This window comes from Paenibacillus dokdonensis (assembly GCF_004916975.1).
GTDB classification, from domain to species: Bacteria; Bacillota; Bacilli; order Paenibacillales; family Paenibacillaceae; genus Paenibacillus_AQ; species Paenibacillus_AQ dokdonensis.
Genome location: NZ_STGQ01000002.1, coordinates 576,713 through 634,383, shown reverse-complemented (window position 1 = coordinate 634,383; position 57,671 = coordinate 576,713). Strand labels below are relative to the sequence as shown.

Genomic DNA, 57,671 nt, shown 5'->3' with positions numbered 1-57,671 from the left:
AGCTTTGCTGATCTCAAAATCCTCATCGCCAATCCCTGTTCCCATCGCTGTTACCATCGCGCGGATTTCCAAATTGGACAGAATTCGGTCCAGACGGGCCTTCTCTACGTTCAGAATTTTACCGCGAATCGGCAGGATCGCCTGGAAATGACGGTCACGTCCCTGTTTGGCGGATCCACCAGCGGAGTCACCTTCGACGATGTACAGCTCACTAATAGATGCATCCTTGGAGGAGCAATCCGCAAGTTTACCTGGCAGGGCACTGATCTCAAGCGCACTCTTACGGCGCGTTAACTCACGTGCTTTACGGGCAGCTTCACGGGCACGGGATGCCTGCAGTGCTTTTTCCAGCACTCGTCTAGATACAGACGGGTTCTCACCCATAAATTCCTGAAGCTTCTCGGAAAATAGAGATTCCACGATGCCGCGGACTTCACTGTTACCGAGCTTAGTCTTCGTCTGACCCTCGAACTGAGGCTCTGGAATTTTGACGGAAATAATCGCAGTTAAGCCTTCACGAACATCATCACCGGACAGGTTGGCATTACTATCCTTAATCATGCCGCTCTTGCGGGCATAGTCATTGATGATACGTGTTAATGCACTCTTGAAGCCAGATTCATGCGTACCGCCTTCATGCGTGTTGATGTTATTGGCAAAGGAATAAATATTTTCGGTATAGCTGTCATTGTATTGCAGCGCGATTTCGACCTGGATCATGTCGCGTGAGCCTTCGACATAAATCGGCTGCTCATGAAGCGCCTCCTTCTTCTCGTTCAAATACTTGACGTATTCAATAATGCCGCCTTCGTATTTGAAATAGTTCGAGGCTCCTGTCCGTTCGTCGGTCAGCGTCAATGCAATGCCCTTATTCAGGAATGCCAGCTCTCTGATCCGTGTCAGCAACGTATTGTAGTCATATTCAGTCGTTTCAGTGAATATTTCCGGATCCGGCAGGAATGTAACGGTCGTTCCATGATCATCAGATTCACCGACAATTTTAATATCATACTGTGGAGCGCCGCGATGATATTCCTGTTGATAAACATGACCATCACGTCTGACCTGTACAACAACCTTGGACGAAAGTGCGTTAACGACAGAGACGCCCACGCCATGCAGACCGCCGGAAACTTTGTATCCCCCGCCGCCAAACTTACCGCCTGCATGCAGGACGGTCATAACGACTTCCAGGGTGGATTTTTTCAGCTTGGCATTCTCACCGACCGGAATACCCCGTCCATTATCAATAACCGTAATGCTGTTATCTTTATGAACGATGACCTCGATATGATCACATATGCCGGCCATAGCTTCGTCGATACTGTTATCCACCACTTCCCATACCAAATGGTGAAGACCTTTGGCGCTGGTAGATCCGATATACATACCAGGACGTTTACGGACGGCTTCCAGACCCTCCAGAACCTGAATCTGACTCTCATCATATTGCGGTTGATTCATAGACATGCCTGTCACCTACTTCTATAAATTCTATATCTGCTGTTACGAATCCAAATGGTTTGAAAACAAACGTAATTCTTGTATGTCAAGCGTTGGCCACGAACACCTTTGCCCGCTTCTTGAGTGTGGATGAGGAAATCGGGGAGTAATAGACAGTGCTTTTCGTCACGACGATGGACTTGGCTTCCTCTTCGCCGATATATTCCACATTCTTTTGCTGACAGGCGTGGCTGGCAAACTGCTTCGATATTTTCGAGGATTTCTCAATCGATATGTCAAAAATAGCGACCAATTCCGCGGATCGGATAATTCTTTCACCGCCTAGATGAATATACATAGTCCCAACTCCTTAAGAACCAACGTGTCCATCATGGACTTGATAAATATTGGCCTTCTTCAGTTTATCCACATTCAGGCTCTCGACCCCAGTCGCGGTAATAAAGGTTTGTACCTTGCTCTGAAATGTCTCGATCAGCTGTGTTTGGCGGTAAGGGTCAAGCTCAGATAGCACATCATCCAGAAGCAATACCGGATACTCTCCAATCTCTTCCTGAATCAGTTCAATTTCCGCCAGTTTGAGAGACAGTGCCGTCGTGCGCTGCTGCCCCTGAGATCCGTAGGTATGAACTTCCCTGCCATTGATGTAAAAGGCCAAATCATCACGATGAGGCCCGGCAAGTGTCATACCGCGCCGAAGCTCCTGATCCTTCAGTTGTGATAATTTTAACATAAATTGTTCAAAAAGATAAGCTTCATCTTCCTCCACCTCTTCACCAAACGACGGAAGATAGACAAGCTTCAGGTCTTCGCTGCCGTTCGTAATGCCATGGTGGATGGTTTCTGCCCATCGTTGCAGCTTTACTATGAATTGTTTCCTCTTTTTTATAATTTTAACACCATGCTCTGCCAGCTGCTGGTCCCATACTTCCAGGAGCCCCTGCTGCGGCTTGTCTTTACCCCACATTTGCTTGAGTAAATTATTACGCTGATTCAATACCTTTTGATACTGCTGTAGATGATACAGGTATCCGGGTTGAACCTGACCGATTTCCATATCAAGAAAACGCCGGCGCACACCAGGCGTTCCCTTCACAATTTCTAGATCCTCAGGCGCAAACATCACCACATTCAGCGATCCGATAAAGTCACTCAGCTTCCGCTGCTCGAGGCCATTGATTTTTGCCTTCTTCCCCTGTGGGGACAAATCCAGGTCGAGCGTCAGCGGCCCATACTTTTTCTCCACTACCGCCGACAGATGCGCATTTTTATCCTGAAAAGAGATCAGCTCCCGGTCTCTTGAGGTACGGTGGCTTTTGGTAAGCGCGAGGACAAAAATCGCCTCCAGCAGATTGGTTTTCCCCTGGGCGTTTTGCCCGATCAGCAGGTTGACATCGCCGAACGATTCCAGCTGCAGCGCCTCATAGTTACGATAATGCTGCAGACTGATGCTTTTTACAAACACTGTGCTTCCTCCTCATCTCCTGCCAGACGCCACTTATAGCTGCGGCTTCGAGAGGGGCATATCAGGACTGGCGAGCCACCGTAAACTCACCGCAGTCCTCCACTTTTATCTGATCACCGGGATACAGCTTGCGTCCGCGGCGTTCCTCAGGTTCTCCATTCACAAGCACCTGACCTTCTTGTAGCAGAGCCTTCGCCATCCCGCCTGTGGATACGCAATTTGCCAGTTTTAAAAATTGATCTAGCTTAATATATTCACTGTGGATAACTATTTCGTTCATCGGTAACGCCCTTCCTGTGCATAAGTTCAAGATGCTTTTTTTAGTTCGTGGTCCGGTAAGGAAGAATGATGTACGAGCTTTGGCTGTCATCCATTGGTTTCAAAATAATTGGACTCATCATCCCGGTAAAGGCGATCATCAGCTGCTCGCTTTCCACGATTTTCAGCACATCCAGCATATATTTGGAGTTAAAGGAAATACGCAGCGGCTCCCCTTTAAAATCAATAACTTCCAGTTCTTCACGAACCTTTCCGAGCTCGGACGAGCTGGAGGAAATTTCTATGCCCCCATTTTCCATGGTTTGCAGACGTACAATATTCGTTTTTTCTTCACGGGACAGCAAATAAGCGCGATCAATCGACTCACTTAATTTTTTTGTGTCCAAAACGAGTTCTGTTTTGTAGCTTGTCGGAATAATTCTAGAAGTATCCGGATAAATTCCGTCCAGTATACGGGAATAGAATAACACACGGTCCAGCTTAAACAGAACCTGATTGTCCGCTACGACAATATCCACCAGAGCATTTTGATCGGGAACGATCTTGCTGAGTTCGTTAAGTGTTTTACCAGCAATAACGACATTGCCGAATTTCACTTCTTCCGTTCCGTCCATATGGGCTGAGCGTGTCGCAAGACGGTGACGGTCTGTAGCGGTAAATTTCAAGTCATTATTCTCCAGGTTCCAAAGAACGCCTGTCAAAATCGGTGTCGTTTCCTGGGTGGAAATCGCAAATACCGTCTGACGGATCATGTTCTTCAGCAGCACACCCGGAATGGAAATGGTCTGATTGCCTTCAATGTCAGGCAGTACAGGGAATTCCTCGGGATCAAGACCTACCATCTGAATTTCTGTGGCACCCGAAGAGATAAAGGTTTGGAAATTCTCCTTAACCTCCATTTGCACCTCTTGGGAAGGAAGCTTCTTGATAATTTCCACAAAGAATTTGGCAGGAAGCACGACGCTGCCGGTTTGTTCTACCTGAACGATCGTCCGGTTGTCATCCTCTGCAGGAATAAACGACTGGATAGAGATATCCGTGTCGCTGGCGGTTAAAGTAACGCCCTGATGTGTCACATCCAGTTTAATACCACCGAGGATCGGAATGGTTGTACGGCTGGATATGGCCTTGGACACATGCTGAATGGATTCGTTAAGGACATTTTTAAGGATGTTGATCTTCATCTTTTCACTCCTAGCAGGAATTTCGGGCTGATGGCGAGTAGGCTTTTGGGACTCGCTGTGCGCAGCTCTTATGATATATATTTTTATATTTTAAATAATAGTAATAGCAGTAGGGGCACTGAATATGTGGATAAGCCCAACAAGTCTAATAAAAGTAAGCCTATCCACATGTGTATAGATTGTGCATAGGCTTTGAACTTGTTCAGGTTGGATTTTTGATTTTTTCTGTAATATTATTGACCACTTTATAGAGATCCTGATCATTCTTAAGCGATTGGGTTATTTTCTCATGCGCATGAATCACCGTCGTGTGATCCCGGCCTCCGAAAGCTTCCCCAATTTTGGGCAGGGAAAAATCCGTCAGCTCGCGCGAAAGATACATGGCAATTTGACGCGGGAAGGCAACGGCTTTTGTTCGTTTTCGTGCCTTAAAATCCTCAAGTTTCAAATTATAGTATTCCCCGACCTTTTGCTGAATGTCCTGAATCGTGATCATTCTTGGTCGGCTGGAAGGAATGATATCCTTCAGCGCTTCGGCAGCCAGATGCGTAGTGACATCCTGATTGGTAAGCGACGAATAGGCGACGACCCGGATCAAGGCACCCTCTAGTTCACGGATGTTGGTATCGATCTGATTGGCGATATACATCATGGCTTCATTCGGGATATCGAGATTTTCGGCCTTCGCTTTTTTCCGTAGAATGGCGATTCGCGTTTCCAAATCCGGCGGCTGAATATCGGTGATTAGTCCCCATTCAAAGCGGGATCTGAGACGGTCTTCTAGCGTTGGGATTTCCTTTGGCGGTCTATCGCTGGAAATGATAATTTGCTTCTGTTCTTCATGCAGCGCGTTAAATGTATGGAAAAATTCCTCCTGAGTCGATTCTTTCCCAGCAAGGAATTGAATGTCGTCAATCAGTAGTATATCCACATTGCGATACTTGTTTCGGAAGCTTTCCGCACGGTTATCGCGGATGGAATTAATGAATTCATTCGTGAATTTCTCGGAAGAAATGTACACGACACGGCTTGCGGGATTGTGCTCCAGGATGTAATGGCCAATCGCGTGCATCAAGTGTGTTTTTCCCAGTCCTACTCCCCCGTATAAAAATAAAGGGTTGTAAGCTTTTGCCGGCGCCTCGGCGACGGCGAGCGATGCCGCATGGGCAAACCGGTTCCCGGATCCAATAACGAACGTATCAAAGGTGTATTTGGGATTCAGCATATGAGTAAATGCTTCTTCTTGGGTCACCTGAGGCATTGGAGTGGGCTGCTGGGGAACGACTTCTGCAGGCTTGTTCTCTTCGATGACGAATCTCACGTCAACCTGTTTGCCAAGCACTTCAAAGATCGTCGAACTGACGAGTTTGGTATAGCGGCTTTCCAACCATTCAACAGCAAAAGTCGTAGGCGCGGAAATGACAATGGAGTGGTCACTCATTTGGATTGCTTTCGTTGCTTTAAACCAGGTGTCGAAGCTTGGCTTGCTGAGCTTGGTATGAATAATTGATAGGATTTGCTGCCATAATTCGGAAGTATGGCTGTCCACAGACTGTCACTCCTTTAAATCTTCCAAATGCGGCCTTGGCCTCCGCTACTTGAGTGGAATTGTCGAAAAAAAATGAATGCTGCTGAATTTTATCCCCAGTTTCACGGAAGGAGAAAATAAAAAAAAGTGGACAAATAAAAATTGTTCACAAGTTTATCCACAGCTTGTTGATAATATTGAGGGTGAAAACAGATATTCACATCCAAAAGTAATATAATCATAGCAAAAGAATCCCTTTTTATCAATGTGTGCGTCCATTTTATCCACAAATTCAATAAGTTGTGTATAAATATTATTCACAATACTATATATTGTTTATAATTTGTTTAAGTTTCGACAGCATCCTTAAAATTTCCAAATTAGTTGTGCACAGCTTGTGCCGGAAAATAGAAAGCTTCGACGATTTTTGTGAACAAGTGGATAAGTGCGATCTGTGGATTTAAACAATGAACATTTCGCTTGGCCTGTGGAAAACTCTTTGGACCACAGAGGGATGTACCAGAAGCACAAAATGTGAATTTTCTTATATATAGGAATGATGAAAATGGATAAAATGAGGGAGGATCGTCCCTATCCTTGAAAATTTGATATATAATGAGGGAAGGGATCAGTTGACTTTTAGGCTATGGCGTGGTTAAATGTAAAAAGGCATTTTCTGTGTAAATGAAAATGAATTTAACCATAAAGGTTATGAGATCCTGTAAGGGGGTGTGCAATACATGAGACCGACATTTAGACCGAATGTGAGCAAACGCAAAAAGGTTCATGGTTTCCGGAAAAGAATGAGCACGAAAAACGGCCGTAAAGTGCTGGCAGCTCGTCGCCTGAAAGGCAGAAAAGTATTGAGTGCGTAAATTTCGTGCATGAAGACCACTGCGGTGGTCTTTTTTTCTTCAATTTTGCAGGTTTGCGATGTCCTTTTCTGCGTTTTGAGCTATAGATTGGTTTCCAGGAGAGTAAAAAGAGGGAAGAGTGTATAGGATATCCGGTGGTTTATGATGACTAAGGGATGTCGATACTGTTTTTTGAAGATTTCCTTATATTATATGAAGTAAAAATTTCAAATATCTTTTTTATGATGAGAATGCTTCAAATAAATGACCGCTTGAATAAAGAGGGCGGATGGGCAGGCAGGGGATACGGTTGCACAAAAGTTTACGTTTACGAAACCGAGCGGACTTCAGCCGCGTATATCGTCATGGGAAGTCTTTTGCGAATCATCAATTTGTCGTATACTGGTTCCGCAAAAAAGAGGTAGAGAAATTTCGAGTGGGGATTTCCGTCAGCAAAAAGGTTGGCAATGCGGTTGTCCGCAACCGAATGCGCCGACTCGTTAAAGAGATTGTCCGTCATCAAGAGGATCGGCTGATTGAGCATGTGGATCTTGTCTTTATTGTCCGCAAAGGTGCCCTGGATATGCCTTATAAGGATTTGGAAAAGAGCATCCTCCACGTGCTGCGCAAAGCATCATTGCTGCGGCCTCCGGGACGGTGAAAGTTGGTTTCTTTGTCCAATTAATTATGTTATGATTTACGTTGAACGGAAGTGTTCAGAGAGGGGTTATGAAGTGTCGCTATTCAAGACGAGACGAGGTAGGAAATGGATCCTCCTCATTGCTGTCATGCTTGTTGCCATGACGGTTCTAACGGCATGCGGTTCCAATTCGGTGACCTATACTACAGAAGATATGAGATCCAGCGGTAGTTTCTGGCAGAAAAATGTAGTTTATTATTTCTCGTATGCACTCGATACATTTGCGCACTGGTTTGGTGGCGCTTATGGACTTGCTGTCCTCGTGATGGTGATTATCGTGCGGACGATTATTTTACCTTTATCGATCAAACAGGTTCGAAGCTCTAGAGCCATGCAGGCCATTCAGCCTGAGCTTGCCAAAATCAAAGAAAAGCATAAAGATAATCCGGAGAAGCAGCAGCAGGAAACGATGCGCTTGTTCCAGGAGAACAAGGTTAATCCGATGGCGGGCTGTCTGCCATTGATCGTTCAGATGCCTGTATTTATCGCTCTCTATAATTCGATTATTCACAATAAATATTTGTATGAACATTCATTCCTATGGCTCCAGCTCGGTAAGCCGGACCATACGTTTGTACTGCCGCTGCTTGCTGCAGCAACGACATTCCTGCAATCCAGAATGATGATGAAGATGAACCCGAGCCCGCAGCAGGGGGCCATGCAGTTCATGATGATGGTGTATCCGGTACTGATCTTCTTCATGTCGTATCAGTTCCCATCCGCACTGCCACTGTACTGGTTCTTCAGTAACTTGTACACGATCATTCAGAACTATTTCTTGTACCGCAACCACAAGCCTGTTGCCAATGTAGCAGCCGTGTCTTCCGCCGGTGGCGGTAACGGCAAGGGTGGAAAGAACAACAGCCAAGGCAGTAAAAGCAACAAAGGCAACGCGGGAAAAGGTAAAAAGGAGGCTAAAAAATCTAAATGAGCAAAGTCGTCGCATCAGGAAAAACCGTTGAAGAAGCTGTAAGACAAGGGCTGTCCCAGCTCGGGGTAAGTCAGGACCGTGTTACGGTCAATATAGTATCGCAGCCGTCAAAAGGATTCCTGGGACTGATTGGTGTCAAGGAAGCAAAGGTTGAGCTAACACTGCTGCCTGTGCCTCCATCCATGCCAGTCAAGACGGCATCAACATTGCCATTAGATCCGGTGTCACCGGTGGCCGAAGAAAAGAAATCCGAGCTTGATCCCTATGATGAAGCCGTACAGTTTATCATAGAAGTCGGTAAAAGTATGGGACTGGACGTCACCGTAGACGTGCAGCATACCAAGGATGTAACGACGCTTCATATATTCGGACCCGATTTGGGACTGATCATTGGCAGAAGGGGACAGACCCTGGATGCATTGCAATATCTGGCCAACATCGTGGCCAACCGTTACGCGGACAGCTACATCCGTATCGTGCTGGATGCTGAGAATTTCCGTGAGCGCCGCAAGAAAACGCTGGAGGAATTGGCGGACCGCCTGGCGGGCCGTGTGATTCGTTCACACAAAGAGGTTGTCCTTGAGCCGATGTCACCGCAGGAACGGAAGGTAATTCACTCCAAACTGCAGGATCACCCGCAGGTGAAGACATACAGCAAAGGGGAAGAACCGAACCGGCGTATCGTCATTACATTAAAGTAAAAGGGATTGTTCTAATCCTGAGATGAGACATGATGTGCAATGACTTTACTCAGCTTTCATAGCTGATGAAGTCATTGCTTTTTTCGTAGATAAGGAGCTGTTCATTCGACCCTGAAGTCTTTGCTTTTCTCGAACTGGATAGGATAGAGATAAGTGAGAGAACACGCAGACGAAAATGACAGCAGGAAAAAGAGGTGAAGATGTTGCTTAGCGATACAATAGCAGCCATTTCGACGGCAGTGGGGGAGGCAGGCATTGCGGGTATCCGTGTGAGTGGTCCTGAATCCATCGCCGAAGTGGAGAAGATTTTTCATAGTAAAACCAAGCTGACAGAAGCGGTAACGCATACCGTCCATTATGGACATATCATCGATCCTGATGGCGGTGAGCGGGTGGAGGAAGTTCTCGTCACGGTTATGCGTGCCCCCCGTTCTTTTACGACAGAGGATGTAGTAGAGATCAGTACACATGGTGGCGTCATTTCGGTGAAAAGGGTAATGGATCTGCTGCTGCAGCAGGACATCCGTTTAGCTGAACCCGGCGAATTCACCAAGCGGGCCTTTTTAAATGGCCGTATTGATTTATCCCAAGCTGAAGCCGTTATAGATTTGATTCGTTCCAAATCTGACAAGGCCTTCTCCGTGGCATTAAAGCAGGTAGAAGGAGCCTTATCCGATCAGATCGGACAGCTGCGTCACACACTGGTGGAGACGATGGCCCATATCGAAGTAAATATCGATTATCCGGAGCATGATGTAGAGTCCCTAACAGCCGAGTTTATTAAGGAAAAAAGCACAGAGGTTATGCAGGGCATAACGAAGCTGCTGAAGACAGCAGAGCAGGGGAAGATTCTGCGTGAAGGTATTAACACAGCTATCATTGGACGGCCGAATGTTGGTAAGTCCTCACTGCTTAATGCCCTGGCTCATACGAACCGCGCAATTGTAACGGATATTCCGGGAACAACGCGAGATGTGATAGAGGAATTCGTTACAATTAATAATATTCCGCTGAAGCTGCTGGATACTGCCGGTATTCGGGAAACCATGGATGTCGTTGAGAAGATCGGCGTGGAGCGCTCTAAACATGCGGTGACTGAGGCCGACTTGATTCTGCTTGTTTTGAATGCAAACGAGCCGCTGCATGAAGACGAATTGGCATTAATGGAACAAATCCGCGGTAGACAATCAATTGTTATTATGAATAAAATGGACTTACCTCCAAAGCTGGATAGGAATATCCTTTCGCGTTATTATGCGGAGGAATTGATCGTACCTATGTCTGTTAAGACTCAAGAGGGAATCGATGCGCTGGAAGCTGCGATTTCAGAGCTGTTTTTCAGTGGGAGTATTGAGTCCGGGGATCTGACGTATGTCAGTAATGTGCGTCATATTGCACTGCTCAAGAAGGCAAACAAGTCGCTGCAGGATGCCTATGAAGCGGCCGAGCAGTTCATCCCAATCGATATGATTCAGATTGATGTACGGCTCGCTTGGGAGCAGCTGGGTGAGATCATCGGAGATACGGCATCGGATACTCTGCTGGATCAGATTTTCTCGCAGTTCTGTTTAGGTAAATAAGGAATGACTTATATAGATTCACTTTTAAAAATTAAAGGAGGCTTTATTCATGAGTTATGATGGCGGCAGCTATGATGTGATTGTCATCGGTGCGGGTCATGCCGGCTGTGAAGCTGCCCTCGCTGCAGCCCGAATGGGAAGCAGCACGCTGATGATTACGATAAATTTGGATATGGTTGCTTTTATGCCTTGTAATCCTTCGATTGGTGGACCGGCGAAAGGCCATGTGGTTCGTGAGATTGATGCATTGGGCGGGGAAATGGGTCGGAATATTGACAAGACTTATATTCAAATGCGCATGCTGAACACGGGGAAGGGGCCGGCTGTTCATGCCCTGCGTGCTCAAGCGGATAAATTCCTGTATCAGCACACCATGAAGGAAACGATGGAAATGGAACCGAATCTCACCATGCGTCAAGGTATGGTTGAGGAGCTGATTGTAGAAGATGGTGTATGCGTTGGCGTGATTACCAAAACAGGCAGCGCCTATAGAGGTAAATCAGTCGTTTTGACCACAGGTACCTATCTGCGCGGCAAAGTAATTATGGGTGAAATGACGTATGAGAGCGGTCCGAATAATCAGCAGCCTTCGATTAAGCTGGCTGAAAATTTGCGTCAGCTTGGCTTTGACCTCGTTCGATTCAAAACCGGCACACCACCGCGTGTTCATAAGTCAACCATCGACTTTTCAAAAACAGAAATTCAGCCTGGAGATGACAAGCCGAAGTTCTTTTCTTATGAGACGAAGGGTTCCGATAACGAACAGCTTCCTTGCTGGTTGACATATACGTCCCTGGAAACCCATCAGATTATTAATGCGAATCTCCACCGGGCTCCGATGTTCTCTGGGATCATTGAAGGAACAGGGCCACGGTACTGCCCATCCATAGAGGATAAAATTGTACGCTTCAGCGATAAGCCGAAACATCAGATTTTCCTGGAGCCAGAAGGCAAGAATACGTCTGAATATTATGTCCAAGGACTCTCCACCAGTATGCCGGAGGATGTCCAGCTTGCTATGCTGCGTTCCATTCCGGGTCTTGAAAAAGTTGAAATGATGCGTAACGGCTACGCAATTGAATATGATGCGGTTGTTCCGACTCAATTATGGCCTTCGCTTGAAACTAAAATGATTCCGGGACTGTTCACAGCAGGGCAAATCAATGGTACTTCCGGTTATGAAGAGGCTGCCGGGCAGGGAATCATGGCGGGTATTAACGCAGCACGCCGGGTACAAGGCAAAGAGCCAGTCGTTCTTGATCGTTCGCAGGGATATATCGGCGTTCTGATCGATGACCTGGTCACGAAAGGTACGAATGAGCCTTATCGTTTACTCACGTCACGTGCAGAATACCGTTTGCTTCTGCGTCATGACAATGCAGATGTACGCTTAACACCGCTGGGCCATGAGATCGGTCTGATTTCCGATGAACGTTTTGCCAGATTCCTCGATAAGAAGGAGAAGGTAGAGCAGGAGATCGAACGCTTGCAGGCAGTCAAGGTAGGGCCATCACATGTGAACGAAATGCTTGAACGGCATGGATCTGCGCCTATTCAGGATGGAAGTAATCTGCTTGTCATTCTGCGTCGTCCTGAAATAAGCCATGACCATATTGAAGAAATCTCGCCATCTCCATATGATCTGACAGAAGAAATGAAGGAACAGGTGGAGATTCAAATTAAATATGCCGGTTATATCGAGAAACAGCTTATTCATGTGGAACGTTTGAAAAAGATGGATAAGAAGAAGATTCCGGATACGATTGATTACAATGAAATTGAGGGCATAGCTATTGAAGCTCGGCAGAAACTATCAAGTATCCGTCCTATTTCAATTGGTCAGGCTTCCCGTATATCAGGGGTAACGCCTGCGGATATTTCGATTCTGCTGGTTTATCTGGAGCATTACAACCGGGTAACAGCCGCAAGAGGTTAATATATGGACCATATACAAGAGGCATTTACACAGCGGCTGCTTGAAAAGGGAATTGAGATCAGCCCTTCTCAATTGGATCAGTTCGAAACATACTTTAATGAGCTGGTGCTTTGGAATGAAAAGATGAATCTAACCGGCATCACGGATCGGGAACAGGTCTACACCAAGCATTTTTTTGATTCCATTACCCTTGCGTTCTATGTGGATATCAAAAGTATGAAGACAATGGCTGATATCGGCTCAGGTGCTGGGTTTCCTGGGATTCCGCTTAAAATATGTTTCCCTCATCTTCAGCTGACCATCATTGATTCATTGAACAAGCGAATTAACTTCCTCAAGCATATCGTGCAGGAGACAGGAATTGAGCATGTTGAACTCCTGCACGGTCGTGCGGAGGACTGGGCACAAAAACCGGGCCACCGCGACAACTATGATTTGGTTACTGCCCGGGCTGTCGCCAAGCTTGCCGTACTGAATGAGTTTTGTCTTCCTTATGTTAAGGTGGGCGGTATATTTGCAGCGATGAAGGGGAGCAATCCCGATGTGGAAGTGCAGGAAGCCTCCCACAGTTTAAAAGAGTTAAAGGGCAAACTCCATCGTGTGGAAAATTTTGTGCTTCCCGTTGAAGAATCGGAACGTCATATTATCATCATTGATAAAACAGGCCCGACACCACGGAAATATCCCCGAAAAGCAGGAACGGCTCTTAAAACACCGTTATGATGATTGAAGCGTTACTTATGGATTGAACTTGTTTTCTGAGTTTCATAGAAAAAGAGATGAAGAGGAATGTTTCACGTGAAACATTCCTTTTTTTGTGCGCAATTTAACTTATTTTTTAATCGCTCTTAGTTACTCCGAGGAAAGAGTAAATGGAGGGATATCCCAGAAAAGAGCTGCAAGCCTTTCCTGTTTCAAGTTGAACTTAAAAGTGCACATTGGAACACCCTATATTCTATATTTTCTACCGAACTTCACTCCATAAATATGGTTAAAAGCGGGAATTTCCTGAAGCTGCAGAGGCCTTTAATGCACTTGAAAAAATAAGTGTCCAGCAGGAAAAAAAGAGGACTTTGGAGAATAGGATTATATGAAAAAAAGTGGTAGAATAGAGAGAGTTGTTGAGGCTAGGTTATAATATCGATTTTACGTAACGGTTGACCGGCGCGCAGGGCGCTTGAAGTGTTTATCCCTTGAGCTCATTTTGGGATAATCATGCAGCTTGAAAGCGGTATAAAGACAGATTTTAATACTCGAGAATTCGATGCAAGTCGATTGCTGTGAATGATGCTGACCGAGCGCTTTGCCAAAGTGCTATTACGAAATTAGGTGGTAATATACGGAATGAAAGAACAATTTTCTAAATTGTTTGGTTTGACGGAGCGAAACAACGGTGATGAAGTGAAACAAATTCCAGTGGGGGAGATTGTTAGCAGTCCTTATCAACCCCGCACGATTTTTGATGATGAGAAGATTGATGAGTTGTGTCAGACCATCAAAACTCATGGTGTTATCCAGCCGATTGTTGTTCGTGTTCGCAATTCCAAATATGAGATCATTGCCGGAGAACGGCGCTGGCGTGCTGTAACGAAACTGGGGATGGAAACAATCCCTGCGATAGTTCGCGAATTTAATGATTCCCAAGCTGCTTCGATTGCGTTAATTGAAAATCTGCAGCGTGAAGGTCTGACATCCATTGAGGAAGCGGTAGCTTACCAGAAGCTGATCGACCTTCATCAATTGACTCAGGAAAGCCTTGCACAACGTCTCGGGAAGAGCCAGTCGACCATAGCCAATAAGATTCGTTTGCTTCATCTGCCTGAAGAGGTGAAGACAGCTCTTATGGAGCGTAAGATTACAGAACGGCATGCGCGTGCACTGCTGTCTCTGGATACAAAAGAACTGCAGCTTAAGCTGCTATCTGAAGTAATCTCCAAAGAACTGAATGTTAAACAAACGGAAGCAAGAGTTGCTTACTATAAAGAGGCATCTAAGATCAAGAAATCTAAACGTATTTCTTTTACTAAAGATGTACGTTTAGCGTTGAATACAATCCGTCAATCCATTGATATGGTTTCTGATTCCGGGTTGTCCATTAAAACGACAGAAAATGATCGGGAAGACCATTACGAAATCGTGATACAAATTCCCAAGCGTTAATACATGTTGCAGCTGCGGCTAGTAGGCCGCTTTTTTTGGCTGATGGTATAGGAGCAAACGGCTTCTGTTAAGGCCCGCATGTAGGGGGAGGGAGCGGTTTGCATTTTGCTGTATAGCCGCTTTTAAGCAAATAATGATGAGAAAATCGAAGCTTGTGGTTCCAGGCTCAGGATTTCCTTTTGTAAGGAAAAATGCACTTGTGCAGAGCGAAGCCGTTTCAGCTTGTATCTGGATAGACGGATGTGGATGGTTGTCTCATCTATGATGTTTCTTCCAGGATATATGCAGCCAATTGTTTTGCTGTATAACATAATCCCGTGACCTACAAGATGAGTTTTCATACACAATGAGGTGAAATTGAGTGTCCAAAATCATTGCCATAGCAAATCAAAAGGGCGGAGTAGGGAAGACTACGACCTCCGTCAATCTCGGTGCAGGTTTGGCTTCACTCGGTAAAAGAGTGCTGCTGGTGGATATTGACCCGCAAGGGAATACCACGAGTGGTGTGGGTGTGAATAAAGCTGATGTTGCCAATTGTATTTATGATGTCATCATCAACGAAGTTCATCCCAAGGAAGCGATTCTTGAGACACAGGTCGAAGGACTGCATATTATTCCGGCTACCATACAGCTGGCGGGCGCGGAAATTGAATTGGTTCCTACCATTTCACGGGAGCTTCGTTTGAAAAAATCGCTTCAACTCGTGAAGGCTAATTATGATTATGTCCTGATCGACTGCCCCCCATCATTGGGGATATTAACGATTAATTCATTGACAGCGGCTGATTCCGTGATCATACCGATCCAGTGTGAATATTACGCGCTGGAAGGCTTAAGCCAACTTCTTAATTCTGTGCGTCTGGTACAAAAACATCTGAACACCTCGCTTAAGATTGAAGGAGTCCTACTTACCATGCTGGATGCACGGACAAACCTCGGAATTCAGGTGATTGAAGAAGTTAAAAAGTATTTTCAAGAGAAGGTATATCGAACGATTATTCCGCGGAATGTACGCTTGAGTGAAGCGCCATCCCATGGACAATCGATTATGACGTATGATCCTCGTTCTAAAGGTGCCGAAGTTTATTTAGAGTTGGCAAAGGAAGTGATTTCTTATGAATAAACGACTGGGCAAAGGACTCGATGCTTTGATCCCTTCCCTTTCCATCAATGATGATGACAAAATCGTGGAGATTCCACTCAGCCAACTGCGCGCGAATCCATACCAGCCACGAAAAGACTTTAATGAGGAGTCTATACAGGAATTAGCTGAATCTATCCGTCAGCATGGCGTTATTCAGCCCATTATTGTGCGCAGTGTCTTGAAGGGATATGAAATCATTGCTGGTGAACGCCGGTTCCGTGCCTCGCAATTCTGCGGAAAAGCGACGATCCCTGCAGTTGTTCGAAGCTTCAGTGATCAACAGGTTATGGAAATTGCATTGATTGAAAATCTGCAGCGTGAGAACCTGAATGCGATGGAAGTTGCGGTAGCTTACCAAGGTCTGATGGATCAGTATTCGCTCACTCAGGAGGAGTTATCGCTCAAGGTAGGGAAATCAAGATCACATATCGCCAATTTTCTGAGATTGCTATCGCTTCCAGAGGAAGTGAAGGATTATGTTTCACGTGGAACATTATCTATGGGACATGCGCGTGCCATTGTAGGGTTGAAGGATCCGGCACTCATTAAACAGCTTGCCAAGCAATGTGTTGCCAATGAGTGGAGTGTCAGAGATCTAGAGGAAGCTGTTAAAAGTTTGGATCGGAAAGCAGTGGACAAGAACAAAGTTAAAGTGAAAAAGCGTGATCCCTACATTGATAATCTGGAAGAATCTTTACGCGAAAGATTCAGAACAACCGTTAAGATAAAGCAAAGTAAAGACAAAGGGAAAATTGAATTAAACTATTACAGCAAACAGGATCTGGAACGACTGTTAGAGCTTTTGCAGTAAGAGTGATCTTATGGTAATGCCAAGGTGACATGTCCGGCTGTATCCCTGGTAGGGGAAAAGGATGTGTCATTCTCTATTTCCAGGGAGCAAAACAATTCGCAATATAAAAACAGCATGCTGCTACATTCCACAAGTGGTACCCTAATAAAATAAAGTCACTCTATAATGGAAGCCATGATTCGAAGGGGGTACAACTTGTGAAGCCCGTTATTTATTTGGACCATGCCGCCACATCGTGGCCTAAGCCTCCTGAGGTCATGAAGGCGATGCAGATCGCTATGGAGGAGGCAGCAGCCAATCCTGGGCGCGGAAGCCATCAGATGGCAGTCAAAGCAAGCAGAGTACTGTTTGAGACGCGTAGGGTGCTGTCTCGATTGTTTGGGGTTCATAACCCGAATGATGTGGTATTTACACATAACACAACAGAAGCTTTGAATCTGGCAATCAAAGGTCTGCTTCATAAAGGTGACCGGGTCGTTGCGACGATGGTTGAGCATAACTCCGTTAGAAGGCCGTTGGAGTTTTTGAAGAGAACACTCGGGATTGAGGTGGAATATGTTCCGGTAAATGACCAAGGCGAGCTGGATATGCTAAAGCTAAAGGCAGCATTATCAAAGCGGCCCAAATTGGTTGTTTGCAGTCACAGCTCTAATTTGCTTGGCAGCATTTTGCCTGCAGCAGAGATTGGAGAACTGGCACATGAGCAGGGTGCTGCATTTCTGCTCGATGCTGCTCAAAGTGCGGGATGTCTTGATCTAGATGTCAATGCCATGCATGTGGATCTGCTGGCTTTTCCGGGACATAAGGGGCTGCTTGGTCCTCAAGGAACAGGCGGGTTATACATATCCCCATCCATTGATTTAGAGCCCTTATTGCATGGAGGGACAGGGAGTCAGTCGGAGGAAAAAGAGCAGCCCATGGTTCGTCCTGACCGGTATGAAGCAGGAACGCCCAATACGTTGGGGATCGCAGGCTTGAAGGCTGGTGTCGAGAAAGTCTTAGAGCTGTCCCCTCAGCAGATTTATAAACATGAATGGGACTTAACACAGCGGATTATGGAAGGTATCCAGAATATAAAAGGTATGCGTATATTGGGTCCGGAAAAAGGCAAACCCAGAACAGGGATTGTTTCGTTCGTGTCTGTTGAACGGGATTCCAGTGAAATTGCCTTCCAATTGGACCGGGAATATGGTATCGCCGTTCGTGCTGGCATGCATTGTACTCCGCTGGCGCATGAAGGCGCAGATACGCTGCAGACAGGTGCGGTTCGAGTCAGTGTAGGAGTAGATACCTCAATTGATGAGGTGGATACACTTATTGATGCAATAGAGAAAATTTTCGATAAAACATAATGGCTAGATGCGTTGTCGGTGGTCAGTGGAAATAAGGAATAACCGGTTAGATCAAGAATGAGGAAAAGGAATGAACAGCAATGTCGGACTTGAATAGTTTAATCATGGAACAACTGCAATGGTTTATCGGCGGGGTAATACTCCTCATTTTGATCTTGCTCGTTATGGTGCTTACACAAGGTGCGAAGCTTAGAAAAATGCGCCGCAAATATGATTTGATGATGGCAGGGAGTGGCGTTGAGAATCTCGAGACCCTGCTGATTGATTTGAAAGTGCAAATGGACTCCGTTGAGGATGAGCAGGAGGAGCAGCGTAAGTCACTGGAAATTCTTCTAACCAAACTGCAGCAGGTAAAGGGGCAGGTTGGCATCAAACGTTACAATGCGTTTAGTGATCAAGGAAGTGATCTGAGCTTTTCACTTGCGATTATGGATGAAAAGAAAAATGGAGTTGTCATTTCAGCTCTTTACAGCCGTGACAGCTCCTATGTTTATGCCAAACCGCTTGCGGCCGGCGAATCGACGTATGCCTTATCTCCGGAAGAAGTGGAAGCGATCAGTCTAGCCGTGCAACAAGGGTAGTGCGTGATTTCCATTCCTGAATCGCAGAGTGGAGACTGGTCGCAATAATTTCAGATAAACGTACAACCAGACTTAACCGTGTATTTTGCAATACAAAATATTCCATGAAGCCGCCGACATTAACGATACCTGTCAAATGGATATCGCCAACCGGCGGCAATTCTTTATGTACACCTGCACCGGGTTTTAAAGGGCCGCTGGCAACCTGGATGCAGCCCACACTGGTGGACTGTCCGAGACAAGCATCGATACCAATGACAAAAGGATTGTCATACAAAGCATAGATTGAGGACAATGTTTCCTGCAGATTTACGGCATGAACAGGCTCTTCCAAAGTTCCGAACAGATGAAACCAAGGACTTTTATAGCGTGTCAGAGCTGTCCCCACCAAAGGTCCGAGACAATCCCCAGTAGAACGGTCAGTGCCAATACATACGATAATGACCTGCTGTTTTTCTTCAGCCTGGGATAAGTAAAACAAAAGACGGTGGATGATAGCAGAATGGATTTCAGGGTCAGTATGTGGTATTTTTAAGCATGAAAGCTGCTGTTGCTGGGAAGGGTTAGGCAGCTGAGTCATAGAATCTTCCTTTCAAAATGCAATTGGTAGTATCTAGTATATGGACGGTTGCATGTTTTTATACTTCCCGGGACAAGCAATTTATTTGAACGGAAGGCGGGCCTTGAAGAAATGGAATCGTGGATGTTGATTGCCTTCGACTCGACGCAGCAGGCGCTTCGAACTGAAATGCTGCTGGAGTATGCGGATATTGAAATAGATCTTTTTCCTACACCGAAGACCATTACGGCGGGCTGTGCTTTATCCATACAATTTCCCAAGGATGAGCTTGCATCCGTTCAGCAAATCATTGTTCAGGAGCATGTGGATATTAGAGGAATCTACTACAAAGACAATCATGATAGATATATAAGCATCGAAGGCTAGGAGGTAGATGAGTTGATGAATCCATATTGGGTGGAAATAAAAACAGATGGCGTGGAGGGGGCTGTGGATAAAGCAGTTAATTTCAGCGACAAGCTGTGGGATTGGTTTACGAATGTGGATATGTGGACAAGTGTGTTGTTCTCGGGCATCCGGATTATCGTCCTTTTTCTGGTTACCCGTATCATCATTCGCGTCGTTTCCAAATTGATTGATCGGTCGCTTGCACGCCAGGAACAAAGCCGGATGAATATGAACCCCCGCCGGTTCGCAACGGTTGCGGAACTTATGAAAAACGTAACCTCAGTAACCTGCAACTTTGTAATGGTCTTGTTGATCCTGTCGGAATTCAACTTTCATCTTGGGCCTCTGTTGGCCGGTGCGGGCGTGCTTGGCCTGGCAATCGGTTTTGGTGCACAGAGCCTGGTGAAGGATGTCATTACGGGATTCTTCATTATATTGGAGGACCAGTTTGCGGTAGGAGATGTTATTCAAACGGGGACGTATACAGGAACGGTTGAATTGATTGGACTTCGTTCCACACGGATTGTGAATATGAACGGTGAGACCTATATTCTGCCAAACGGCATGATTACAAGCGTAACCAACTATTCGTTCTCAAATGCACTTGCTATGGTGGATCTGCCATTCAAAAACGAAAGAACGCTTGAAGATACAGTCAGTTTGATCAAATCGGCGTTGACGGGTATACAGGAACGGGATGGAAATATCATTGCTGTACCGGATGTGCTTGGCATTCAATCCATGAATACCAGTGAATATGTAATTCGGATCGTAGCCCAATGTGTACCTAATACCCGAACAGAGGTAGAGCGGATGATTCTGGAGAATATCAAGCAGGCGATGGAGTTCGAGGATATGCAAAAACAAGCACTGGCCGAACTGGCAGCTTCGGATGAAAAAGGAGGAGAATAGGCAATGGAACGCAAGGTGTTTCAGCTGGGGGATATCATCCAAATGAAGAAGAACCATCCATGTGGCAGCAATGAAATGGAAGTCATTCGCATGGGAATGGATATCCGGATTAAGTGTGTCGGATGCCAGCACAGTGTATTGATTCCCCGGGCCAAATTCGAGAAAAATATGAAAAAGGTGCTCCGCTCCAAGGAAGCGGAGGGAGAAGTAGAAGAAATGTAAAATTTGTAAAGCCTGTCTTGCACATTTTACAATGTTATGATACAATCAATTTTGCTGCGGAAAGGTACCCAAGAGGTCCAAGGGGGCTGACTCGAAATCAGTTAGGCGTCGCAAGGCGTGCGAGGGTTCGAATCCCTCTCTTTCCGCCACATTCCCTTTTTCATCAAATATACTTCATAGAATAACGTAATCAGATAAAACCTTTGGCCCGTCATCGCCAGAGGTTTTTTGCTGTTTATTTCAGTGAAATAAGTCCACAAACCAAAGAAGGACCCGAAGGTCCTTCTGTTTGGCAGACGGTACTTAAATGGATTTTTGGAATTCGTTCTACAACTAACACGTCAGTTGAAACTTTGGATAAGCCGAGGAGCAATCCGGGATTGCTCCAGACAGAGTGTCTTTGGCACGTCCCTCCGCTTCTATAATGTTATGCTGTTTCTGACTTCCAGTGATTTGTTACGCAGCTCAGGCCCAACGGAACCACACCTCTCTCGTAACCGTCTAATTGTATTATCTGCAGGTTAAGCCGTTTTATGCATCATTTTCGAAAAAAAATTAATGGACCTTCGCTTTGCTTTTCTTTTTCCACTTCCGGTCTTTGTTGGTGGTCTGCGGGAAGGTCTCGCCTCGCTCCATCGTGATCATCTGGGGGTCCTGGATTTCGGTATGAAAGCTGGCCTCGCCAACCTCCATGTATACACCAGGGTTCGGAGCTTTATCTCCCGGTTCGAATTCGGATTTTTCACCCATTCCTAAAACCTCCTCATATAGAAAAATGGACTGCCTATGTATTGTTTACACATCATGCCTAATCGTATAAAATCTTTTTCATTCCAATAATAGGCTGGAACAGCACATGATATGGATTGATGTAACTATTCCCAAGGCAAAAGTGAATCGATTGAATCTAGAATAGCTTGCATCTGATATGACAATTTGTTATATTAATATGGTGCGAGTTTAGGCTCGCTCCTTGTTCCTGACTCGATCAGGGGCCTAAGTCCATAAGGAGGTGAAATATATGCGCAAATATGAAGTGATGTACATTCTTCGTCCAGATGTTGAACAAGAAGCCGTTCAAGCTACAGTCGAAAAATTCCAAGGCATCATCTCCAACGGTGGAGAAATCACAAAGCATGAAGTGATGGGTAAACGCCGTCTTGCGTATGAGATCAAAAAATTCCGTGATGGCACTTTTGTTCTGGTAAACTTCAGTACAACTCCTGAAGTCGTTGCTGAGCTTGAGCGTATCATGAAAATTTCTGACGAAGTAATTCGTTATCTCATTACTCTTGACGTTGCTTAATACCAAGCTTTTCGTGTAAGTGATGAATTCGTTCGAAGGAGGGGATTTAGGTTGTTGAACCGTGTAATTTTGATTGGCCGTTTGACCAAGGATCCTGAGCTTCGCTATACTCCTGCCGGAGTTGCGGTAACGCAGTTCACGATGGCCGTAGACAGACCGTTTACGACACAAGGCGGAGAGCGGGAAGCGGATTTTATTCCAGTGGTAACTTGGAGACAGCTTGCTGAGACCTGTGCAAACTACTTGCGCAAAGGCCGTTTGACGGCAGTTGAAGGTCGCATTCAGGTACGAAATTACGAAAATAACGAAGGTAAACGTGTATACGTCACCGAAGTCATTGCCGATAATGTACGTTTCCTGGAGTCGAACCGCGATGGCGGCAGCGGCGGTGGTGGTCAAGCTCCGCGTGAAGAGACCTCTAACGGAGGCGGAAACCGCGGGAATAATAATTACTCCCGGAACAATTCCAATCAAGATCCTTTTTCCGATGACGGAAAACCGATTGATATTTCGGATGATGATTTGCCATTTTAATTAGGGAAAGGACTGAACAGCATGGCTTTTAAACAAAGAGAAGGCGGAGACAACGACAAAAGACCGGCTCGCCGCGGCGGCCGTAACAAACGTCGTAAAGTGTGCTTCTTCACTGTGAACAAAATTACTCACATTGACTATAAAGACACAGACCTGCTGAAGAAATTTATCAGCGAACGCGGAAAGATTTTGCCACGCCGTGTAACCGGTACGAGTGCAAAATACCAACGCATGCTGACGATTGCGATCAAACGCTCCCGTCAAATCGCGTTGCTGCCTTACACAACGGAATAGTCCGTTGCGCGTACAAGACCAGCATTCTGGATAACACCAGGATGCTGGTTTTTTGCATTGTTCAACATTCCGACATTTGAATAAGTGGATTTGGAAGAGGTATCATAATATCTGTCATCATTAAAGGTAGCCCGGAGGAAGTGAGAGAAGAAAAATGCTGAAGAAGAGCTACCAGAAGTATATTAAGAACAAGCTTTTCAATAAAATGATCCTGATCTATACGATTATCACCACAACCACATTTTTGACGCTGGCATTCGTCATTTTTTATTTTATCTCCCAATCATTTCAGGAAAAGGAGCTGGCAGCACAGCAGAAGACCGTGCACAGTGTCTCCGAGTATTTGAATCTGAAAATGACAAACGCGGAGCAGGCCGTACTGCAAATTTATCAGGATAATGCACTGTCCGATGATTTTTTGGCATTTATGAAAAATGATTATGAAACCTACATTAAACATCATCTGGACGTGTATACGGAATCCGGATATTTCGCTTCCAGGAATGTAGACAGCTTCATTCGTGGCCAGTTGGAAAAAGATACAGACCTGTCCAGCATTATGCTGTACAGTAAAGAGAAGAAATTCGTGTATCGTTATGAGCAAAATGATAACCAGGAGTACCAGCAACTGAGGGAAGGCGAAGGGATCCCCAAAGAAATGATTCCTTTACTGGGCAAGGATCTCTCAGGTGATATTAATCTGAAGTTTAATACAGTGATTGCCTCTCCGGAAACAGGCACATACAGCATTGCATACCGGATCAACGATCCCGCGACGCTGAAGGATGTCGGATATATTCTGCTCGTGTATCCCACTCAAAATATATTCAAGGCCATCGATAACATGAATCAGAACTTTACGGGTCATTTGATGGTGATGCTGCCAAACGGGGAGATCATGTTCGATACAGCGGCCAAGCCGACAACGAAACCATATCCCTATTACGATCAGGTCATATCGGTGAAGGGACAGGAGCGGCTGATGCTGGATGAAGACTCGTTTGTTACCCGGCAGGATAACAGCAAGTCCAAGCTGGAAGTCGTGCAGGTAGTCCATGTATCGGATGTGGAGAAAAGCTATGGCAATTTGAAGAGGTTAATTATCGGTCTGACGGGACTGAGCATCCTAGTGACCTTTTTATTATCGTATTTGGCAGTGAAAAATGTATCCAGGCGTACGCAGAATATTATTCACGGGATGCGAATCGTCCGTAACGGAAACCTGTCGGTCCGGCTGCCGGTCGTACGTGAAGATGAGCTTGGTGATATATCCGCCAGCTTTAATCAGATGTGTGAGGACTTAAACCGGCATATCCATCAAGTCTACATTTCCGAAATTAAACAGAAACATGCGGAACTGGTGGCTTTTCAGGCTCAGATCAATCCGCATTTTTTATACAACACGCTTGAAGTCATCCGGATGAGGGCGATAGCCAAAGGAGCGGATGATGTGGCTGAAATGACGTATATTTTATCATCGCTTTTCAAATATCTGGTGAAGAAAGAAACGATGGTAAAGCTCAGTGAGGAAATTGAAAATTCCCGCAATTACCTGGAGATGTTCCGGATACGCTACAAGGAGCGTTTTCATTTTACCATCGATGTGGAACCGGGTGTGCAGCAGGCTTCCATTTTGAAGTTATCGGTACAACCTGCGATTGAAAATTATATTCTTCACGGGATTCGTTCAGGCCGAACCGATAATTGGATAGGTATTCATGCGTATGCGGGAGAGCAGGGCATCCTCATTGATATTAAGGACAACGGAAAAGGTATATCCGGTGAAAAACTGGCAGAAATTCAAAGCCGGTTAAAGGAGCCAGGTGAGTTTTCGTCGGATTCGCTGGGACTCAAAAATGTGGCGGAACGCCTGCGGCTGTTGTACGGAGATCCTTACGGATTGAAGATTGACAGCACACCGGATCAAGGAACGCGGGTATCCATCTGCATCCCGTTTTCAACAGAGGAGGAACAGCATGTATAAAGTGTTTCTGGTGGATGATGAGCCGTTTATTGTAGAAGGACTTTATTCCATCTTGGACTGGTCCGATTATCAACTCGAGATTATTGGAAGTGCAGAAAATGGTAAGGAAGCGCTCGCTTCGCTGCAGGAGCATCCGGCGGATATCTTGATTACGGACATCACGATGCCGGAGATGACGGGGCTGGAGTTGATTCGGGAAGCAAGAGCCTTGTTTCCCGATTTGAAAATAATCATCCTCAGTGGTTACAACGAATTCAACTATGTTAAAGAGGGCATGAAATACGGGATTGAAAATTATCTGCTCAAACCGATCAATGTGGAAGAACTGAAGCAGACATTGAAAAGCACAGTGGATAAAATCCAGAGCACTCAAGCGCAGACCATGGCCCATCAAGATATGGACATTTTACGGAGCAATATCCTGAACCGGTGGGTGAGTGGACAAATTGAGCATGATGAGCTGCTCGAACGGGGCCAGCTGTTAAGCTTAGAGATCCCGCATGAATGTTATGAAACCGCTGTGATTAAACCGATGATTCCCCCGAGCCCACAGCATGAAGACTTGATTCTATACCGCAACGAAAAGCTGGAGCAGGTGTATCAGCGGGTACGATCAATGACGGAGCATGATGAGCTGGCGCCAGGAATTTGCTTTGTGGATTGGGACAGCGATATTGTCGTTGTGTTTGGATACGGCAGCAGTGAAGATCAAGATACCGTGGAAGCTGCATTCAACCAGCTGATGGATCAGCTGCGCATTATTTATCCGTTTGAGCTGTTGGTATCGATGGGCGAGCTGCAGAGCGGTCTTGACGGGGCGGCGGAAAGCTATCGGGATGCCAAGAGAGTACAGCAATTTTTTCTGATCAGCCCGCATCATCTGATTCTGACGAATAAGCGGGTAGAGGAGTTGAAAAACCAATCCGGTAGCAGTATCCATGTGCCGGATTGGGGTGAGTATTCCAGGCTGCTTCTATCCCTTCAACAGGAGGAACTGCTGCAGCGGATTGAGAACGATCTAGACCAGCTATCCAGTACGGAAGGAATTACGCCGTACCAGGTTCAGAACCGAGTTGTTGAAATGATTATCTGGTTCAAACAGGCCATTAAGGAAGCGAATCTTCCTGATCCGGAGGAAGCTGAGGGGTATAAGAGCATTTTTGCAGGCGTATTCAGTTCTCTGACCATGGGCGAATTAAAGAAACAAGTTATGCTAGCAGCCGAGAATGTTATGGCATATCTGCAGGGTCAGCAATCGCTGAGTCCGGTGGTGAAGCAGGTACTGACACAAATCCATGAGCATTATGCGGACGAGCTGTCGCTGAAGCTGCTCGGACAGGAATACAATATTAATGCGGTTTATCTGGGACAACTGTTCCACCGCGAAACGGGAAAGTCGCTCTCCGATTATGTAAACTCCTACCGTATTGAGAAGGCCAAGGAGCTTCTGAAGCGCTCAAACCTGAAGGTTCAGGAAGTGGCGCGAATGACGGGGTATCTGGATAACAGTTATTTTTTCAGACAGTTTAAAAAATACGTCGGCGTCTCGCCTGCGGAATTCAAAGGGCTGGTGTGATCCAATCGGATCGCATCAGTTTTTTGTTTTTAGGGGCAAAGGCTTACATTTACAGCTAATTTTGTAGCGATCTATGCCTATGGACTTATTTTGTATTTAGTTTGTCCATCAATTCTATAGTATTTCAACTTTTTCGGAAAACGCTTTCAAATTATACTGAATGTACAGAGGGGGAGGGACGAACATGAAAGGCTTTGCCAACATGCTAAAAAACATCAGCCGGAACAAGTGGTTTTTGTTGATGGTCTTGCCGGCAACCATTTGGTTCCTGCTATTTTCCTATTTGCCTATGGTGGGTACGATTATAGCTTTTAAAAGCTATCGCTATTCCAGGGACGGATTTTGGGCAAGCTTGTTTCATAGCGACTGGGTCGGATTCAAGAACTTTAAGTTTTTGTTCGCTACCCAAGACGCTTACATCATAACTAGGAATACGCTGCTTTATAATTTGGCCTTTATTATTCTGGGCCTGATCTGTTCAGTGGCAATGGCAGTTGTATTGAGTGAAATTGTAAATAAAAAACTCGCAAAAGTGTATCAGACGGGGATGTTTCTGCCACACTTTTTGTCATGGGTCATTATTGGTTATTTCGCATTCGCTTTCCTGAGTGAAGACAAGGGGGTTCTGAACCAGATTCTCACTGGTGTCGGGCTGCACCCAATCTCATGGTATTCGGACAAAACCTATTGGCCAGTCATTCTGATTGTCATGAATGTATGGAAAGAGCTCGGATATACAAGTGTCATGTATCTGGCGGCGATCGTCGGCATTGACCGTTCGTATTACGAAGCGGCCATGATTGACGGAGCAAGCAAATGGCAGCAGTTCAAGAGCATTACACTTCCATCCATCCAGCCGCTGATTATCACGCTCACGCTGCTGAATGTGGGACGCATTTTCTACTCTGACTTCGGTCTGTTCTTCCAGCTACCGCGCGATTCGGGAGCACTTTATGCGGTAACCAACACGATCGATACTTACGTATACCGCGGTCTCACAGCAACGGGCGAAATTGGCATGAGTACCGCCGCCGGATTATACCAGTCGCTGGTCGGATTTATTCTGGTCATGGCTGCCAACCTGATCGTTCGGAAGATCGACAAGGACAGCGCATTGTTCTAATCCAGAAAGGGGGTAAAGGCTTTGGCCAAGACAAGAACTTTAAATCAGCCTTCACGGCTGTCTAACACGGTTTTGAATGTGATTGCATCTGTTTTCTCAATCGCTTGCGTATTTCCATTCCTGTTCGTCGTTATTATCTCGTTTACGAATGAGAAGGCGCTGGCAACGGATGGATACCGTATTATTCCGAAAGAGTGGAGCGTTGAGGCTTACAAGTATATTTTCAAGACGGGTGACCAGCTGCTGCGATCTTTTGGGATTACCGTATTGGTTACCGTGGCAGGTGCGGTGCTATCACTGATTCTGATTTCGCACTTTGCATACGCAATTTCCCGTTCCAGTTTCAAATATCGTAACTTCTTTTCGTTTATTGCGATTTTCACGATGCTCTTTAACGGAGGCATGGTGCCATCTTATATCATTAACACCCGTATGCTTCATTTGAAGGACACGCTCTGGGCACTCATACTGCCGCTAGCGGTAAACGCCTTCTACATTATGATTATGAGGACATTCTACCGGACGACAGTACCGGATGCCATCATTGAAGCGGGCAAGATCGACGGAGCCGGTGAGCTGCGCGTATTCTACAGCGTTGTGCTTCCGATTTCGCTTCCCGGTCTGGCTACGATTGGCTTGTTCAGTACACTGGGCTACTGGAATGACTGGTTTAATGCCCTGCTGTACATTGACAGCCCAAATCTGGTACCATTGCAAGCACTCCTTATGCGTATCGAGAACAGCATGCAGTTCCTGGTAACGAACTCTGCAATGAGCAGCTCGGGTCAAGGTATGGCTCTACTTAGCTCTTTGCCTCAGGATTCTGCGCGAATGGCGATGGTCGTTTTGGCAACTGTGCCAATCGTACTGGCCTATCCATTCTTCCAAAGGTTTTTCATTTCCGGTCTTACAGTAGGTGCGGTGAAGGGCTGATTTATCAGCCCGAGCGCCTGCTCGTGAGTCAACCCATTACCGGTAAATTGAAAATAGCAATTTAGTTCCACAGCGTAAGCAGTAAATTGAGAAAGATCAACGAAGGGGGATTTTCACATGTGGAAAAAGAAATTGGCTACCATGGTCAGCTTGGTCACTGTATTTTCAGTTGTACTCGCCGGATGCGGCGGCTCCAAAGATGAAGGATCCAGCGCAAGCGGTAGCGACAAGAAAGAAAAGCCTTATCAACTGGTTTGGTATCAAATTGGCGATCCGCAAAAGGATACAGATAAGGTTGTTGAAAAGATCAACGAATACACCAAAGAGAAAATTAACGCAACCGTTGACCTTAAAATGATCGGCTTCGGCGATTACAGCAAAAAAATGCAGGTAATCACCGCTTCTGGTGAGCCTTACGATATCGCATTTACATCTTCTTGGGCGAATGACTATCTGCAGAATGTTGCCAAAGGCGCATTTGTAGCGATTGACGATCTGCTGGATAGCAAAGGACAAGGAATTGTGAAAGCGCTCGATCCGAAGTTTATTGAAGGCGCGAAGGTAGACGGTAAAATTTATGGTATCCCTACCAATAAAGAAGTAGCAACACAAAGAGTATTCCGCTTCAACAAGCAGTTGGTGGAAAAAGACGGGCTAGACATCTCCAACGTGAACTCGCTGGAAAGCCTTGAGCCAATTTTGAAAACATTCAAAGAAAAAGAAGGCTACGCTCCACTATGGGGAGACAAGAATACATCTCCTTATCTGGCCTATGACTTCATTACTGAGAAATTGCCAATGGCGGTACCATTTAATTCAACCGATTATAAAGTCGTGAATTTCCTGGATCAACCTGATACAATGAAGACATTCGAAACATTGCATAAATATTACAAGGCAGGATATCTTCCAGCTGATATTGCAACATCAACCAACTCCGATTATCAGAAAAACGGAAAATGGCTCGTGGATATGGCTGACAGCCAGCCATACGCAGATCTGACTTGGTCCCGCAGCATGGGTTATGATGTAGAATCCAAGCCTGCTGGTGATGCAATTGCAACGAACACATCTGTTCTCGGCTCGATGATGGCAATCTCCAGCACTTCCGAAAATCCAGAGAAGGCGATGGAATTCCTGAACCTGCTTAACACCGATCCTTATCTCCGCAACCTGGTGGATATGGGTATCGAAGGAACACACTACAAGAAAAATGCTGACGGAACCGTTACAGACCTGCCAGCTTCAAAAGACTATGACATGCCTTCCTTTGCTCTTGGCAACGAGTTCATTCTGAACCTGTATGACAATGATCCGAAGGATAAATGGGAACAGTTCAAGAAATTTAATACCGATGCAAACAGCAGTCCGCTGCTTGGTTTCCACTTCGATCCATCTAAAGTGCAAACTGAAATGGCAGCCCTTAAAAACGTATCGGATGAATACATGCCTGCTCTGATGACAGGTACAGTGGATCCGAAGGATTACATCGCTAAAGCTGACCAGAAGTTCAAAGCTGCAGGACTTGATACCGTTATGGCTGAAGTTCAAAAGCAAGTGGACGAGTGGAGAGCGGCGCAAAAGAAATAGTTTGACCCTTTCGTAATTTCAGAAGAGCAGTACAACAAAGAAAAGACCTGGACGGCACACATGCGCTTGCCAGGTCTTTCTATTCATGTCCAAGCACTCATTATATGTTTTAATACAAGAGAGGAAGTTACTCACTATGACAACTGTATTACCAGCTGCCATTCAAAAGGCGATGAAGAAAGCAGACGAAACGCTGCAAAACGAAAAACTGGCAAAGATGTTCCGTCAATGCTATCCGAACACGCTGGAAACCACCACTCGTCTGCTTGACGATGGCACGACTTTTGTATTTACCGGCGATATTCCGGCAATGTGGCTGCGTGATTCCAGTGCCCAGGTGCGTCAGTACCTGCCGTTTGCTAAAGAAGACAAGGATTTGCAGCGTCTGATTGGCGGACTGGTAAGCCGTCAGGTGGAATGCATCCTAATTGATCCTTATGCGAATGCGTTCAACGAACAACCGAACTATAAAAGCTGGGATCAGGATTTGACGGAGATGGGCCCTTGGATTTGGGAACGCAAATATGAGATTGATTCACTTTGCTACCCGATACAGCTAAGCTACCTTTACTGGAAGGCGACGGGCAACACGGATATTTTCGACGCCAAATACAGAAAGGCTGCGAAGTCGATCATCGAGCTTTGGAAAACAGAACAAAATCACTTTGAAGATTCCCAATATTTATTTGCGCGTACACAAGGACCGAAATCGGACACGCTCCGTAACAACCGCAAAGGGATGCCGGTAAACTATACCGGAATGACCTGGTCGGGCTTCCGCCCAAGCGATGATGCCTGCACATTTGGCTATCTGGTTCCTTCCAATATGTTTGCTGTTGTCGTTCTTGGTTATATGGAGGAAATTGCCCGGGAAATTTACAAAGATGAGGACTGGGAAGAAGCAGCAGCTGTGCTGAAGGAAGAAATCGACTTTGGCATCCAAACATATGGCACTTACCGCCATCCAAAGTACGGCAAAATCTATGCTTATGAAACTGACGGCTTCGGCAATCACAATCTGATGGATGATGCCAATGTACCAAGCCTGCTGTCCATTCCGTATATCGGCTATGCGGACAAAAATGATCCGGTGTACCAGAATACCAGACGTTTCATCCTGAGTGAAGAGAATCCTTATTATTATGAAGGCACAGTCGCCAAAGGCATCGGCAGCCCGCATACGCCTGACCGCTATATTTGGCACATCAGTCTGGCTATGCAGGCGCTGACATCTATAGATGCAGCCGAGGTGCAGGAAATCGTAGATACCATTCTGCGTACAGATGCCGATACTGGCTTTATGCATGAGGGATTCCATGTGGATGATCCATCACAGTTTACGCGCCCTTGGTTTGCATGGGCTAACAGCATCTTCGCTGAACTGATCTGGGGACTTATTGAAGAAGGAAAAATAAAGCTGTAACGCTGATCCATGGGAGCGAAAGGAGCGAACATTCTTGAGCGATATGTTGATATTTTATGATAAATCTTTTCCGTATGAGGGAGGACGGCCGGGAGAGCAGGAGCTTCACATGCTGCAGGAAGCGGGTCAAGTGGCAGATGCTGATGGACTTGAGTCTGCGCTGAACGAGCTTGCGGGAGGTACACTGGTGATGCTGCATGCACCTTATGTGCCGAAGCAGGCGTGGACGGCTGTACTGGCCTTCTTGAAGCGTGGTGGCAACCTGGTCAGCCTGGGCGGGGCACCATTCAAACGTCCGGTAAGAAAGTCAGAGGGCAAGTGGAAGGTCGAAGCAGAGCAGACTGCATATCATCAGCAGCTTCATATACATGAGGCGCTGCGCGTCGAGTCGGATCCGGTAAAACTGCTGAATGCAGATACGCTGAATCCGCTGTTTGAAGGTCATGAGGCACTGTTCGAAGTGGCGGACACCTGGAATCTGGTTCCGCATGTTACGAAAAATGTGGAGCTGCCACATCAAATGGGCTCGGCTGGCTCGATGGATACGCAAATTTCAGCCGTACTCAAAGGTATCTCGGCTGAGGGGCGTGAAGTTGCTGCGCCTGCAGTCCTGTGGGAGAACAGCAGGGGACCTTTTGCGGGTGGACGCTGGCTGTTTGTCAACCAAAACGTGAGTAAGCATTTTTGGGAACAGGGCGGAGCGGAAGCGCTGCTTGAGTGGGCTGCATATTGCAGTCATGGCGTCACCGAGTGGAGCCTTAAGCCAGGCTATGCGGCTTATCTGCCAGGAGAACGCGCAGTCCTGACGCTGCAGGCGCAGGATCTTGGGCGCGATGTTGGAGAGCAGCTGACGGAATGGAACTTCTCCATTACCGTACATCATCAGGATGAGCAGGATCCCGTTTTTGCAACAGAGGTCTCCATTCAAGCTGGTCATGAGCTTGAGATACTGCGCATTCCTGTTCCAGTGGATATAAAGCCGGGAATGTATAGGGTAGAGTGCCGGGCGGAGTCCGAGCATGGAGAGACACGTCTTCTGAAGCAGGGATATTGGGGACATGATGCTGACTTGCTCAGCGAAGGGGCTCCAATAACCTGTGGTCGCGATTATTTCATTAAAGATGGAAGACCTTTGCCTGTCGTAGGTATGACATACATGACATCCGATGTGGCACGTAAGTTTCTGTTTTTACCAAATACGGCAGTTTGGGACCGGGATATGGCTCAGATGGCGCATGCGGGCATCAACTGGATCCGGACCGGAATCTGGACCGCATACCGTAATATCATGCAATCGGATGGACATGCTTCCGAGGAAGTACTGCGTTCCATTGACGCTTTCCTGCTGACTGCGAAGAAGCATGGATTGCAGGTAACCTTTACATTCTTCTCGTTTACACCGGAGGCATGGGAAGGCTTGAATCCTTATTTAGATCCGCGCAGTCTTGAAGCACAAAAGCGTTTTATCCGTTCCATTACCCTGCGCCACAAGGCGACGTCCAATGTGGATTGGGATTTGATCAACGAGCCGTCGATGTTTGACCCGGAGCGTATCTTCTCGGATGGACCACGTTCTGCGCGTGACCCGTTTGAAAAGGCGGCATTTGTGGAATGGCTGAAAAATCGCCATGGAGATATTTCCGCTCTGCAGGAGCGTTGGAACATGACACCGGAGCAGCTGCCGAACTTCACGGCTGCGGTACCGCCGGAGGCTTCAGAGATCAACTTCGACATTCAGGATATCCACTCGGGCAAGAAGGGTACCCGCTGGCTGGATTATGTGCTCTTCTCCATGGATATGCATAACCGCTGGGCATCCGAGCTTACAGGAGCTATCAAACGGGATAACGCGGATCAGCTCGTGACTGTAGGTCAGGACGAGGCACTTGGCGCATCGCGGCCATCACCGTTTTTCTACGGCGAGGCCGTAGATTATACGACAGTTCACTCCTGGTGGCTTAATGACCAGTTAGTATGGGACGGTATCTTTGCCAAGACCGTGGACAAGCCGAACCTGATTCAGGAAACCGGCATTATGTATGTGGAAACACCAGACGGACGCGCCAAACGGAGCGAGAAGGAGCTTCGCTCCATCCTGGAACGTAAGTATGCATATGCGTTCTCAACCGGGGGCGCAGGCGCAATCCACTGGATTTGGAATACCAATTTCTATATGGATAACGCCAATGAGTCGCATATCGGAGCCCTGCGTGCCGACGGTACTGAGAAGCCGGAAGCGGATGTGTCCTATGACTTCGGCAGCTTTATAGGCAAGACCCGCGACTTGTTCGTAGAACGCCAGCTTGAAGACGTGGTCGCTATTTTCCCGTACTCCAATGACTTCTCCAACCGTAAGCTGGCCTTTGAAGCAACGACACGTTTGACCCGGATTTTATCCTATGAGCTGAAGGTACCTTTCCGCGCAGTAGGTGAGTACCAGATTGACGATCTCAGACAGGATGCTCCTCCTAAGCTGATTCTACTGCCAAGCGCGCACAACATCGCTGATGAGGCATTCGAGCGCCTGCTGGACTATATCAAGGAGAGCGGATCTACGCTGCTTGTGACAGGACCGATTGGGCTGGATGCTTACTGGCATCCAACAAGCCGCTTACAGGAGGAATTGGGGCAATTCGAGAATGGTACCCGCATGCTCAGCAATGTGCTGAGAGAAGAGGTGCTGGAGCTGGATGGGAAACAGCTGCCGGTATCTTTTGGAAGCCGGAAAATTGCCCAGCTGCTTAAGGAAATTCCTGGGGAACAGGGCGGTGTCAACGGGGCAGCTCAGACGGCAAATACAGAGCCGACCAAACTCATAAAAATGTCCATTGGTAATGGACAAATGTTTTTCTGCCCGCTGCCTGTTGAAATGAATGACCGTGAAGAGACGGTTACCGAGCTTTACCGTTATATCCTCGCTGAGGCGGGTTACAAACCGGAAATCAAGTGGCTTTCTGGGGAAGTTTCTGGAATTTACGGCAGAAAGCTTCTATATAAAGAGGGCGCGCTTTATGTTTTCGTTTCCGAGCAGGCGATGAATACGCCGGTAGCTGTCAAGGATGAAGCGACTGGAAAAACGTATGCCTTTGAACTCGAAAAGGAACGCTCTGTGTTGTTCGCGGTAGATGGACATGGAGAGCTATTGTCAGTGTACCGTCCGCATGAAGTGAGCGTTGAAGTAAGGTAGCTTTTAAATATAAATAAATTATGATTTTTACTAAACAGCGAGAGGAGAATCACCTCACATGACATCTGAGACTAAGTCTAAAAGAACCGCACACATTATTTCACATACCCACTGGGACAGAGAATGGTATCTGCCATACGAAAAGCATCATATGCGTTTGATCCGGACCATGGATGTACTGATGGATACTCTGGAAAAAGATACGGAATACAAAAGCTTTTATCTGGATGGACAGACGATCATCCTGGAGGACTATCTTCAAGTTCGCCCGGAGCAAAAGGAACGTCTGGAGAAGTATATCAACGAAGGCCGTATTTTCATCGGGCCATGGTATATTCTGCAGGATGCATTCCTGACCAGCGGCGAGGCTAACATCCGCAATATGCAGATCGGGCACAAGGATGCCCGCCGTTATGGACAAATATCCAAAATCGGTTATTTCCCTGATACATTCGGTCTTGTAGGACAGACACCGCAGCTTATGCGCCAATCCGGCATTGATAATGCCGTGTTCGGCCGCGGCGTTAAACCGACGGGCTTTAACAACACCGTCGCTGACTCTGATTATGAATCTTCGTTCTCCGAGCTGATCTGGGAAGGACCGGACGGCTCCAAGGTACTGGGTATTCTGTTTGCCAACTGGTATAGCAACGGCAACGAGGTACCTGTAGATCCGGAGGAAGCGAAAATTTTCTGGGACAGAAAGCTGGCTGATGCTGAAAAATATGCATCGACCCCTGAACTTTTATACATGAACGGATGCGACCATCAGCCAATCCAGACAGATCTGGCAGAGGCACTCGAAACCGCGCGGTCTCTATATCCGGATACGGAGTTCGTGCATTCCAACTTCCCTAAATATCTGGATGCGGTGAAGAAGGCCAAAGATGGCGATCTGTCCGTCGTTCGCGGCGAACTCCGCAGCCAGCGTACCGATGGCTGGGGAACGCTCGTCAATACGGCTTCTGCACGTGTTTACTTGAAGCAGATGAACCAGCATGGACAGGCAATGCTTGAAAAGGTGGCCGAACCGCTGGCTTCGTATGCCCGCATCGCTGGCCAGGAGTATCCGCATGATCTGTTTACGTATGCGTGGAAAACGCTGATGCAGAACCATCCGCATGACAGTATTTGCGGCTGCAGCGTGGATGAAGTCCACCGTGAAATGGTCACGCGATTTGCGAAAAGCCGCGATGTTGCCGAATCGATCATTGAGGAGAGCAAGCAGGCGGTAGCCGATGCGGTAGACACTTCCGTTTTCCGTACATTCGGGGAAGATACCGTTCCGTTTGTTGTATTTAACACAACCGGCTGGAAGCGCAGTGGCACCGTGTCCGTTGATCTCGATGTGCAGCGTGTATACTTCCGTGACGGAGGTACCCTTGAAGAGATGAGCCGCCGAATGAAGGAGCTTGATCTCGGGGCTCGTGCCGTGGTGGATGCGCAAGGCAAGCCAGTGGCATTTACGCTTGAGGATCTTGGTCTTCGCTTTGGTTATGATCTGCCGGATGACAAATTCCGTCAGCCATTTATGGCGCGTGCTGTCCGAATTACGTTGGAGGCGAACCAGATTCCTTCGCTTGGTCTTAGAACCTATGCTTTGGTTGGCGGATCTGCAGCCGAGGGGCTATCGATTCAAGCAGGCTCCCTTGTGAAAGAGGGACATGTCATGGAAAATGACAACCTGCGAGTAGAAGCCGCAGCAAACGGCAGTATTACAATTTCCGATAAACGTACAGGCCGTGTGTACAGCGATCTGCTGATCTATGAAGATACCGGCGATATCGGCAATGAATACATGTATAAGCAACCGGAGGGCGAAGAGGCTCTGACAACCAAAGACCTGAAGGCTTCCATTCGTGTTGTAGAGGATACGGCATACCGTGCTGTCCTGGAGATAACCCATGATTGGGAGGTTCCTGCCTCTGCCGACAAGCTGCTGGATCAGGAACAGGTAGAGTTGATCTATTTCCCTGTGCGCAAATCGCAGCGGGTGAAGGAAACTGTTCCGATGAAAATCAGCACGCGGGTCACACTGGAACGGGGAGGCAAAGGCGTCAAGGTAGAAGCCAGCTTTAACAATCAGGCAAAAGATCATCGTGTACGGATGCTGATGCCTACGGACATCGAGTCTTCCAACCATCATGTGGATTCCATGTTCGAAATTGTGACTCGTGATAACAATCCTACCAAGGAATGGAAAAACCCAAGTAATGCGCAGCATCAGCAAGCTTTTGTTGATGTCAGCGGTGATGGGGCTGGCCTTACGGTAGCCAATCTGGGTCTGAATGAATACGAGGTGCTAAGGGACGGCCGCAACACGATTGCTGTGACCTTACTCCGTTCTGTAGGCGAGCTCGGTGACTGGGGGCATTTCCTTACACCAGAGGCTCAGTGTTTTGGAGAGCATACGGTTCATTTGGAGCTCATCCCTCACAGCGGTGATGGTGTTGATACCGGAGCTTATCAGGAAGCATACCAGTTCCAAATTCCATGGACTGTCAGCCAAACGGGACTGCATGAAGGAACCATTCCTGCAGAGCACACAACCATTACATGGGAGTCTAAGAATTTGGCCTTCTCTTCTTGGAAAGTAAACGAGGAGTCTGGCGATGACATGCTGCGCTGGTTCAACATGAAGTCTGAACCAAGTACGCTGGAGCTTCAGCTCACCAATCAAAACAGTTCCGTGTACAAAACAACCATTCTCGAGGAATCCAGTAAGGATCAGCTTGAAGCGCGTGCGAACCGCGTCGAACTGCCTGTTGGATCTTGTGAAATTGTAACGGCTGGTGTTCGGCATCTTTCGTAATCAAGAGTAAGCTTAAAGTGGGGAAAAGGGGACTTATGAAGTCTCCTTTTCCCCAATTATTAAATAATTCCATAAAGGAATTTGAAGTATTCCACCGAATAATAAATAATGCATTACATAATTTTTTTCATTGACAGATGAATTCGTTTCCAGTAAATTTGAACGTATTATATTAATTGTCAATTGTGTTAGGTAACCTGACATGAAAAACAATAGTTTTACAATGTAAGCGGTTTACATTTTTACTGTCACTTCCAAACGACCATTTCTCGTTCAGGCATCCTCTGCTTTTAACATTAAAATTCGATATGAAATGGTATCCTTTTTCACGATAAACCCTGTACTGGCGCTAGATTTTGAACATTAAAAAAAATTAATACGAAGTGCCCAAAAAAAATATTGACGTGATATAAATTTACACGTATCATTTACATTAAATTTATATAGGAATTTTTAACCAGTACGATCTATTGTCATTCTTGCTGATTTCAATTGACCGATGGTCATTTAAAGCATTAATGCTTTATTGCGTTATTAGGTCCGCGTAAATTTGTCCGGATTGTTCACAATTTCAGCCTAGTCTGGGATGAACATTTTCGGGACTGGAATCTCCTAAAATTTGGATATATTGAATTTTAATATATTGTTTCACCTGTTGCCGTCGTCTTGTTTGAACGTTGTTGATACAAGAGGGGGAATTGTCTCAAACGTAATTCGGGGGTCTGTAGAACGAATTCAACACAGGTGTAAAAGTCCCTAATAGTCAGACTGACATGTTTCGTTTGAACTATTAGAAAGGTCTTGGGATGCTCATTGCAGTTACTGCAGGTATCCATCATTTTTATTTTCAAAGGGGAGGAATATGGTAAATGGCAAGTAAGAAAAAATGGTTGTCTTTGATGGTATCATTGTCTGTTGTCAGTGCTCTTTTCGTAGGTTGCGGCGATTCCAAAACTGCAGATGCTCCGAAGGACGAGCCTAAGAAAGAAGAAGCAGCAAAAACGGATGACAAGCCGGCTGAAAGTGGAGAGCCTACACAAGGTGGAACACTTACAGTAGGTACTTTCTCCGACATCGTTAGCGTGAACCCGATCTTCGTACAGGATACGGCTTCCGGTGATGCTGAGCAGTTCCTCTATGCAAAATTGTTCGACTATGACAAAGAAGGAAATGTCGTAGCTGAGCCTTGGTCCCTGGCTGCTGAGCCTATGAAGATCTCCGAAGATGGTCTCACTTACGAGATTAAGCTGAAGGACAACCTGAAATGGAGCGACGGACAGCCAATTACAGCTGACGACGTGAAATTTACACTTGAAACAATCATGAATCCAGAAACGGGTTCACCAGCAATCTCCAACTTTGACAAAGTATCAAAAATCGAAGTTGTAGACGCTCAAAACGTGAAAATTACAATGAAGCAGGTATATGCTCCATTCAAATACAGCCTTGCTGCGGAAATTGCGCCGCAACATGTGCTCAAAGATATTAAAGTTACAGAAATGCAAAAAAATTCTTACGGTACAGATCCTGCGAAAACCGTTACAAGCGGACCGTGGAAATGGACGGAATGGAAGCAAAAGGAATACCTGAAATTCGATGCGAATCCGGACTACTGGGGTCCTAAGCCAAACATTTCGACTGTTGTCTACAAAATCTATGCTGACCAAAACACAGAGGTTCAAGCACTGATCAAAGGCGACATCGACTTGGTAAGCGGCGTTCCTGTAACTCAGCTGGATGCGGTTAAGAAAATTGATTCCATCAATGTTGCATCCCTGCCAGGACCGCAATATGAATTCGTAGGTCTGAACCGTAAACCAGAAAACTTCAAGGACAAATTCGTTCCTTGGGAAGGCCAAAAAACTAGACAAGCGATGGCTTATGCCGTTAACCGTCAAGGTATGGTCGACAACGTTCTGAAGGGCGTTGGACAGCTGATGAACGCTCCGTTTATGCCTAATTCTTGGGCTGATCCAGGCGACGCAGCAGTAAACTACCAGTTCGATCCGGAAAAGGCTAAGCAACTGCTTGCTGAAGAAGGTTGGAAAGCTGGCAGCGACGGCATTCTGGTCAAAGACGGACACCGCTTCTCCTTCGAGTTGCAATATAACTCGGGCAACAGCCGTCGTGAACAAGTTTCGCTCGTTATGCAGCAAAACTTCAAGGATGTCGGTATCGAAATGATTCCTAAAGCGATCGATTTCGCAGCATGGAACGAGCAAAACCTGACTCCTGGTAAATTTAACGCAATCCTGCTCGGCTGGTCTCTGAACAGCCCGGATCCGGACGGCGAATCTACGTTCAGTTCCAAGTTCTTTGCTCCGACAGGACAAAACATGGTCTTCTACAAAAACGATAAGCTTGACAAGTTGTGGGAAGAAGGAACTAAAGTCGTAGACCAAGAAAAACGTAAAGAAGTTTACAAAGAAATCGCAACTGAAATTTCTACAGATCTTCCATACATTTTCTTATACCAATACGGTACACCGCAAGCACACAGCAAGAAAATCAAGTTTAACGAAGAAGATGCTCCAATATCGAACTTGGCATATGGCGAATTCTTCCATGTGATCAAATGGTGGATGGGCGACGCTAAGTAATAATGTAAAATAGGGCACAAACGGGTGCTGGAGGGGGAGTAATCTACCCCCTCTCCCTTTTTTGCGTTTTATGGAAGTCGTGGTGTTTGGTGTGTGTAAATTTGTTAGGAGGATCAATTATGACTGAATATCTCATCCGCCGCATACTGCAATCCATACTAGTGCTATTTTTGATTTCACTGGTAACGTTCGGACTGATTCATGCAGCTCCAGGCGGACCTACCCAGATGATGATTTCACCTGGTATGTCTCCGGCAGCAGCCAAGGTGCAAATGCACAACTTGGGTCTTGATAAGTCGATACCAGAACAGTATTGGATTTGGATCAAAAACCTGTTGACAGGCGATCTCGGCAAGACTTTTAAAAACAATATTCCTGTTGGGGATATTCTGTGGCCAACGATGAAAAACACCTTTGTATTAATGTCCTTTTCTTGGGTAATCTCCATGATTATCGCAATTCCATGGGGGATTTATAACAGTACGAAGCCCTATGGTATTTCTGATCAAACGGCTAACTTTGTTTCGTATGTCGGTTTTGCAATGCCGGCGTTCTGGTTTGGTATTATTCTGCAGCAAGTATTTTCGTTGGAACTTAATTGGCTTCCGTTATCGGACATGTATGCCATGGATAAGCAAGGCAACTTTATCGATTTGTTGTACCATTTGATTTTGCCATGTACCGTTCTCATCTTGGCCAACCTGGCAGCTTATTCTAAATATTCCCGTTCAAGTATGCTTGAAGTTCTGGAACAGGATTATATTCGTACTGCGCGCGCAAAAGGTGTTCCCGAGCGCAAGGTTATTTTCCGACATGCATTACGTAATGCCCTAATTCCGATAATTACAGTGTTAGGTATGGAATTGCCAACTCTTGTCGTAGGTGCCACATTAACTGAAAGTGTATTTAACTGGCCTGGCATGGGCCGCCTATTTGTTGACATGGCAAGAGCGAGAGAGTACTCCGTGTTGATGGCAATCGCCCTGGTAACCGCTGTTGTGGTGGTACTGGGCAACCTGATCGCTGATATACTTTATAAACTTGTCGATCCACGTGTACAGCTTGGACGTAAGGGAGGAAAATCTGCATGAGTGACATGAACGCGATGTCCGCACCGAATGTGCAGCAGTCTGTTGAACCGCAGGTGCCGGAGAACACTCCGCTTCCTCCGAGCGACAAACCACCGGGTCCATGGAAAACAGTGTGGACCAAATTCAGAAAAAATGGCTTTGCGATGTCAGGCCTTGTCGTATTGTTTCTGTTTATATTAGTTGCAGTTTTCGCAAATTGGATAGCTCCTTACAAGCCAGACAGGATTGATCTGATGATCGCCAACCTGGCTCCAGGAACAGGAAATCATCTTTTGGGTACAGACGAAGTCGGGCGGGATATTTTCTCTCGCTTGGTTTATAGCAGTCGCATTTCCATGTTCATCGGTTTCTCAGTCGCTGCGATTACGGTTATCATCGGCTCCATTATCGGGGCGGTTTCCGGCTACTTCGGCGGATGGGTTGACACGATCTTCATGCGGATAGTCGATGTCATGAACTCGATTCCAACGCTTTTCCTGAACATTCTCGTAATGGCCATTTTTGGTACGAAGATATCGTATATGATCATGATCTTGGCATTTACCAGCTGGACCGGCGTCGCCCGTCTCGTACGGGGCAACTTCCTGCAGCTGCGTGAAATGCAGTATGTCGAAGCTGCCAAAGCAATCGGTGTCTCCAGCTGGGGAATCATCTTCAGACATCTGATGCGTAATGCAAGCTTTCCGATTATTGTCAATGCAACATTGATGGTAGGCGGCGCTATTTTGTCGGAATCGGGTCTTTCTTACCTTGGACTCGGTATCCAGGCTCCTGCCACAAGCTGGGGACTTATGCTGAGCAACTCGCAGGAGTTCATGCTTACCAATCCAATGCAGGCGGTTTATCCGGGTCTTTGCATCCTGATTGTCGTGCTTGCTGTTAACTTCATTGGCGATGGCATTCGTGATGCCCTTGATCCAAGACAGAAAAATTCCCGGGGGAGGTTAGCTAAATGGCGGAAAAGCTTCTCGAAGTCCGGAATCTAACCACAGGCTTCTTAACAGATAAAGGTTTTGTCAAAGCAACGGACCGCATCTCGGTGAGCATTGAAAAGGGAAAGACGCTTTGCCTCGTCGGCGAGTCCGGCAGCGGTAAAAGCGTAACCTCCTTATCGATTATGCGTTTGATTGATTATGCTGGCGGCGTCATTTTAGAAGGCAACATCAACTTTAAGGGGCAAGATTTGGCAGCCAAAAAGCAAGAGGAACTGAAGGAAATCCGCGGGAATAAAATCTCGATGATTTTCCAGGATCCAATGTCAGCACTGAATCCTGTCTTTACGGTTGGGGACCAGATTGCTGAAAGCTTGAGTCTTCACCAAAACAAGAACAAGGATGAAGCGTGGAAGGAAGCCGTTGAGCTTCTGAGAATGGTGGGTATTCCTTCTCCTGAGATCCGGGCCAAGCAGTATCCGAACCAGCTGTCTGGTGGTATGTGTCAACGTGTTGTAATCGCGATCGCACTGGCCGCCAAACCAGAGCTTCTGATTGCCGATGAGCCAACGACTGCGCTTGACGTTACGGTTCAGGCTCAAATTCTGGAACTGCTTCAGGATTTGAAAGAAAAGCTCGGAACTTCGATTCTGCTCATTACCCATGATATGGGTGTAGCTGCGGAAATGGCCGATCATATTGCCGTTATGTACGCTGGAGCCATCGTGGAGCAGGGAACGGTGGAAGAGATCTTCTCGAACCCTTCTCATCCATATACAGTAGGTCTCTTGCAGTCCATTCCAGGCTTTGAAGGCGAACGCGGCGGGGAATTGTACACCATTAAAGGTACGATTCCGGCGCTTGGTAATCTTCCGCAAGGATGCCGTTTTAATCCGCGGTGCCCGCATGTGATGGATAAATGCCGTCAGGTTGAGCCAGGAGATATCAAAATTGGCAGCGAGCATTTTACGAAATGCTGGTTGTATGAAGATAAAGAGAAAGCAGCAGCTGCCTTAGGGAAAGGGGAAAGCAATCATGGCTAAGAACTTAGTTGAAGTAAACAACATTAAAAAGTATTTCCCTATCCACAAAGGCCTGCTCAATCGTGTTGTTGGTAATGTTAAAGCCGTTGATGATGTCTCTCTCTCCATTCGTGAGGGGGAAACCTTCGGTCTGGTTGGAGAATCCGGCTGCGGTAAGTCTACGCTCGGACGCGTTATTCTTCGGTTGCAAGGGGCAACAGAAGGTTCCGTTAAAATTGACGGACGCGATATTCATGCATTGAGTCACAGAGAACTCAACAAAATGCGTGAAGATATGCAGATTATTTTCCAGGATCCGTTCGGCTCGCTGAATCCGCGTTTTCTAGTCAAGGATGTTATCGGTGAACCGCTCAAGATTCATACGAAGATGTCCGCAAAAGAAATTGATGAGCGTGTTGTGGAACTGATGAAGCTGGTGGGTCTCGATCCAACACGCCGCAATCGTTATCCGCATGAATTTTCCGGTGGTCAACGCCAGCGGATCGGGATTGCACGCGCCATTGCATTGAAGCCGAAATTCATTGTAGCGGATGAAGCTGTATCCGCACTCGACGTATCGGTGCAATCGCAGGTTATCAACCTGCTGATGAAGCTGCAAAAGGAAATGGGACTAACATTTCTGTTCATCGCGCATGGTCTGAATGTCGTTCGTCACATTTCCGACCGCGTGGGTGTAATGTATCTGGGTAAGATGGTTGAAGTCGGTGAAACCGAGGCATTGTATGCGAATCCGCTGCATCCATATACGGCGGCATTGCTCTCGGCGATTCCGAAGCCATCCCCAACCAAGAAACGGAATCGGATCGTACTGCAAGGAGACGTGCCTTCACCGGCGAATCCGCCAACAGGCTGCCGTTTCCATACTCGCTGTCCGTTTGCTCAAGAAAAGTGCAGCCAGGTTGAGCCGAAGCTGGAAGAGATTCTGCCAGGCCGTCAGGTTGCATGCCACTTCCCGGTTGGAGTGGAAGGCGGCTCGGACCTGAGTAAGCTTTAAACAAAATAAGTTAAGCTACACACAGGCGGATTGGGGTCCTCCTGAGCGTTGAGTTAAATACGAAATGCCATTTAACAGCCTTGTGCCAGAGTCCTGGTCACGGGGCTGTTTTTTGTTGATTGTTGATATGTCAAAATGGATATATATTTTTGAGAAAAAATGACTTGACGGTCATTTTCTTTGCTGTTATTCTCCGGTTAGATATAATGATCTGAATAAACAATGACAGAATAGGGCGTACAACCTCACAGAATGGGATTTAGGGAGCACATATCTAAGCTTGAATATACGTGTGTAAGGGAGGATATCCTGTGCAGAAAAATATGAAGGCTTCACTCGTTATTTTTGCAATTGGCGTGTTCATGGCCGCATTGGATAACGGTATTATTACTTCTTCACTGACGACTCTCATTTATTCCTTCGGCGTGAGCCCGACGTGGGGCGCCTGGACTATTACGCTATATACACTTGGGCTTGCCGTCAGTGTGCCGATCGCAGGCAAGATGTCGGATCGTTATGGACGTAAGCGGCTGTTTATTATTGAGGTTATCTTATTCGGCACCGGATCATTACTGGTAGCCCTTAGCCCGAATTTTACATTTTTCCTGATCGCGAGGCTTATCCAGGCGCTTGGCGGCGGCGGTATTTTCATCATAGCCAGCTCTTATGTCCTGTCGACGTTTCCGAGAGAACGCCATGGGCGTTCGCTGGGGATGCTCGGAGGCATGAATGGAGTTGCGTCGGTGCTGGGTCCGAATATTGGATCTTTTATCTTGGGGGCTACGGGGAATTGGCACTGGCTGTTTTTGATCAATGTGCCGATTGCGGTTCTCCTGCTGATCTTAGGCGTACGCTTCATTAAAGAAGAGCAGGAGCATACCAGAGCGAAAATGGACTGGACCGGAATTTCTGTCCTGATTCTCGGCGTGCTCAGCCTGATGTACAGCTTCACGAATCTGGATGGCGTGAATGTGGCAGACAGCCTTCTTTCCTGGAAGTTTTATGTGTTTTTCCTGGCTGCTATTGTTCTGCTTGTCATATTTTATTATATGGAGAGACGGCTTCAGCATACCGGCACAGAGCCTGTCGTACCTGTTAATCTGCTGCAGCAATCCACCTTCCGCTGGACGCTGTTTATTGCGTTTTTCTCGGGAGCGATTCTCGCATCTGTTATTTTCATACCGGGATTCGTCGAGCAGTATTTGGATGTCTCAAGTACAGTTGCCGGGTACTGGTTTACTCCCGTAGCGCTTGCGGCCGGCATCGGCGCGGCAGGTGGCGGATTTTTAGTCGATAAAAAGGGGCCGACATGGACCATTGCAGTGGCAAGCATTTTGGGGATTATAGGCTTCCTGTTGTTTGCGCTCTGGGTACAAAACATATGGCAAATGATTATTGCAGGTGTTTTTGTCGGGATCGGCTTTGGCTCCATGCTGGGCGCTCCCGTTAACGTGCTGGTCACCGAGGGAGCAAGTGAAAAGAATAAAGGGATCGCCGTGGCAACCAGCTCGCTATCCCGTCAGATCGCCATGGCGATCGCGCCGACGATATTCGCAGGTTTCTTAGCCCGTTCATTCATGAATATAGGCAGCCAAATTAAGCAAGGCTTCGCCGAGAGCGGCATTCATGTGCCGGCTGACGCGATGCAAAATTACGGCCCGAAGGGCGGCGCGGCAGGCAGCAGCGATTACCACAGTATTCTCGAAGGCTTTCGCAGTGTTCCGGATGAAGGAGTGCGTAATGTCCTGCTGAATGCTCTTCACGTAACCGTGAAGCAGGGCTATAACGGGCTCTTCTGGTCGGCGCTTGTATTCAGTGCATTATCTCTGGTGTCGGCCCTTATTCTGGGTGCCGTCCGCCGTAAAAAAGCTGCAGAACAGGAAAGCAGCAACGCCTGAAAATATACATGGATTTTACAATAAGAACTCTGTCATTCTGACAGAGTTTTTTTGATGACGGATCGATGCGGAAAAACTGCAAATATTTAGCGGTAAAGGCACCTTTTTTTCAAAAATCGACACCGAAATACGGTTTCTTTTTATAAAATTAGCGTTTACAATGTTAATGTCGTTTGACAATATCTAAACGGATATTTACAACAGAATGCGTCAAGAAATCCATCATCCGTTTATATAAAGAAAGGAGGCCAGAGAAAACCGTTTTTTCTAGGAATTAGGACTTTTATTCTAAATAAAAGAAGGAATCATTGAATGAAAAAGAGAACAAAAATATATATATCCATAGCTGTTATCCTTCTTCTGGTTGCAGGAAGCGCCTTTGCCTTCCGCAAGCAACTCGCGGTAATGGCATTTGATGTTTTTCTTTCCAAGCGGGTGGAGAGCTCGCTGCAAAAATCCTATCAACCACTGGAGTCCAAGGACAATACGCTCAGCAAGCCAGCAGAGCCTGTAGTATATGAAAACAAACCGTTTTCGGTCATGCTGCTTGGCTCGGATCAGCGCAAAGATGAACCGGCCCGTTCGGATACGCTCATTTATGCGGTTGTACGCCCCAAGGATTCCAAAGTATTGCTCATTTCTATCCCAAGGGATACGTATACTGAGATTATAGGAAAAGGAAAGAAGGATAAAATTACGCATGCCTACGCATTTGGCGGGCAGCAGATGTCCAAGGATACCATTGAGGCATTTTTAGGCCAGAAGGTGGACTATTACGCCACAATTAATTTTCAGGGACTAAAGGATGCGGTCAATGCGCTTGGCGGTGTGGAGCTGCCGATTCAGAAGGATATTGTGAACAAAGGCTATGATCATGAAAAATTTACGGTTAAAGCGAATAAGCCTATCTATACCGGTGAGGAAGCACTGAATTATGTACGGTACCGGGAAGACAGCGATTTTAACCGTACGAAGCGCCAGCAGGTATTCCTGGACGCTGTTGCGAATCGAATGCTTCATTTGAATCAGATTTCCAAAATTCCGGAGCTGCTTGATATCATGGGCGATAACTTCCAAACCGATATGCAGCCAAAGTTCATTATCGATCTGGCGAAGCAGGTATTAACCGGATCTGAAGCTCAGATTTCCAGCTATACAATTATGGGTGAAGGGATGAAAATTGACGGCATTTATTATGATGAGCCGATCCAGAAAGATGTAGACAAAGCCAAAGAACTCATTGATAGCTGGAAAAATCCCAACACATTATCGGATGAACTGATGCTGCCAGATGACAAGAAAGAGGAGAGTACCGTAAAATAGTATTATCGCGGCCTCTCCGCATGTACATTTTATAAACTTGAAATGATCGGCAGCCACAGGTGCGGCTGCTGATTTTGCGTCTGCTTGAAACAATGCCGGGATTGAAACGTATGAAGATAGGAGAAGCTTGAAGAAGGGCAGAGGAGGATTAGTCCCACATGAATATAGCGTTTTTTCTGCTACCTAAACAGGAGGTCGTTACCGTAACGATGGACTCCACACTGCGGCAGACACTCGAACGGATGGAGTATCATAGGTATACAGCGGTTCCTATACTAAGCAAGGATGGCACGTACGCTGGAACAGTGACCGAAGGCGATCTGCTTTGGCATATGAAGAACTCAAGCGGCAAGGTAAATTTTGAGAATGCTTCCAAGTTTCTGTTGAAGGACGTGCCGCTCAAGGTGAATAATAAGCCGGTGTCCATTGATGCCAATATGGAAGATTTGATTAACCTGGCTAAAGTCCAGAACTTTGTGCCGGTGGTAGATGATATGAACCGTTTTATCGGAATCGTCCGCAGAAGCCAGATTATCGAATACTGTGAGCGGTTTGTGTCCAAGGAATCCATGAATTCGCGGTAGCATCATAACGTTTCCATTTTTGAAAATGCTTGCGGTTACCTTAAGCGTAAGAGACATAAAATGATAAAAGACCTGCTTTTGATTTGTATGATCCGCAGGTCTTTTTGCCGCAGCTTGAAGCATGAACGGCGGCGGGGTCCATTTTCGTTAGCAGCAGCTTTTTATGATATAATGGAGAATAAAGCTTTTTCAGGGAGTGTGACCTTCAGATATGCCAAAGGATTTGGATGTAGCCAAACGCGCGAAAGTCATCGAATGGCTAAAAACCGAAGTGGTTGACAACGTATCCCGACTGTTTAAGGCATTATGGGAAGGCAGCACGACCCGTGTGGGTGACAGTCTCGCCAGTTTGATCATGAGTTCCTACATATTGGCTCGCAGGCTTGGGATATCGTACCGGGACCTGGATGATCTTTTGATCGAGAAACTAAAGAAACATAAGCAGGAAGGACACCAGCTTGAGGAGTGGTATCAAGATATTTCCGCGCTGGAAGAACATATGCGTAAGAGGTGAAGACATTGAAAATGCGCTGGACATCGGTAGTATGGAGCGTTGTGTATCTGCTTCTGCTGCTCTCCTTACTTTCCCCTTTATCGATCGTGACGGTGTTTTTTCTGATATTGCCCGCCACGATTCTTTTTGCAACCTTAAATCTAAAATCTTTTCTGTTGCACGCCATTCCGGTATGGCTGATTGCCTTTATTGTGCATCCGGTAAACCTGCTTTTGGCTGCGTACTTCCTGATCCCTGCGATTGTTATGGGCCGGGCATACAAGAAAAAGGCTCCCGCACTGCGCACGTTGATGACAGGAGCGGGGATTATTCTGGCCGAAATGCTGGTACTGCTGCTGATAGGCACGGTGTTTTTAAACTTCGACCTGTCCAGTTATGTAGATGATATTGTGAAAATGACGACGTCTCCGTTGAAGGATGTAGGCGGAAATAATCCGCTCATGACGGATATGGCCTGGACCCCGGAAGATATGAGAATGCTAAGCAACGCAACAATGCAGATGATTCCGTTTGCGATGATTATCAGCTCCTTCATGATGGCTGTTATTACGCATTCGCTGGCGCGTCCAATCATAGAAAGCATGGGTCAACATGTACCTAAGATGAAGCCTGCTCGTGAGTGGATGATGCCGAGATCGCTGATCTGGTATTATTTGATCGGAGTTGTGATTGAGATATTCGCCCGCAGCTCCAGTAATTCCTATATGACGATGATTGCCGCGAACCTGGTTCCACTGCTGCATATTTGTTTTATGATTCAAGCCATTGGATTTTTCTACTACTTGGGATATACGAGAAAATGGCATCCGGCTATACCACTGCTGTTCGCAATTCCGATCTTGCTGTTTCCGCCGATGCGGATCATTGGAATACTGGATCTTGCATTTCCGCTGCGTCAATTTATGACTAAATCAAAACGTTAGGGTGGGTGTCATGCCTAAATTTCTACAACAGCGCTGGCACGGCTATTATACCGTCTGGGCGTTTATGCTGATGCTGCTTTTGGTCATTATTGTGATCCGGTACAATTGGCCGCTCGGAATCATAAGCCTCATTCTGGTGGCGGCGCTCTGCTACCTGTTGCTGAAGGCGGAAATGCGGTATCGCAAGAACCTGCTGGAGTATATCAACGGCTTGTCCTTCCGTGTTAAAAGAGTTGAAGGTGAAGCAATTAACACCCTGCCGTTCGGGATTGTGCTCTATGGTGAGGACAAGACTGTCGAATGGAATAATCGTTATATATGTAAAATATTCGAACAAAAATCGCTCGTCGGTGATTCGCTTCAGGAGCTGTTCCCGTCACTGTCATCGATCATGAATGAAAAAAAAGATGGCGGTCATAAGGACGGCCACAAGGATAATCAAAAAGACGGGCAAAAGCATTTTCAAACGGAGATTAAAATTGGTGAGTCCTATTACCATTTGATGCTGAATACGGAGGAGCGCCTGATCTATCTGTATGATGTAACCGAAATGGCAGTCCTTCGTGAGAAATACGAATCGGAGAAGCTGGCCATCGGCATTATGATGATGGATAATCTCGATGAGGCGGCTCAGGGAATGGATGATCAGCAGCGCACCTCCCTGATCGCCAAGGTTACGACAGAGATAACAGAATGGGCAAAGCATTACGAGGTGTACCTGCGCCGGCTTTCGTCGGACCGGTATTTGATGATGCTGAATTATAAATCGCTGCAGGAGCTGGAAAAAAGCAGATTTGTCATTCTCGATGAGGTTCGTGAAATGACTGCCGAGCTGAAGGTGCCAATGACGCTGAGTATCGGGCTTGGCTTCGGTCCGGAGAGTATTAGCGAGCTGGGCGAACTGGCGCAGTCTTCGCTGGATATGTCGCTTGGGCGCGGTGGGGATCAGGCAGCTGTCAAAGCAGGACAGCGTCTGTCCTTTTATGGCGGTAAATCCAATGCGGTTGAGAAACGTACGCGGGTACGCGCCAGAGTCATTGCGCATGCCCTGCGTGATTTGATTCAGGAAAGCGATAAGGTGTTTATCATGGGACACCGTTTGCCGGACATGGATGTGATCGGGGCATCCATCGGTGTGTTGAAGGCGGCGCAGATATATAACGTCGAGGCCTACATCGTCCTTCCGGGCACGAATCCGTCGATAGAACGGATGATGGCTCAGGTGCAGAAGGATGAGAAGCTTATGGAGCGGTTTATTTCTCCGGAGCAGGCGCTTGCGATGCTGAATCCACACAGCCTGCTGGTGGTGGTGGATACCCACAAGGCTTCCATGACGATGGAGCCGAAGCTGGTGCAGAATGCGAGCCGGATTGTCGTCGTGGACCATCACCGCCGCGGCGAGGAGTTTATCAACGATGCCGTACTGGTCTATATGGAACCCTATGCTTCTTCGGCTTGTGAGCTGGTTACCGAGCTTTTGCAATATATTCATGAGAAAATTCAGCTTACCCCGATGGAAGCTACGATGCTGCTGGCTGGTATAGCGGTGGATACGAAGCATTTTGCGCTTCACACCGGTTCACGTACTTTTGAAGCGGCAGGGTTCCTGCGCCGCAGTGGTGCCGATACGATTCAGATCCAGCGGATGCTGAAAGAAGACCTGCAGGAATATCTGGCAAAGTCAGATATCATTAAGCATGCTAAAATGGTATATGATCATGTCGCTCTTGCAAAAACTGAGCCGGGGGCTGTCATCCCGCAGCTGTTAATTGCTCAGGCGGCGGATACGCTGCTCAACATGACGGACGTGGTGGCCTCGTTTGTCATCAGCGAACGGCCGGATGGCCTGATAGGCATCAGTGCGCGTTCACTGGGCCGGATGAATGTTCAGGTTGTAATGGAAAGACTTGGCGGCGGCGGACATTTAACGAATGCGGCCGTACAGCTAAAGGGCAGCGTGGAAGAAGCTGAGCAGCAGCTGCTTGAGGTTCTCGCGCAAATTGAGGAGAAAGAGGGTTTGTTCGAATGAAAGTAATTTTTTTGAAAGATGTTAAGGGTCAAGGTAAAAAGGGAGAAATTAAAGAGGTTTCTGAAGGATATGCAGGTAATTTTCTGCTGCCGCGTGGTCTCGCCCGCCTGGCAACGGATGGAAATATGAAAACACTGGAAAACCAAACTGCAGCGGAGCAGAAACGTAAAGATCAGGAGAAGGAAGACGCTCAGCAGCTAGGCAAAAAGCTGGAGGATATGATGATTCAGCTGAAAGCCAAAGCCGGTGAAGGCGGAAGATTGTTCGGAGCCATTACCAGCAAGCAGATCGCCGAAGCACTCGTGGCGCTGAATGTGAAAATCGACAAACGCAAAATTGAACTGGAAGAACCTATTCGCCACCTGGGTGTGACCCAGATGACAGTTAAGCTGCATCCTGAAGTAAAGGCAACGCTTAAGGTTCAGGTTACGGAGGAATAAGATGGGCGGAGAACTCTTTTTCGACCGGATTCCTCCGCAGAATCTGGAGGCGGAACAGGCGGTTCTAGGTGCAATTCTGCTGCAGAGTGAAGCCATGATCACCGCGATGGAGCGGGTGCAGCCGGAGGATTTCTACGATGCGCCGCATCAGCTGATCTATGAAGCGATGATCCAGCTCGGAGAAGAGAATCAGCCAGTCGATCTGATTACCCTGACTTCACGGCTGCAGGACAAGGGCCAGCTGGAGGATGTCGGCGGGGTCAGCTATCTTGCGAAGCTGGCACATGCCGTACCGACCGCGGCCAACGTGGAATATTATGCCCAGATCATCGAAGAGAAATCGATGCTGCGGCGATTGATCCGTACGGCCACGCAGATTGTCAGCGAAGGCTATACCGGCGGTGAAGATGTATCCGGCATGCTCAGTGATGCCGAACGTAAAATCCTCGAGATATCCAACAGGCGGACAGGCAGCGGCTTCGTCGCCATCCGTGACGTTCTGATGGAGGTATTCGATCGAGTCGAGATTCTGCATCAGCAGAGCGGAAGCACGACGGGGATACCAACAGGCTTTGTGGATTTGGACAGGATGACCAATGGATTTCAGCGATCAGATTTGATCATTGTGGCTGCCCGTCCTTCTGTAGGTAAAACGGCATTCGCCCTTAATATTGCTCAGAACGTTGCTGTACGTGCCAAAGAGACCGTAGCGATCTTCAGTCTCGAGATGTCGGCGCCTCAGCTCGTTAACCGTATGATCTGCGCCGAAGCCAATCTGGATGCGAATATTATGCGGACGGGTGACTTTAAGACCGATGATGATTGGGCCAAGCTGACGATGGGCATTGCTTCGCTTGCTGAAGCTGAGATTTATATCGATGATACACCGGGTATAACGGTAGCGGATATCCGCGCCAAGTGCCGCCGTCTGAAAAAGGAAAAGGGCCTCGGTATGATCGTAATTGACTACCTGCAGCTCATTCAAGGACGCGGCAAGGCTGGCGAGAACCGTCAGCAGGAGGTATCTGAAATCTCGCGTACACTAAAACAAATAGCCCGTGAGCTGAGTGTGCCGGTTATTGCACTATCTCAGCTCAGCCGGGGTGTGGAGCAGCGTCAGGACAAGCGTCCGATGATGTCCGACCTTCGGGAATCGGGTTCCATCGAGCAGGATGCCGATATCGTAGCCTTCCTCTACCGCGATGATTATTACAATCAGGAGACGGAGAAGAAGAACATTATCGAGATCATCATGGCGAAACAGCGTAACGGCCCGGTAGGTACCGTGGAGCTGGTATTCCTTAAGAATTTTAATAAATTCGTCAATTACGAAAGGACGCACGCAGAACCATTTGCCATGTGAGCTGAGCATTTGGGTATGCCTTGCGTCTACCGTGAAGATAAAAGCAAATATCATGTTCTAATTCCGAACAATTGCACATACGGATGTGCGATTGTTCGTTTTTTATTTGACTTTAAAAATTCGGACTGTTACACTGGTAATGCTGCTTTGGGAATCAATTTCATAATGGATTCATACCGAGTGTATGGACCAATCCAGATTAATTTCTAACAGTAAATGGCATTATGACATGGATTATTAGTGCAATGAAACTCCAGTTGCATCGTGCATGCATAGAGTTTCTGGTTTTCGTGCAAAATTCATAGGAATTATTAAAATGAGGTGTACTAAGCACCAAGCGGGGGAATGAAAATGTCAACAGTAGTCGTTGTGGGAACACAATGGGGAGACGAAGGCAAAGGCAAAATCACGGACTTTCTCGCGGAGAGCGCCGATGTGGTGGCCCGTTACCAGGGCGGCAACAATGCCGGACATACCATTCTGATTGACGGTAAAAAATATAAGCTCAGCCTGATTCCATCCGGCGTGTTTTATTCCGATAAGATTTGCGTCATCGGTAACGGTATGGTTATTAATCCGGCTGCACTCATTGAAGAGATCAATTACATTCATGATAATGGATTTACAACGGATAATTTGGTCATCAGCGACCGTGCTCATGTCATCATGCCATATCATATGGTGCTGGACGGACTCGAGGAAGACCGCAAAGGTCCGAACAAAATCGGAACCACACGCAAAGGTATTGGCCCTTGCTACATGGATAAGGCAGCCCGTAACGGTATCCGGATCGCCGATCTGATGGATCCCGAGGAGTTCGAACTTAAGCTGCGTCACCTGATGAAGGAGAAAAACCAGGTCATTCAGCAAATGTATGATGCGGAACCGCTTGATGTAGAGGAAGTACTGCAGAAGTATCTCGAGTATGCTGAGTTCATCCGCAAGTACGTGACGGATACATCGGTTGTGCTGAACGATGCCATCGACGAAGAGCGCAAGGTGCTGTTCGAAGGTGCTCAAGGCGTGATGCTGGATATCGACCAAGGTACGTACCCATACGTAACCTCCTCGAACCCGTCTGCCGGCGGTGTCTGCATCGGTTCGGGCGTAGGACCTTCGAAAATCAGCCAGATCATCGGTGTTGCCAAATCCTATACCACTCGTGTGGGTGACGGCCCGTTCCCGACAGAGCTGAATAATGAAATTGGCGATTACATCCGTGAAAAAGGCCATGAATACGGTACGGTTACCGGACGCGCACGCCGCGTTGGCTGGTTTGACACGGTCGTGGTACGCCATGCGCGCCGTGTCAGCGGATTGACCGGATTGTCCCTGAACTCGCTGGACGTACTCACAGGACTGGATACCGTTAAGATCTGTACCGGATACAAGTACCGCGGAGAGATCATTACCCATTACCCGGCGAGCCTGAAAATGCTTGCGGAATGTGAAGCGGTATATGAAGAGATGCCAGGCTGGAACGAGGATATCACGGAAGCGAAGACTCTTGAGGATCTGCCTGAAACGACACGTAATTATGTGAAACGCGTTTCCGAGCTGACAGGCATTCCGATTGCCATCTTCTCCGTGGGCCGTAACCGCAGCCAAACGAATCAAATTTTACCAATCTACTAAGCTTGAGAAACAGAGTCCATTTGCCGGGAATGCCCGGCAGATGGGCTTTTTTTATATCTGGGGATTAAAAGCTACCATAAACCGTCAATACTTCTAGTAATAGAAAGTTTCCGGACTTTCCGTACTAGCAATCATCCAGCATGGTTGGCATGAAGGAGGAAGACGGCATGAAAATTACACGGTGGCTGGTCAAAATGGTACTTACGGTAGCTTTGATCAGCGGATTGACCGTACTTACGACCGGAGCCATAGTAAACAGCTATGTGCAATCCCTGCTATCAAGTTTTAATATACAGCTTGAGGGGCAGTCTCTTAGCTTGGGTAGTATGATGAAGGGAATGCTGGGCTTCAAGAGCGGAAGCAGCGCTGATAAGACGAAAGAGACGAAGGATTCTCAAAATACCGCAAATAGCCCAGGAAATCAGGATGCAACAAGCCCGCCGGGTTCTAGCGGCGAAACAGGATCTCTCACAGGAGACAGCACGGGGAAAACCAGCAGCGACACATCGACCAGCGGAAACACAAAACCTGCAGACAGCAGCGCAAACAGCAGCAGTAGTACGGACGACGGAAGCTCTGCAGAAAACGGGCAAGCACCGGACAATTCGCTGCCGGTCATGGGCCAGGGACTGCTGGGAGAGTCCGCGGCAGGAAGTCAATCCGCACAGGATCAGCAGGTCGTGATCAGCCCGGATGATGTGGTTAAGAAGAAGCAGGAGCTGACAAGCAGTGAGAAGGAGCAGATCTTTAACATCCTCATGACGAAGCTGCCGCAAACCGAGATGCAGAAAATCTCAAGTGCAATGGAAGATGGGCTGACCGAGCAGGAATTGCAAACCATTGAGGAGTCCATCGCCAAGTATTTGAGCACAGAAGAGTACAATGTCCTGAAACAGATGCTGGAGCAGGAATAGAGGTTCAGCAGCCGCATTAGACCGTGATCGAATTTCCAGAACAATACGGCACTTATGCCGAAAATTGTTATCTTTTTGTCACCGTGAAAAATAAACGGAAATGATCATATAATGCCGTAAACCCGCTCATGGAGCGGGTTTATTTGCTAATTACATAGAGTTGAATTGTTAACTTACGTTGTGTTAAAGTAGACAAGGGCGTAAAAAGGTATCAAAATTTTAACCTTTTTGTCTATGGATTTGTAAAATCCATGGCCCGATATACAAAGCACAAGGGAGAGTATTATGAAGGGTTTTATGGGTTTTCGCCAAACGGAGGAGAAGCAGGCAGAGGCAACATCGGCAGTGCAGGCTTCCGGGCACGAAGAACATGATGACAGCATGAGCACTTCTACCCTCACAGAGCCGAAAGGGCGCAGATGGAGTGCTACCCGGAAATGGATTGCAGGTACAACTGGAGCAGTTGTGGTCATTGTCGGTCTGGTATTCGCGGGTAATCAATATGTCGACGCCAAGACGGTTCCTTACTATCATGTCTACATACATGGGGAAGAGGTCGGAACGATCGATGATCCGGCACGAATTGATAAACTATTCAGCCAGAAACGGCAGGAATATCAGGATAAGTATCCGGATGTGGCGATGGAGCTGCATACGGAGGGCATTACAACCAAGTTGGAAAAGGCCTTTAAGGCCGAGCCCGATACACTCAACACAATGGACAAGCTTGGTAAAAAGCTGAAGGCTTATGCAGAAGGCGTGGAGCTGAAGGTGGACGGCAAGGTTGTTGGCATCGTTAAGGATCAGGCTACGATAAACGCAGCGCTGGAGAAAGTGAAGCAGAAGTACGCTCCGCAGACTGCAGCCGCTCCGGGAGCAAATAATGCATCGATGAAGAAGCTTGCAGCCAGTAGTACGGCCAAGCCTACCAATATGGCCGCTAACCCGGCAGTGAAATCGGTGCACATCGAGCAGAAGGTAACCTCAGCTCCGGTAGAAACGGACCCGAACAAGGTTTTGACTGCTGAAGAGGCCGCCAAGCTGCTGATCACGGGTAAGGCCGCACCTCTGGTATATACGGTGGAGGAAGGCGATACGATCAGCTCCATCTCCAGTCAGTTTCATGTGAACCAGAAGGAGATCTTTTCGAACAATCCGCAGATTAAGGAAAAATACCTGCAGATTGGCGATCAGTTGAAGCTGACGGTTCCCAAGCCGCCAATTACGGTAACGACGGTTGAAAAGGTATCCGAGCAGGTGGCGACGGCACCTGATATCGAGATTCGCAAGTCCAAGGAGCTTCCGGCTGGTAAGAGCAAGGTGGTCCGTCCCGGCCAGGAAGGCCTCAAGGTTATGAATTATGTCGTAACGAAGCAAAATGGTAAGGTCGTTGATGAGCAGTGGGTGGGCCAAACTGTGGTGAAGTCTTCGCTGACAGAAGTCGTGCTGCAGGGAACCAAGGTTCCAGGCAAAGGCTCAGGCAAGTTCGCCTGGCCGGTCAGCGGCGCCACCATCTCCAGCTCTTATGGTTCGCGCTGGGGCAAGACGCATAAAGGCATTGACATCGTTTCAGGCAACCGGACGATCAAAGCCGCGGATGACGGCACGGTCACATTCACTGGACAGATTAACGGATACGGCAATGCAATCATCATTAACCACAGCAATGGTTATGAAACATTGTACGGGCATTTGAATAGTATATCGACACATACGGGAGCACATGTGAACCAGGGTGACAAGATTGGTATTATGGGTAGTACCGGCCGTTCCACCGGCACCCATCTCCATTTTGAAATCCATAAGGGAAGCTCCATTCAAAACCCGATGAAATACTTGAATTAATCAGTTATTCCAA

General features: G+C 47.0%; 50 protein-coding genes and 1 tRNA gene (1 of these 51 cut by a window edge). 43 read left to right on the top strand and 8 right to left on the bottom strand.

The window, feature by feature from the left end; translation table 11 throughout:
* From gyrB to dnaA, 6 genes are all read right to left on the bottom strand, one after another.
* Positions 1–1,470, bottom strand: partial view of a DNA topoisomerase (ATP-hydrolyzing) subunit B gene (gene gyrB, locus E6W40_RS20880; RefSeq protein ID WP_136607535.1) — the 5' portion only. 444 nt of this gene lie to the left of the window's left edge; only the first 1,470 of its 1,914 coding nucleotides appear in the window; it begins with the start codon at positions 1,468–1,470; the stop codon falls past the left edge of the window.
* 79 nt (positions 1,471–1,549) lie between these two features.
* Positions 1,550–1,801: an extracellular matrix regulator RemB gene (gene remB, locus E6W40_RS20875; RefSeq protein WP_136607534.1), complete on the bottom strand. Its 252-nt coding sequence runs from the start codon at positions 1,799–1,801 to the stop codon at positions 1,550–1,552.
* A gap of 12 nt (positions 1,802–1,813) precedes the next feature.
* Positions 1,814–2,926: a DNA replication/repair protein RecF gene (recF, locus tag E6W40_RS20870; RefSeq protein WP_136607533.1), complete on the bottom strand. Its 1,113-nt coding sequence runs from the start codon at positions 2,924–2,926 to the stop codon at positions 1,814–1,816.
* A gap of 61 nt (positions 2,927–2,987) precedes the next feature.
* Positions 2,988–3,206 carry a S4 domain-containing protein YaaA gene (gene yaaA / locus E6W40_RS20865; protein WP_136607532.1) on the bottom strand — a complete coding sequence of 73 codons (219 nt, stop codon included), beginning with the start codon at positions 3,204–3,206 and terminating at the stop codon, positions 2,988–2,990.
* 40 nt (positions 3,207–3,246) lie between these two features.
* Positions 3,247–4,389, bottom strand: coding sequence for a DNA polymerase III subunit beta (gene dnaN, locus E6W40_RS20860; RefSeq protein ID WP_136607531.1), 1,143 nt, complete (start codon positions 4,387–4,389; stop codon positions 3,247–3,249).
* 202 nt (positions 4,390–4,591) lie between these two features.
* Positions 4,592–5,938 carry a chromosomal replication initiator protein DnaA gene (gene dnaA / locus E6W40_RS20855; protein WP_136607530.1) on the bottom strand — a complete coding sequence of 449 codons (1,347 nt, stop codon included), beginning with the start codon at positions 5,936–5,938 and terminating at the stop codon, positions 4,592–4,594.
* Between the two features lie 719 nt (positions 5,939–6,657).
* On the opposite strand from dnaA, the gene rpmH reads away from it, so the two are divergent.
* The 12 genes from rpmH to E6W40_RS20795 all read left to right on the top strand — a co-directional run bounded on the left by rpmH (position 6,658) and on the right by E6W40_RS20795 (position 18,667).
* Complete coding sequence (gene rpmH, locus E6W40_RS20850; protein ID WP_039295761.1) at positions 6,658–6,792, top strand: 50S ribosomal protein L34; 135 nt, start codon at positions 6,658–6,660, stop codon at positions 6,790–6,792.
* 289 nt (positions 6,793–7,081) lie between these two features.
* The gene (gene rnpA, locus E6W40_RS20845) at positions 7,082–7,432 is read left to right on the top strand and encodes a ribonuclease P protein component (RefSeq protein ID WP_136607529.1); all 351 of its coding nucleotides are present in this window, start codon (positions 7,082–7,084) and stop codon (positions 7,430–7,432) included.
* Positions 7,433–7,505: 73 nt separating this feature from the next.
* Positions 7,506–8,402 (top strand): YidC/Oxa1 family membrane protein insertase, encoded by an 897-nt coding sequence (locus E6W40_RS20840; RefSeq protein ID WP_136607528.1) that lies wholly within the window; start codon positions 7,506–7,508, stop codon positions 8,400–8,402.
* On the top strand, positions 8,399–9,103 hold the full coding sequence (gene jag / locus E6W40_RS20835; RefSeq protein WP_136607527.1) for an RNA-binding cell elongation regulator Jag/EloR: 705 nt from the start codon (positions 8,399–8,401) through the stop codon (positions 9,101–9,103). The genes E6W40_RS20840 and jag overlap by 4 nt, the downstream gene beginning before the upstream one ends.
* 203 nt (positions 9,104–9,306) lie before the next feature.
* Positions 9,307–10,683, top strand: coding sequence for a tRNA uridine-5-carboxymethylaminomethyl(34) synthesis GTPase MnmE (gene mnmE / locus E6W40_RS20830; RefSeq protein ID WP_136608181.1), 1,377 nt, complete (start codon positions 9,307–9,309; stop codon positions 10,681–10,683).
* A gap of 49 nt (positions 10,684–10,732) precedes the next feature.
* Positions 10,733–12,619: a tRNA uridine-5-carboxymethylaminomethyl(34) synthesis enzyme MnmG gene (gene mnmG / locus E6W40_RS20825; RefSeq protein WP_136607526.1), complete on the top strand. Its 1,887-nt coding sequence runs from the start codon at positions 10,733–10,735 to the stop codon at positions 12,617–12,619.
* Between the two features lie 3 nt (positions 12,620–12,622).
* Positions 12,623–13,342 (top strand): 16S rRNA (guanine(527)-N(7))-methyltransferase RsmG, encoded by a 720-nt coding sequence (gene rsmG, locus E6W40_RS20820; RefSeq protein ID WP_136607525.1) that lies wholly within the window; start codon positions 12,623–12,625, stop codon positions 13,340–13,342.
* Between the two features lie 621 nt (positions 13,343–13,963).
* Positions 13,964–14,779, top strand: a complete 816-nt coding sequence (gene noc, locus E6W40_RS20815; RefSeq protein WP_136607524.1) for a nucleoid occlusion protein — start codon at positions 13,964–13,966, stop codon at positions 14,777–14,779.
* Between the two features lie 361 nt (positions 14,780–15,140).
* Positions 15,141–15,902 (top strand): ParA family protein, encoded by a 762-nt coding sequence (locus E6W40_RS20810; protein WP_136607523.1) that lies wholly within the window; start codon positions 15,141–15,143, stop codon positions 15,900–15,902.
* The gene (locus E6W40_RS20805) at positions 15,895–16,734 is read left to right on the top strand and encodes a ParB/RepB/Spo0J family partition protein (RefSeq protein WP_136607522.1); all 840 of its coding nucleotides are present in this window, start codon (positions 15,895–15,897) and stop codon (positions 16,732–16,734) included. Before E6W40_RS20810 ends, E6W40_RS20805 begins: the two co-directional genes overlap by 8 nt.
* Before the next feature lie 197 nt (positions 16,735–16,931).
* The gene (locus E6W40_RS20800; protein WP_136607521.1) at positions 16,932–18,086 is read left to right on the top strand and encodes an aminotransferase class V-fold PLP-dependent enzyme; all 1,155 of its coding nucleotides are present in this window, start codon (positions 16,932–16,934) and stop codon (positions 18,084–18,086) included.
* Between the two features lie 80 nt (positions 18,087–18,166).
* Positions 18,167–18,667, top strand: coding sequence for a DUF4446 family protein (locus E6W40_RS20795; protein ID WP_136607520.1), 501 nt, complete (start codon positions 18,167–18,169; stop codon positions 18,665–18,667).
* Here E6W40_RS20795 and yyaC read toward each other — a convergent pair.
* Positions 18,642–19,247 carry a spore protease YyaC gene (yyaC, locus tag E6W40_RS20790; protein ID WP_136607519.1) on the bottom strand — a complete coding sequence of 202 codons (606 nt, stop codon included), beginning with the start codon at positions 19,245–19,247 and terminating at the stop codon, positions 18,642–18,644. The genes E6W40_RS20795 and yyaC overlap by 26 nt on opposite strands.
* Positions 19,248–19,358: 111 nt before the next feature.
* Here yyaC and E6W40_RS20785 point away from each other — a divergent pair, with 111 nt between their 5' ends.
* The 4 genes from E6W40_RS20785 to E6W40_RS20770 all read left to right on the top strand — a co-directional run bounded on the left by E6W40_RS20785 (position 19,359) and on the right by E6W40_RS20770 (position 20,917).
* On the top strand, positions 19,359–19,613 hold the full coding sequence (locus tag E6W40_RS20785) for a putative Se/S carrier protein (protein WP_136607518.1): 255 nt from the start codon (positions 19,359–19,361) through the stop codon (positions 19,611–19,613).
* Between the two features lie 15 nt (positions 19,614–19,628).
* Complete coding sequence (locus E6W40_RS20780; RefSeq protein ID WP_136607517.1) at positions 19,629–20,546, top strand: mechanosensitive ion channel family protein; 918 nt, start codon at positions 19,629–19,631, stop codon at positions 20,544–20,546.
* A gap of 3 nt (positions 20,547–20,549) precedes the next feature.
* Positions 20,550–20,768 (top strand): DUF951 domain-containing protein, encoded by a 219-nt coding sequence (locus E6W40_RS20775; RefSeq protein ID WP_136607516.1) that lies wholly within the window; start codon positions 20,550–20,552, stop codon positions 20,766–20,768.
* Positions 20,769–20,826: 58 nt separating this feature from the next.
* Positions 20,827–20,917: transfer RNA gene (locus E6W40_RS20770), tRNA-Ser, on the top strand.
* Between the two features lie 406 nt (positions 20,918–21,323).
* On the opposite strand, the gene E6W40_RS20765 is transcribed toward E6W40_RS20770, so the two are convergent.
* Positions 21,324–21,518, bottom strand: a complete 195-nt coding sequence (locus E6W40_RS20765) for a YjzC family protein (RefSeq protein WP_136607515.1) — start codon at positions 21,516–21,518, stop codon at positions 21,324–21,326.
* Positions 21,519–21,789: 271 nt separating this feature from the next.
* Between E6W40_RS20765 and rpsF the strand changes: the two genes are divergently transcribed.
* The 27 genes from rpsF to E6W40_RS20630 all read left to right on the top strand — a co-directional run bounded on the left by rpsF (position 21,790) and on the right by E6W40_RS20630 (position 57,658).
* Positions 21,790–22,074 (top strand): 30S ribosomal protein S6, encoded by a 285-nt coding sequence (gene rpsF, locus E6W40_RS20760; protein ID WP_136607514.1) that lies wholly within the window; start codon positions 21,790–21,792, stop codon positions 22,072–22,074.
* A gap of 51 nt (positions 22,075–22,125) precedes the next feature.
* Positions 22,126–22,608, top strand: a complete 483-nt coding sequence (gene ssb, locus E6W40_RS20755) for a single-stranded DNA-binding protein (RefSeq protein ID WP_136607513.1) — start codon at positions 22,126–22,128, stop codon at positions 22,606–22,608.
* A 21-nt stretch (positions 22,609–22,629) separates the two neighbouring features.
* The gene (rpsR, locus tag E6W40_RS20750) at positions 22,630–22,902 is read left to right on the top strand and encodes a 30S ribosomal protein S18 (protein ID WP_076172485.1); all 273 of its coding nucleotides are present in this window, start codon (positions 22,630–22,632) and stop codon (positions 22,900–22,902) included.
* Positions 22,903–23,056: 154 nt separating this feature from the next.
* Positions 23,057–24,886: a cache domain-containing sensor histidine kinase gene (locus tag E6W40_RS20745; RefSeq protein ID WP_136607512.1), complete on the top strand. Its 1,830-nt coding sequence runs from the start codon at positions 23,057–23,059 to the stop codon at positions 24,884–24,886.
* On the top strand, positions 24,879–26,462 hold the full coding sequence (locus tag E6W40_RS20740; protein ID WP_136607511.1) for a response regulator transcription factor: 1,584 nt from the start codon (positions 24,879–24,881) through the stop codon (positions 26,460–26,462). The genes E6W40_RS20745 and E6W40_RS20740 overlap by 8 nt, the downstream gene beginning before the upstream one ends.
* A gap of 184 nt (positions 26,463–26,646) precedes the next feature.
* Entirely contained in the window at positions 26,647–27,585 is a 939-nt protein-coding gene (locus tag E6W40_RS20735; protein ID WP_136607510.1) for an ABC transporter permease, read from the top strand.
* A 21-nt stretch (positions 27,586–27,606) separates the two neighbouring features.
* Entirely contained in the window at positions 27,607–28,518 is a 912-nt protein-coding gene (locus tag E6W40_RS20730; protein WP_136607509.1) for a carbohydrate ABC transporter permease, read from the top strand.
* A 117-nt stretch (positions 28,519–28,635) separates the two neighbouring features.
* Positions 28,636–30,108 (top strand): ABC transporter substrate-binding protein, encoded by a 1,473-nt coding sequence (locus E6W40_RS20725; protein ID WP_136607508.1) that lies wholly within the window; start codon positions 28,636–28,638, stop codon positions 30,106–30,108.
* A gap of 136 nt (positions 30,109–30,244) precedes the next feature.
* Positions 30,245–31,531: a glycoside hydrolase family 125 protein gene (locus tag E6W40_RS20720; RefSeq protein WP_136607507.1), complete on the top strand. Its 1,287-nt coding sequence runs from the start codon at positions 30,245–30,247 to the stop codon at positions 31,529–31,531.
* Between the two features lie 43 nt (positions 31,532–31,574).
* Positions 31,575–34,718, top strand: a complete 3,144-nt coding sequence (locus E6W40_RS20715) for a beta-galactosidase (protein ID WP_136608180.1) — start codon at positions 31,575–31,577, stop codon at positions 34,716–34,718.
* Between the two features lie 58 nt (positions 34,719–34,776).
* Entirely contained in the window at positions 34,777–37,530 is a 2,754-nt protein-coding gene (locus tag E6W40_RS20710) for an alpha-mannosidase (RefSeq protein ID WP_136607506.1), read from the top strand.
* A gap of 869 nt (positions 37,531–38,399) precedes the next feature.
* Entirely contained in the window at positions 38,400–40,130 is a 1,731-nt protein-coding gene (locus tag E6W40_RS20705; protein ID WP_136607505.1) for a peptide-binding protein, read from the top strand.
* A 119-nt stretch (positions 40,131–40,249) separates the two neighbouring features.
* A complete protein-coding gene (locus tag E6W40_RS20700) occupies positions 40,250–41,221 on the top strand; it encodes an ABC transporter permease (RefSeq protein ID WP_136607504.1) in 972 nt (323 codons plus the stop codon).
* A gap of 14 nt (positions 41,222–41,235) precedes the next feature.
* The gene (locus E6W40_RS20695) at positions 41,236–42,207 is read left to right on the top strand and encodes an ABC transporter permease (RefSeq protein ID WP_136608179.1); all 972 of its coding nucleotides are present in this window, start codon (positions 41,236–41,238) and stop codon (positions 42,205–42,207) included.
* Positions 42,174–43,196 carry an ABC transporter ATP-binding protein gene (locus E6W40_RS20690; protein WP_136607503.1) on the top strand — a complete coding sequence of 341 codons (1,023 nt, stop codon included), beginning with the start codon at positions 42,174–42,176 and terminating at the stop codon, positions 43,194–43,196. Before E6W40_RS20695 ends, E6W40_RS20690 begins: the two co-directional genes overlap by 34 nt.
* Complete coding sequence (locus E6W40_RS20685; RefSeq protein WP_136607502.1) at positions 43,189–44,190, top strand: ABC transporter ATP-binding protein; 1,002 nt, start codon at positions 43,189–43,191, stop codon at positions 44,188–44,190. The genes E6W40_RS20690 and E6W40_RS20685 overlap by 8 nt, the downstream gene beginning before the upstream one ends.
* Positions 44,191–44,501: 311 nt before the next feature.
* On the top strand, positions 44,502–46,088 hold the full coding sequence (locus tag E6W40_RS20680) for an MFS transporter (protein WP_136607501.1): 1,587 nt from the start codon (positions 44,502–44,504) through the stop codon (positions 46,086–46,088).
* A gap of 312 nt (positions 46,089–46,400) precedes the next feature.
* Entirely contained in the window at positions 46,401–47,411 is a 1,011-nt protein-coding gene (locus E6W40_RS20675; RefSeq protein ID WP_136607500.1) for an LCP family protein, read from the top strand.
* A gap of 158 nt (positions 47,412–47,569) precedes the next feature.
* Positions 47,570–47,995: a CBS domain-containing protein gene (locus E6W40_RS20670; RefSeq protein ID WP_136607499.1), complete on the top strand. Its 426-nt coding sequence runs from the start codon at positions 47,570–47,572 to the stop codon at positions 47,993–47,995.
* A 211-nt stretch (positions 47,996–48,206) separates the two neighbouring features.
* Positions 48,207–48,509, top strand: a complete 303-nt coding sequence (locus E6W40_RS20665) for a MazG-like family protein (RefSeq protein WP_136607498.1) — start codon at positions 48,207–48,209, stop codon at positions 48,507–48,509.
* Positions 48,510–48,520: 11 nt separating this feature from the next.
* Positions 48,521–49,432, top strand: coding sequence for a DUF2232 domain-containing protein (locus E6W40_RS20660; protein WP_246073168.1), 912 nt, complete (start codon positions 48,521–48,523; stop codon positions 49,430–49,432).
* 10 nt (positions 49,433–49,442) lie between these two features.
* Positions 49,443–51,461 carry a DHH family phosphoesterase gene (locus E6W40_RS20655; protein ID WP_136607497.1) on the top strand — a complete coding sequence of 673 codons (2,019 nt, stop codon included), beginning with the start codon at positions 49,443–49,445 and terminating at the stop codon, positions 51,459–51,461.
* The gene (rplI, locus tag E6W40_RS20650; RefSeq protein ID WP_136607496.1) at positions 51,458–51,901 is read left to right on the top strand and encodes a 50S ribosomal protein L9; all 444 of its coding nucleotides are present in this window, start codon (positions 51,458–51,460) and stop codon (positions 51,899–51,901) included. The genes E6W40_RS20655 and rplI overlap by 4 nt, the downstream gene beginning before the upstream one ends.
* Before the next feature lies 1 nt (position 51,902).
* A complete protein-coding gene (gene dnaB / locus E6W40_RS20645; RefSeq protein WP_136607495.1) occupies positions 51,903–53,264 on the top strand; it encodes a replicative DNA helicase in 1,362 nt (453 codons plus the stop codon).
* Between the two features lie 351 nt (positions 53,265–53,615).
* Positions 53,616–54,899, top strand: a complete 1,284-nt coding sequence (locus E6W40_RS20640; protein WP_136607494.1) for an adenylosuccinate synthase — start codon at positions 53,616–53,618, stop codon at positions 54,897–54,899.
* Between the two features lie 167 nt (positions 54,900–55,066).
* Positions 55,067–55,813, top strand: a complete 747-nt coding sequence (locus tag E6W40_RS20635) for a hypothetical protein (RefSeq protein ID WP_136607493.1) — start codon at positions 55,067–55,069, stop codon at positions 55,811–55,813.
* Positions 55,814–56,098: 285 nt separating this feature from the next.
* Positions 56,099–57,658, top strand: a complete 1,560-nt coding sequence (locus E6W40_RS20630) for a peptidoglycan DD-metalloendopeptidase family protein (RefSeq protein ID WP_136607492.1) — start codon at positions 56,099–56,101, stop codon at positions 57,656–57,658.
* The last annotated feature ends 13 nt before the right edge of the window (positions 57,659–57,671 follow it).

Bases quoted from the DNA above. Each gene is read 5' to 3' on its own strand.
- yaaA (WP_136607532.1), bottom strand. From the start codon at position 3,206: ATGAACGAAATAGTTATCCACAGTGAATATATTAAGCTAGATCAATTT.
- E6W40_RS20780 (WP_136607517.1), top strand. From the start codon at position 19,629: ATGAATCCATATTGGGTGGAAATAAAAACAGATGGCGTGGAGGGGGCT.
- E6W40_RS20670 (WP_136607499.1), top strand. From the start codon at position 47,570: ATGAATATAGCGTTTTTTCTGCTACCTAAACAGGAGGTCGTTACCGTA.
- E6W40_RS20705 (WP_136607505.1), top strand. From the start codon at position 38,400: ATGGCAAGTAAGAAAAAATGGTTGTCTTTGATGGTATCATTGTCTGTT.
- E6W40_RS20665 (WP_136607498.1), top strand. From the start codon at position 48,207: ATGCCAAAGGATTTGGATGTAGCCAAACGCGCGAAAGTCATCGAATGG.
- dnaN (WP_136607531.1), bottom strand. From the start codon at position 4,389: ATGAAGATCAACATCCTTAAAAATGTCCTTAACGAATCCATTCAGCAT.
- remB (WP_136607534.1), bottom strand. From the start codon at position 1,801: ATGTATATTCATCTAGGCGGTGAAAGAATTATCCGATCCGCGGAATTG.
- E6W40_RS20725 (WP_136607508.1), top strand. From the start codon at position 28,636: ATGTGGAAAAAGAAATTGGCTACCATGGTCAGCTTGGTCACTGTATTT.
- E6W40_RS20735 (WP_136607510.1), top strand. From the start codon at position 26,647: ATGAAAGGCTTTGCCAACATGCTAAAAAACATCAGCCGGAACAAGTGG.
- rpmH (WP_039295761.1), top strand. From the start codon at position 6,658: ATGAGACCGACATTTAGACCGAATGTGAGCAAACGCAAAAAGGTTCAT.
- mnmG (WP_136607526.1), top strand. From the start codon at position 10,733: ATGAGTTATGATGGCGGCAGCTATGATGTGATTGTCATCGGTGCGGGT.
- E6W40_RS20765 (WP_136607515.1), bottom strand. From the start codon at position 21,518: ATGGGTGAAAAATCCGAATTCGAACCGGGAGATAAAGCTCCGAACCCT.
- rsmG (WP_136607525.1), top strand. From the start codon at position 12,623: ATGGACCATATACAAGAGGCATTTACACAGCGGCTGCTTGAAAAGGGA.
- rplI (WP_136607496.1), top strand. From the start codon at position 51,458: ATGAAAGTAATTTTTTTGAAAGATGTTAAGGGTCAAGGTAAAAAGGGA.
- E6W40_RS20675 (WP_136607500.1), top strand. From the start codon at position 46,401: ATGAAAAAGAGAACAAAAATATATATATCCATAGCTGTTATCCTTCTT.
- E6W40_RS20660 (WP_246073168.1), top strand. From the start codon at position 48,521: ATGCGCTGGACATCGGTAGTATGGAGCGTTGTGTATCTGCTTCTGCTG.
- E6W40_RS20700 (WP_136607504.1), top strand. From the start codon at position 40,250: ATGACTGAATATCTCATCCGCCGCATACTGCAATCCATACTAGTGCTA.
- E6W40_RS20655 (WP_136607497.1), top strand. From the start codon at position 49,443: ATGCCTAAATTTCTACAACAGCGCTGGCACGGCTATTATACCGTCTGG.
- E6W40_RS20715 (WP_136608180.1), top strand. From the start codon at position 31,575: ATGTTGATATTTTATGATAAATCTTTTCCGTATGAGGGAGGACGGCCG.
- noc (WP_136607524.1), top strand. From the start codon at position 13,964: ATGAAAGAACAATTTTCTAAATTGTTTGGTTTGACGGAGCGAAACAAC.
- jag (WP_136607527.1), top strand. From the start codon at position 8,399: ATGAGCAAAGTCGTCGCATCAGGAAAAACCGTTGAAGAAGCTGTAAGA.
- E6W40_RS20630 (WP_136607492.1), top strand. From the start codon at position 56,099: ATGAAGGGTTTTATGGGTTTTCGCCAAACGGAGGAGAAGCAGGCAGAG.
- rpsR (WP_076172485.1), top strand. From the start codon at position 22,630: ATGGCTTTTAAACAAAGAGAAGGCGGAGACAACGACAAAAGACCGGCT.
- rpsF (WP_136607514.1), top strand. From the start codon at position 21,790: ATGCGCAAATATGAAGTGATGTACATTCTTCGTCCAGATGTTGAACAA.
- E6W40_RS20785 (WP_136607518.1), top strand. From the start codon at position 19,359: ATGGAATCGTGGATGTTGATTGCCTTCGACTCGACGCAGCAGGCGCTT.
- E6W40_RS20695 (WP_136608179.1), top strand. From the start codon at position 41,236: ATGTCCGCACCGAATGTGCAGCAGTCTGTTGAACCGCAGGTGCCGGAG.
- E6W40_RS20635 (WP_136607493.1), top strand. From the start codon at position 55,067: ATGAAAATTACACGGTGGCTGGTCAAAATGGTACTTACGGTAGCTTTG.
- E6W40_RS20685 (WP_136607502.1), top strand. From the start codon at position 43,189: ATGGCTAAGAACTTAGTTGAAGTAAACAACATTAAAAAGTATTTCCCT.
- E6W40_RS20690 (WP_136607503.1), top strand. From the start codon at position 42,174: ATGGCGGAAAAGCTTCTCGAAGTCCGGAATCTAACCACAGGCTTCTTA.
- E6W40_RS20710 (WP_136607506.1), top strand. From the start codon at position 34,777: ATGACATCTGAGACTAAGTCTAAAAGAACCGCACACATTATTTCACAT.
- E6W40_RS20775 (WP_136607516.1), top strand. From the start codon at position 20,550: ATGGAACGCAAGGTGTTTCAGCTGGGGGATATCATCCAAATGAAGAAG.
- E6W40_RS20640 (WP_136607494.1), top strand. From the start codon at position 53,616: ATGTCAACAGTAGTCGTTGTGGGAACACAATGGGGAGACGAAGGCAAA.
- E6W40_RS20740 (WP_136607511.1), top strand. From the start codon at position 24,879: ATGTATAAAGTGTTTCTGGTGGATGATGAGCCGTTTATTGTAGAAGGA.
- E6W40_RS20805 (WP_136607522.1), top strand. From the start codon at position 15,895: ATGAATAAACGACTGGGCAAAGGACTCGATGCTTTGATCCCTTCCCTT.
- E6W40_RS20720 (WP_136607507.1), top strand. From the start codon at position 30,245: ATGACAACTGTATTACCAGCTGCCATTCAAAAGGCGATGAAGAAAGCA.
- E6W40_RS20745 (WP_136607512.1), top strand. From the start codon at position 23,057: ATGCTGAAGAAGAGCTACCAGAAGTATATTAAGAACAAGCTTTTCAAT.
- yyaC (WP_136607519.1), bottom strand. From the start codon at position 19,247: ATGACTCAGCTGCCTAACCCTTCCCAGCAACAGCAGCTTTCATGCTTA.
- E6W40_RS20795 (WP_136607520.1), top strand. From the start codon at position 18,167: ATGTCGGACTTGAATAGTTTAATCATGGAACAACTGCAATGGTTTATC.
- dnaB (WP_136607495.1), top strand. From the start codon at position 51,903: ATGGGCGGAGAACTCTTTTTCGACCGGATTCCTCCGCAGAATCTGGAG.